Below are 57,164 nucleotides of genomic sequence, written 5' to 3'. Positions count from 1 at the left end.
GCCCGTGACCAGGGACAGCACCTCAACCGCGACCTCTTCCGGCACGTCGGGGCTGGCGCACTCACTGCGGCGGCGGCACATGGCGATGATCGCCATCGGCGGGGCCGTGGGCGCCGGGCTGTTCATCGGCTCCGGCGCCGTGATCACGACCGCGGGCCCGGCCGCCGTGCTCTCCTATGCGCTGGCGGGTGCGCTGGTGCTGCTGACGCTGCGGGCGCTGGGCGAGATGGTCGTGGCCCGGCCGTCGGCGGGGTCGTTCTCCGACTACGCGCGCCTGGCGCTGGGGCCGCGCGCCGGGTTCTGCATCGGGTGGCTGTACTGGTGGATGTACAGCGTGCTGGTGGCGGCGGAGTCGGTGGCGGGCGCGGCCACGCTGGGGGCGTGGGTGCCGCTGCCGGGGTGGCTGCTGTCGCTGGGGCTGCTGCTGGTGATGACGGGCGCCAACCTGGTCTCGGTGCGCGTGTTCGGTGAGACCGAGACGCTGTTCTCGCTGGTCAAGGTCGCCACGATCGTGGCGTTCCTGGTGCTGGGCGGACTGTTCGCGGCGGGTCTGTGGCCGGGCGGCGCGGGCCCCACGGTCGACAACCTGTGGGCCCACGGCGGTTTCGCGCCCAACGGGTGGGGCGCGGTGCTGGCGGCGACGGTGGTCGTGCTGTTCTCGTTCGGCGGCGTGGAGATCGTCACCATCGCGGCGGGCGAGAGCGACGAGCCCGAGCGCGGGGTGGCGCGCGCGACCACCAACGTGCTCTGGCGCATCGGACTGTTCTACGTCGCCTCGATCGTGGTGGTGGTGGCGGTGCTGCCGTGGGACAGCGCCGAGCTGCTGCGCAGCCCGTTCGTCGCGGTGATGGAGCGGGTCGGGGTGCCCGCCGCACCGCTGGTCATGGAGGTGGTGGTGTTCATCGCCGTGCTGAGCGTGCTCAACGCGGCGCTGTACACCTCCTCGCGGATGCTGCACGTGCTGACCCGCCAGGGCGACGCGCCGGGGGCGCTGGCGGCCGTGGGCCGACGCGGGGTACCCACCCGGGCGATCCTGCTGGGCACCGCCGTGGGCTACGCGTCGGTGGTGGGCAACTACCTGTGGCCGGAGACGGTCTTCGCGTTCCTGGTGGCCTCGATCGGCGCGATCCTGCTCGTGCTGTTCCTGACGATCGTGGCCTCCCAGCTGGTGCTGGGCCGGCGGCTGCGCCGCGAGGACCCCGGCGCCCTGCGGTTCAGGATGTGGGGGTTTCCGTACCTGAGCTGGGCGACGCTGGCGGGGCTGCTCGCGATCCTGGGGGCGATGGCGCTGCTGCCCGACCAGCGGCTGCCGCTGTGGGCGACGCTGGCCGCGGTGGCGGTGGTGCTGGTGGCCTACGAGCTGCGGCGGCGGTTCGGCCGCCGGCCGGTGAGCCGGACCCCGCTGGGCTCGGCGGCCGCGCCGGGCGCGGGAGCGGCGGAGCGGGGCGGCGACCGGCCCGATGAGGGCGGGGCCGCCGCGTCGCGGTGAGTCCCGAGGGGCGCGCCGCGCGCCCGCCCGCCGGGCACCGGGATGTGCGGCGGCGCGCCGCCCCGGCTGCCGGGATCTGCCGGGCCGGTCCGTAGTCTGGCGGCGTGGTCGCCGACTCCGAGTACGCGTTCTTCGAGGGCCTGCCCCGCAGCCGGGGGGCGGCCGCCGCGCTGCTGAGCACCGCCGACGGGCGGCTGCTGCTGGTCAAGCCCACCTACAAGCCGGGCTGGTCGCTGCCCGGCGGCGTCATCGAGGAGGGCGAGTCGCCGCTGGCGGCCTGCCGGCGCGAGTGCGGCGAGGAGCTGGGGTTCGTGCCGGTGCTGGACCGGCTCGTCTGCGTTGACTGGCTGCCGCCCGAGCTGCATCCCGACCGGCGGCCGGCGACGGTCTTCGTCTTCTCGGGTGCGCTGGAGGAGGCGGACCTCGCGCGGGTGCGTCTGCCCCCCGACGAGCTGAGCGACGCGATGCTGGCCGCGCCCGAGGAGTCGGCGGAGCTGCTGGGCGAGGTGACGCGCCGGCGCGTCACCGCCGCCGCGGAGGCCCTCATGCGCGGGTCCACGCTGTATATGGAGCACGGTCGGCGGGTTCTGGAGAGCGGCTGAGGGTTGGCTGCCTGGTAGAGCGGTGGAGTGAAATCCACGACCGCCTTTACAGCGTAGATTCATTTTGCGCGACATGTCGGCGGCGATGGACGCGCTCGGTCCGGCCGCCGCTCCCCCGCGCCGCGGCGCTCCCGGAAATCCGCCGCTGGGCCCTGGCCCCGCACTCCCCCGCGCCCGCCGACCGGGTCACGGCCGGTCGGCGAACCGCCGCAGGTAGTGCTCCTTCTCAAACATGCGGGCGGCATCGCGGGCCGAGGGGGTGCCGGCCCCCGGGTCGGCGCCGTGGTCGACGAGCACGTCGACCACCTCGTCCTCGCCCTTGAAGACCGCCCCGGCCAGCGGCGACTGGCCGCGGTCGTTGAGCCGGTCGGGGTCGGCGCCGTGGTCGCACAGCAGGGCGGTGGTGCGGGCGTGGCCGTGGTAGGCGGCGAGCATGACGAGGGTGTCGCCCTTGTCATTGGTGAGGTTCACCGGGAGTCCGGCGTCGAGGTAGGCCGCGAGAAGGTCGGTCTCACCGCGGCGGGCGAGGTCGAAGACGCGGCTGGCCAGTTCGACGACCTCGGGGTCGGGCTCGGGCTCAGAGCCGCCTGCGGGTTCTGTGTTGCTCACGGACCCAGCCTAGGCGCGCGGTGCGCGGTCGGGCGAGGTGACGCAGAGTGAGTTTGCCCGGTTTTCACAGGCCGATTCCGGGTGGTTCCGGTCGCCCCCAACTGCGTTGTGCCACCCTGCGGGATTGCGTGATGACCCTTTGGATCGCCACGGGGCGTGCGGACTATGCCCATTTGGCGGCAAATGTCGCTATGGTGCATGCCCAACTCCCCGTACTCCCCGTGGAGTCGCGTCGGGCGGTGCCGGACCGCGCGGTCAGCCGCGCACGAACGCGCCGGCCGACCGCCGGAGGCCGGCGGAGCGGCGCCGAACCGCCGCCCGCCGCCCCTATACAGCTGAGGAGAAGACTCGTGCGACATTTCGTGGGATTCATCGTCGGCCTGGCGCTCGCGCCGGTGCTCATGCTCGGTACCGGGTGGACGCTGCCGCGCTTCGTCGGCCTGGAGGAGACGGGCCACTCGCTCGCCACCGTCGACGGAGCCGTCGCGCTGGGAGCCGCGACGGTCGTGGGGCTGCTGGTGGCGCTGGTCCTGGTGCCGCCGCGGCTGACGCCGCTGCTGCCCGGTATCGCGGGGCTGGCGCTGATCGGGTTCACGGCCGTGCAGGTCCTGCGCCCCGCGCTGGTGGAGCGGGTGCCCGCCCTGCCCGGCGTGGAGGGTGCGGTGACGCTGCTGTCGATCGGGGCCTACCTGCCCCTGGGCCTGGCGCTGTTCGTCCCGATGCTGGCCCCCTCCCGCTGGGCGGGCAAGGAGCGCGAGCAGGGCGTGACAGAGGACGAGTACTTCGACGGCCTCTACGACGAGGACTACGAGGAGCAACAGACCGGCGCCGCACACCGCCGTACCGCCCGGGCCTGAGCGCGGCGCGCGCTGCCGGTTCCCCGTTCCCGGCAGAGCGGACCGCTGCGCCGACCGCCGGTCCGTCCGCACTCGTGCGCGCTCTCGCCGCCGCGGAGGCCGCCGGGCGGTGCGCCGGAGTCGCAGCGGCTCCGCTCCCCTACCGGCCGCGGATCGCAACGGCCGGGAACCGCGAACCATCGCCTTTACGATGTAGATTTACTTGAGCCGACTGTCGGCCCGCCGAAGCGCCTGCTCCCGGTAGACGCCCGCACCCCCGCTGCGGGCCTGCCCCTCGCGCGTCTCCCCCTCGGGCCCGGCCACCCGGGTCAGAGCCAGCGCGGGCCCCAGCCGGAGCTGTCGGAGACGCCCGGAGGAAGCGGGGGCAGCGGGGGCGCGGCGGCCTCGCGCCTCGGGCCCGGCTCCCCCGCCGCGGACGCGCCGTCCTCATCCGCACCGTCGGTCGCCTCCTCGTCGGAGGGGTCATCGGCGGCGGCAGGCTGATTGGTGCCGTCCTCGCCGGCGGCGGCCGCGGGCGCCGCGGGCTGCGGTTCCGTCGCGGGCTCCCCGAGCGGCGGTGCGGGGGCCTCGTCGCCGGGGTCCTCCTCGGGGCGGTCGGCGGGCCGCTCGCTTTCGGCGGGCTTGTCGGACCCGAAAGGCGGCGCTGCTGCGGCGGGCCGCGGCGCGAGGGACTCGGGGGCGGGCGGGTTCGAGCCGTTCGCGGAGCCGCCGGGGATCGGGGCGAAGCCCTTGGAGACGCCCTCCGGAAGCCGCTCGCGGGCGGCCCCGAGCGAGTCGGGGTCCGGGGGCGCCTGCACCGCAAAGGCCCGGCCGGTCTCGGCGGCGTCGCCGGAGGGCCGTGCGGCGGGGTCCGGTGCCGATTCGGGATGCTCCTCCCCCACCGCCGCTGCGATGCCGAAGGCGTCGGCGGCATCGGCGGCCCCGACGCCGGCTGCCGGGGCCGCCGGCTCGGGCGCGGCCGCGGGGCCGCCGTAGGGCGGGCCCGCGGACTCCTGGGGGCGGGCGGCGGGTGCGCGCTCCTCGGCGGCCGTACCGCCTCCGCGGGCGGGTACCGCCGTGTCGAGGGTCCCCGGCTCCCCCTCCGGCTCCGGGCCGATGTGGGGGCGCGTGGAGGCGGGTGCGGGCGCCGCGCGGCTCCACCACGCCTGGGCCTCCTCGGCGGAGACCTCCTCCTCGACCTCCAGCCAGCCGTTCACCACGGGGTGGCGGCGCCCGGCGTTCCACGAGCGGGGGTAGGGCTGCTCCTCCAGCACCAGCACGTGCTCGCCGTCCACGGTGGGGATGTCGGCGGGCACGCCCTCGTTCCAGACCCACGAGCCGTCCAGGGCCACGAGGTTCCACCACCCCTGGACCACGCGGGCCTGGGGGTCGGGCCGGCCGTCGCGGAAGGCGGCGGTCCAGCGGGGGTCGGGGCGGCGTCCGGGCAGGCCGCGCCCCTCGGGGCCGATGAGCGCGTCGGCGAGCAGGGTGTGCAGCTGGAAGTTGTCGCCGATGCCGTCGAAGAGCACGCGGAAGGCGCGCCCCGAGGAGCGGTCCAGCACCACGGCGGAGGTGGCCTCGGCCATGCGCAGCAGGGCGCGGATCTCGCCGAACTCGGGGAGCACGCCGCTGAGCTGGTTGGAGATGGCGACGAGTTCGGCGCGCAGTTCGGAGTCGGCCCGCACGGCGCTGCGGACGCCGGCCGTGGTGAGCATCGTCCGGGCGGCCAGTCCGTAGCGGCGGATGGTCCACCAGCAGACCGTAGCGGTGGGAGCGCTCTCGCCCAGACGCGCGGCGACGCGCTCCTCGGCGGCGGCGGTGATCTCGTCGGGCTCGGGGGCCAATCCGCCGCCGGTCTGCTCCCAGGCGTGCAGGAAGACGGCCGCGCCCTGGCCGATGCTGCGCAGCAGGCGCACGACCTCGGCCCCCGCCGGCCCGGGGTCGGCGCCCATCTCGACCAGGGCTCCGGCGATCAGGGACAGGTCGGCGGCGACGCCGGGGGCGGTGTGGCCTCCTCCGAGGAAGGGGCCCAGCGCCTCCAGCGCCAGCTCGCGCTCGCTTGGCGGCACTTCTGCGGCCAGCTGGTGCACCGTGTGCACGGCCGGAGGAAAGCGCCCGGGGTCGGTCGAGACCGAGGCGTCGATCAGCTCCTGGAAGGCCGCACGAAACTCATCGATCACGCACGCATCTTGACATATTTCGGGCTCGGGTTGATCACAGGCCCAAACGGGTCACCGCATTGTCCTCAAGCGGACTCGCGGTGCGGATGTAGCCGTGGACGGTGCGCGGGTTGCTCCAGCGCCCCTGGCGCATGATCTCGCGGTCGCTGGCGCCGCCCATCGCCGCCTGGGTGGCGAAGCCGGCGCGCAGCGAGTGGCCGGAGAACGCGTCGGCGTCCAGGCCGGCGCGGCGGGTGTAGCGCTTGACGAGGTCGGCCACCGCGCGCCCGGAGACGGCCCGGTCGCCGATGCGGCCGTGGCGGTCCACGGGCGGGAACAGGGGGCGGCCGGTGCCGTCGGCCAGGTCGGTGCCGGTGTAGGTGTGGCAGCGGTGGGCCCCGGGCCGGGTTGCAGGCGTGCGGGCGAGGTGTTCGGCCACGGCTTCGGCGCCGCCGTCGCGGCGGGCTTCGAGCAGGTCGGCCCAGTCGGCGAAGGCGCACACGGGGCAGGTGCGGGGGCGGCGCCCGCGGGGCAGGGCGATCTGCTGCTCGGTGCGGGCGGCCTGGTCGGTCTTGGTGGCGCCGAGGCGGACGACGATCATGGGGTCGCCGCTGCGGTGGTCGGCGTCGAGAGCGACGTCGTCGAAGGCCAGGGCTGCCAGCTCGCTGCGGCGCAGGGCCCCGGCGAATCCGGCCAGCAGCAGCAGGGCGTCGCGGCGCCGGGCGATGCCGCCGACGGGGTCGTCGGCCTCGGGAAGCTCGGCCAGCAGCGTCTCCAGCATGGGCAGCAGAAGCGGGCGCTTGCGGCGCGGCGCCGCGCGGCGGCGCCGCCGGATCCCGCGCAGGGTCATGCGTACGACCTCGGTGCGGGTGGGTGCGGCCAGGCCCTGGGCGCCGTGGACGGCGGCGATCGCGGCGGCCTTGCGCTCCAGCGTGGAGGGGGCCAGGGCCCAGCGGCCGGGGTCGTCGGGGCGGACGGTGTCGGCGGCCGCGGCGAGGTAGACGGCCACGTCGACGGGGTCGGCGGGCAGGGACCGTCGCCCCTCGGCCAGGCACCAGGCGGTGAAGGCGATCCAGTCGGAGCGGTAGGCGCGCAGGGTGTTGGCCGACTGGGCCGAGGCGAGGTAGCGGCCCAGGGCGCCGGCCTGCTCGTCGTCGAAGCGGCGGCGGACCGCGTCCAGGGCGCCTTCGTCGACCAGGACGCTGCGGGTGCCGCGCACCAGGTGCTCGCGCACCTCGGCCGGGACGATCTCGGCGACGCCGTCGGCACCGGTGTCGGGGGCGGTGCCGGGCTCGGGGTCGCCGTGTGCGCTGTCGCGGATGCGGGGGGTGTCGTCGTTGGCCACGCAGGCCATGATGGCCCATGGTGCCGGGCGTGTGCGCGCGGGGGCGCGGCGCGGCGCGTGCGGAGTGCCTGCGCGGCACCTCAGCCCGAGGCGATGCCGTTGCCGATCGCCTCGGCGATGCCCGCCGGGGTGTCCAGGGAGAACAGGGCGCCCCCGGAGAGCAGCAGGGCGACGGTGAACAGGATCGCCGCGATCCGGCGGCGCAGCAGCGCCGCCCACACGGCTCCGGCCAGGGGGGCGACCAGGGCGCACACGACCAGTCCCAGCAGGTACCAGGCGGCGGTGCGCATGCCCGCGGAGGCGGCGCCGTCGTCCGTCTCGCCGAGCATGGCGAAGCCCTCGGCCAGGAAGAGCACGAAGAACAGCAGCGACCCCAGGGTCCACACCGCGGTGAGGGCGGCCCACACCGCCACCGGCCAGCGGCGGCGGTCGTCGAGCACGACCGGGGTGCGGCTGACGCCGGAGGCGGCGGCGTCCTTCCTCTCCTGCTCCGGGGCGGTTCGGGTGGGCGCGGCGCCTGCGGTGCCGGTGGGCGGCCGTGCGCCGCCGGCGGAGCGGCCGGGCTTCTTGGATCTCTTCTTAGGCGACACGGGTGCCTCTCGTCGCGTCGGTCGCGGGCGGGCCCGGGGCGGGCGCCCCGGCCCCAACGTAGCGTCCTCGGGCCGCTGCGATGTCCGGTTCAGGTCGCGAGCAGCACGTGGACGGCGGTCACGTAGACCAGCGGCCAGCCCAGCAGGGCCAGCGACCACAGCGCCGCGCGGCGGTCGCCGGCGACCGTGGTGATCGCGGCGGCCAGCAGCGGCAGTCCCACCGACGCGCTGAAGCTCAGGGTGTACCACTCGGCCGCGGACCCCTCGCCCGCCGCGATGGCGCGCAGGTAGCCGATCGGGCCCAGTACCAGGCAGGCGGCGCCAAGCACGCCCGCGGTGATCCGGACTCCCAGAGGGTGGCGGGTGTTGCGGATCTGCCGGTCTCCGTTCTCTGCAGGCGTCAACGGGGGAACCTTCTCCCAACGATGCGGCCGCCGGGGGCGGCGCGGAGTGTGCGGGTGTCGGGGCACGCCGGCGCGGTGCCGGTCGGGCCGTGGGCCGCGGGGCGGCCGCGGCGGAGCGGAGCGGGCGCGAGGGTCGGTCGCGGCGTCCTGGAGACGATTCTCCGGTATCGCCGGGGCGCTTCGGGCCGGGTCTCTGCCATAGGGGACATCCAACTCGGCCTGCGCCTGATGATCAAGCCGGGACCGCCCGCGGGCCCGCGTCAGCCTCCGCTGGCGGCGGTGGAGGCAGCGGGGTGGCGGCGGGGTGCCGCGGCCTCGCGCAGGCCGGCGAAGCCGGCGAGTACGCGCAGTTCGGCGACCGAGCGCGGTGCCGAGGCGGCCAGCTGCGGCGAGTAGACCAGCGCGGCCACGGTCTGGGCGCGGGAGAGGGCGACGTTGAGGCGGTTGCGGGAGAGTACGAAGTCGAGTCCGCGGGCGGCGTCGGCGGCGCTGGAGACGGTCATGGAGCAGATGACCGCGGGTGCCTCCTGGCCCTGGAAGCGGTCGACGGTGCCCACGCGCACGCCCGCGAGCCCGGCGGCGTCCAAGGCCTGGCGCAGGGCGCGGACCTGGAGGTTGAACGGTGCGACGACCAGGACGTCCTCGCCGGTGATCTCGCGGTCGGCCACCGCGCCGGGTTCGTGGAAGGTGCGCCCGACCAGGTCGGCTGCGATGGCCACCACGGCCTCGACCTCCTCGGGGCTGTGGGTGGTGCGGCCGGTGTGCTCGGTCTCGCAGCGGTAGAGGCCGGCGTCGACGCCGGCCATCGCGCGTTCGGCGGCGCTGGGGTGGGCGCGCAGCAGGCCGCGGTAGGACAGCTGGGAGACGGGGGCGCACACGGCGGGGTGCATGCGGCGGGTCTGGTCCAGGAAGTAGCCGAGGTCGGGGCCGATGATCTCGGCGCCGCCGACCAGGTGCTCCAGGGCCGAGGCCGCGGCGCCCTCGCCGTGGGCGCCCTGGACGACCTGGGGCAGTTGCTGGGGGTCGCCGAGCAGGACGAGGTCGCGTGCGGCGGTGGAGACGGCGAGGGTGTCGGCGAGGGCGAACTGGCCGGCCTCGTCGATGATGAGCACGTCGAGCGGGTCGGCGCGCATCGCCTGGTTGGCGAGGTTCCAGGCGGTGCCGCCGACGAGGTGGCCGCCGGTGTGTCCGGCGCGCCAGGCGGCCAAGTCCTTGGGGCTCTTGGGCTGGTCCCAGGGCGCCTCGGGGTCGGCCTTGCCGGAGGGCGGGCGTTTGGCGATCGGCAGCGGGGGGCGCGCCGGGTCGCCGCCCGGGGCGGTGGCGGTGCGGGCGGCGTGTGCGGCGGCGGCCAGGACGTTCTCCACGGCCTTGTGGCTGGTGGAGCACACGCCGACGGTGCGGCCGGAGGCCACGAGGTGGGTGATCAGGCGGGCGGCCAGGTAGGTCTTGCCGGCGCCGGGCGGGCCCTGCACGGCGAGGTAGGAGGAGTCGAGCCGGTCGACGGCGGCGATGACCGAGGCGACCAGGTCGCCGCCGTGCTCGGCGGGGTCGGGCAGGCCCGCGCCGTCGCGGGTGCGCGGCGGGCGGCGGCGCAGGACGTCCAGGCCGGCGCGCGGAGGCAGCTCGGGTAGCGCCTCAACCGCTTCGGCGGCCAGGGACCACAGGGCGTCGTCCTTGGGTGCCGACCGCACGGGCGCGCCGGGCAGCACGGCCGCGGGGGCGCGGGCGTAGGTCTCGCCGGGTGCGGAGGTCTCGACGAGGGTGAGGCGCTCGGGTGAGGCGGTCTCGACGGCGGCGCTGACGGTGTCGGCCTCTTGGCCGGGTGCCCCGGTGTACAGCAGCCGGACGGAGTCGCCCGCGGTGAAGGGGTGGGGGCGGGCGGGGTCGGCGCGCAGCTCGACCTCGCGGCGGGCCAGCTTCTGGCGTCCGGTGGGCTCCTGCCACTCCCCCATGCGGGCGCGCAGCGGCACCAGGCACTCGTTGTCGGCCTCCAGCTCCTCGATGGGGGCCGAGACGCGGCGGAAGTAGTCCCACCACGAGGGGTTCTCCTCGCGGCGGTAGTAGCCGGCCAGGGAGGCCAGCAGTGCGCGGGCGTGCTGGTCGGGGGTGCGGGCGGCGGGGTCGTCGGCGACGCCCTCCAGCAGGGGGTCGGTCAGGGCGCGCAGCCGGGCCTCCTGCTCCTCGCGGCGGCGGCGCCGCTCGGCGGCGCGCTCGTCCGCGTCCTCGGCGGCGAGCTCGCTCTGGCCGGCGGGGCGGGCGGTGATGCCGTTGCGGGTGCGCAGGTCCTCCAGCCAGTCGCGCAGGCGCGCGGTGGAGACGCAGTCGTCGCGGTTGTAGTCGGCGATGGCGCGCACGATCTTGTCGGCGCGCTCGGTCTCGCCGGCCTCGGCGGCGGCGAGGTAGTCGGCGTAGGCGTCGATGCTGGAGGCGGCGGTGGTGACCTCGCCGCCGCGGCTCTGCGGCAGGTAGAGGGGTTCGAGGTACTTGATGGAGTAGGAGCGCTGGGAGACGCGCAGGCTCTTCTTCACGGCGGTGTAGAGGTCGACGAGGCGGCGGTGGCGCAGCAGCTCGTCGACCTCGGCCTCGCGGGTGCCGAAGGCGGCGGCCAGGAGTTTGAGCCGGTCGGCCTCGTAGGAGGCGTAGTGGTAGACGTGGGCGCCGGGGTCGGCGTCGATGCGTTCGCACACGAAGTCGACGAAGTCCGCGAAGGCGCGCTTCTCCTGGGCGCGGTCGTGGGCCCAGAAGGCGTGGAACTCCTCGGTGCCCGCGCCGTCGGCGGCGGGGGTGACGGCGCCGAAGAGGTACTCCAGGCCCCGGCCGTCGGCGCCGTCGTAGTAGGGGTAGCCCTCCATGTCGAAGAAGACGTCGCCGGGGCTGGGCGGGGGCAGGGCGGCCAGGCCTTCGGGCGAGTGGACCTCGGCGATGACGGTGCCCTGGGGGTCCTCGGCGGTGCGGGTGGCGTCCTGGCGCACCTGCAGGGCCGCCTGCTCGCGCAGCCGGGTGAAGGAGTGGCGGGGCATGGCGGGCGGGCGGTCGTCCTCGCTCGCCGCGGCGAGGGCGTCGATGGTGGAGATCCCGCAGTCGTCGAGGCGGCGGGCCTGGTCGGTGCGGAGTCCGGCGACCAGGGAGAGGTGGCGGGCGGCGGCGCGGCCTTCGGCGCACAGGGCGCTGTAGCCGCAGCCGTCGCATGCGGGACGGGGCGGCGCCCAGAGGGGGTCGGGCAGGGCGGGCGGCTCGCCCAGGGCCTGCAGGAGGCGCCGGCGGACGCCGTCGAGAACGGGCAGGAACTCGGCGACCCGGTGGGTGTGCACGCCGCGGTCGCCGGTGATCAGGTGCATGTGCTCGCCGCGGCCGGTCTCGGTGCGTTCCAGGGCGGCGGCGTAGGCGGTGAGCTGGAGGATCGCCGAGGGGCCGGGGCGGCGGGCGAGCTTGGTGTCCCAGGGTTCGTAGCGCACCGGGGCGCCGGGGCGCGCGGCGCCGGTGGCGGGGTCCACGGCGGTGGAGATGAGGAAGTCGGCGCGGCCGTGGAAGGCGACGCCGGGTGTGACGGGGTCGTAGAAGCAGGCCTGGTAGACGACGGGGGCGCCGGCGCGCATCGCCTCGGCGGTGGCTTCGGCGGCGGCGCGCAGGGCGGCGTCGGTGGGGGCGGGGTCGGCGATGGCGACCACGCCGTCGCCGAAGAGGCCGCGCAGCCTGTCGAGCTCGGCCTGCTCGTGTGCGGCCCCCTGCTGGGCGACGAGCGGGTCGAGGTCGGTGGGGGCGGGCGCGCCGGGGACGTCCTCGGCCGCGGCGATGCGCAGCGCGCTGCGGTGTTCGCACTCCATGGTGTCGACCAGGTCGGTGGGCGAGATGACCTGGCCCGATTCGGTGCGGAACACCCGCCTCTCCCTTCCCCGCCGTCACTCCTGTACCGGCGTCTCGCCGCATTCTGCCACGCGGGTGGGTGCGGGCGCGGGCGCTGCGCGCGGCGGGGCGTGCTCGGGCGGGTGCTCGTGAGCGCGCGGGCGCGGGCGGGGGGCGGCGGGCTGCGGGGAGCTCAGGCCGCGGCGGTCAGCTGACGACCTGCCATCGGACGTCGACGACGCCGGCGTCGGGCGAGGCGATCTGCTCGAAGGAGGCGGTGGACAGGTCCAGGCAGCGTCCGGCGATGTAGGGGCCGCGGTCGTTGATGCGCACGGTGACCGATTCGCCGGTGCCGGGGTTGGTGACCCGGACCATGGTGTCCATCGGCAGACTCTTGTGCGCGGCGGTCATGGCGCTGGGGTCGAACTGCTCGCCGCTGGCGGTGGGCTGGGGCTCGCTGTACATGGAGGCCTCGCACGCGCCGCCCTCGCCGGTGGGGCTCATGTCGGCCGCCTGGTCCGAGCCGCCGGTTCCGCCGGTGTCCTGGTCGGGCTCGGGCTTGTGCTCCTGAGTGGTGGTGCCGGTGAAGGACTGGGTGGCGGCCTCCAGCGCCTGCTGGCGCTGCTGCTGGGCCTCGTCGTGGTCCTGGCCGGGCGAGCCTTGGGGGGCGGGGCGGTCGTCGGCGGTCTCGGCGGGGGGCAGGGCGGCCTTGCCGGTGGCGGACTGGGGCGCGGCGGCGAGGCGGTCGACGGTGGCGGCGCCGGCGGTTCCGGCTGCGATGAGCGCGGCGCCGGTGGCGCTGATGACGACGATCGAGCGTTTCTCTTTGAGGCGGTCCCGCAAGGAGGTGCGGGAGGGCGCATGGTTGCCCACGGCGGAATGCCCTTCGGACGGGGACTGCGGACGGCCGCGCCGGCAACCGGCGGGGGTGCGGTGCGGTCGCGAGGGAGCGCGGCGGAAGCCACCCAGGTCAGGGGGTGTCGGCGGTGGCCTCGGCGCGGGTTCGGCGGCCCGCGGGCGGGTTCGAGGTGCGCCGCTTCGAGATTATTCATCACGGGACGGTAACGCGTCCAGGGGGTGACGATTTGTGGGACTACTCACCAAATCAGATACCTTGAGTGGATTGCCGTCTCTATGAGATATGCGACAGCTGTTCGCATTCATCCACTTCGTCTGGTTTGTACTGGTTCCCGGGACGACTGCTCCCAGTGTCTACCCCCTGGCGGAGGTGCGGTCAAACGTCCCCGCCGGTGGCGGCCCCGCCGGCCCGCAGACGCGGGCGGCGCGCCAGCGCGCCCAGTCAGGCCGCCGCGAGGACGGCGGCCCGCCGGTAGCGGGCGGCCACGGCCGCGGCGACACCGGCGTCGGGGCACAGCGGTTCGGCGACGGCGTCGGCGCCGGCCTCGGCCAGGCGCTGATGGAACAGGCCCGGCGCCAGCAGCCACGAGGCCAGCGCCACCCGCCGGTGGCCGCGGGCGCGCAGCCGGCGCACCGCCTCGGCGACCGCCGCCGCGGCGGTGGGCACGTAGCCCTCCTCCACCGGCGCCCCCAGCCGGCGCGCGAGCCGCCGCGCGGCGTCGGCGATCTCGGCGCGCGCGTCGGGGTCGGAGGAGCCGGCCGCGGCCAGCACCACGGCGTCGGCGCGGCGCCGCCCGGCCTCGCGCAGGCGGCGCACGGCCGCGTCCAGCAGCCGGTCGTCGGCGCCCAGCGCCGGGGTGAGCACCGCGTCGCCGCGGCCGGCGCGCTCCAGCTGGGCGGGGATGTCCACGCGCACGTGGTAGCCGGCGGCCAAGAACGCGGGCACCACCACGACGGGCCCCGCGATCGCGGCGGCGACCCGGCCCACGTCGGGCGCGAGCACGTCGGCGAAGCCGAGCCGCACCGGCGCCCCGGTCAGCTCGGCGACGCGGCGGGCCAGCCGGCGGGCCTCGTCGACACCGCGCGGGTCGCGGGTGCCGTGGACGGCCAGTAGCAGGGTGGCGGGCTCCATCAGTCTCCTCGCAGCGCGCACTCTCCCGTGTCCAGCGCGAGCCGGTAGCCGCGCTTGACCACGGTCTGGATGATCCTGGGGTCGCCCAGCGCGCTGCGCAGCCGCGCGACCGCGGTCTCGACCGCGTGGGCGTCGCCGTCGCCGCCCAGCGAGGCCAGCAGGTCGGCGCGGTCGCGGACCTGGCCGGGGCGGCGGGCGAGCTCGCGCAGCACCCGCATCAGCGCGGGCGAGACCGGGCAGACGGCGCCGTCGACCAGCGCGGCGTGCCCGCGCAGCCGCAGCCGGTGCCCGGCCACGGGCAGGGCGGGGAAGCGTTCGGGCAGCTCCTCGGCCAGGCGCTTGACCATGGCGCCGATGCGGGCGCGGGCGGGCCACACGGTGGGCACGTCCTCGCCCATGAGGGGGCGGGCGGTGACCGGGCCCACGCACACGGCCATGGTCTCGCCGCGCAGCCGCTCGACGAGCGGGCGGTGGAGGCCCTGGCGGCGGGCGCGGTCGAGCAGGGCGGCGGCCGCGGGAGCGCTGGTGAAGGTGACGGCGTCGACCCCGCCCGCGGCCACGTCCTCGATCAGCCGGTCCAGGGGCGCGGTGTCCTCGGGCTCCATCCACCGGTAGACGGGCACCTCCACGACCTCGGCGCCGGCCATGCGCAGCGCGGCGCAGAAGTCGGGCAGCGGCTCGCCGTGCAGCTGCACGGCCACGCGCAGCCCCTCCACTCCCGACTCCAGCAGGTAGTCCAGCACCTCGGCCGAGGACTCCGAGGGCGGGGACCACTCCTCGCGCAGCCCCGCGGCGCGGATGGCGCCCTTGGCCTTGGGGCCGCGCGCCAGCACCCGGGCGGAGCCCATGGCCCGCACCAGCCGCTCGGCGCCGCCCCAGGTGTCGCAGGCCTCCACCCAGCCGCGGAACCCGATCCCGGTGGTGGCCACGACCACGTCGGCGGGGCGGCGGATCAGCTCGCGCGATGCCGTGGCCAGGCGCTGGTCGTCGCTGAGCGGCACGATGCGCAGCGCCGGGGCGCTGACCACCTCGGCGCCCTTGCGGCGCAGCAGCGCGGCCAGCTCGTCGGCGCGGCGGGCGGCGGTGACGGCGACGGTGAACCCGGCCAGCGGCGCCACGGTGGCGGCGCCGGAGGAGGAGCGGTCGTCGGCGGGGTCGTCGGGCGCCTCGCGTGCGGCGGGCGCGGTCGGCGGCGTGGATGTCATGGGGATGCCTCGTCCGGTCGGGTGCAGACGTGGACCACGCCGTCGCGCGGCTCCACGGCGTAGGTGGCCAGGCCCACGCCGGGATCGTCCAGGCAGCGTCCGGTGCGCAGGGAGAACACCTGCTTGAGCATGGGCGAGGCGACGGTGGGCTCGCCCGCCCGGTCGCCGACGATCCCGCGGGACATCACCGCGGCGCCGCTGAAGGGGTCGATGTTGCCCACGGCGTAGAGCACGTCGTCGTGCGTGCGGAAGACGGCGACCTGCCCTCCGTCGGGCAGCAGGACGGCGACGCCGCGTTCGGGAATGAGCCTATCGGAGCCGCATGCGGCGACCCACAACCGATCGGGGCTCGCGGGAAGGGTGGGTGTGCTCATCGTCGCTCCTGAAGGTGGGCTCGTTCGCCCGGCGCCGCGGCGCCGGGGCGGATCGGGTCGTCGCGGCGCTCAGCGGAGCGCTCCGGCGGGCGCGGCCGCGCCCGCCGGCACGCTCGGCATCCCCAGCGGCACGGGCCCGGCCGGTACCGGCTGGTCGCGCTCGACGCCGAAGGCGATGGTGGGGTCGGGGGCCTCCGGCGCGTTGGCGAAGGAGACGAAGCGGGCCAGCTTCTCCGGGTCCTCCAGCACCCCGCGCCACTCGTCGGCGTAGCCGGCGGTGTGGCGCTCCATGGCCTGCTCAAGGTCGGCGGCGATGCCCAGGCGGTCCTCGACCACGACCGCGCGCAGGTGGTCCAGGCCGCCGTCGAGCCCTTCGATCCAGGCGGCGGTGCGCTGCAGCCGGTCGGCGGTGCGGATGTAGAACATCAGGAACCGGTCGATGTAGCGGATGAGCGTCTCGTCGTCGAGGTCGCCGGCCAGCAGTTCGGCGTGGCGGGGGGTGAACCCGCCGTTGCCGCCGACGTAGAGGTTCCAGCCGCGCTCGGTGGCGATGACGCCGAAGTCCTTGCCGCGGGCCTCGGCGCACTCGCGCGCGCAGCCCGAGACCGCGGACTTGAGCTTGTGCGGCGAGCGCAGGCCCCGGTAGCGCAGCTCCAGCCGGATCGCCATGCCCACCGAGTCCTGCACCCCGTAGCGGCACCAGGTGCTGCCCACGCACGACTTCACCGTGCGCAGCGCCTTGCCGTAGGCGTGGCCGGACTCGAAGCCGGCGTCGACCAGCCGGGCCCACACGGCGGGGAGCTGCTCGACGCGGGCGCCGAGGAGGTCGATGCGCTGGGCTCCGGTGATCTTGGTGTAGAGGCCGAACTCGCGGGCGACCTCGCCGATGGCGATGAGCCGGTCCGGGGTGATCTCGCCGCCGGGCACGCGCGGCACCACCGAGTAGGTGCCGTTGCGCTGGATGTTGGCCAGGAAGTGGTCGTTGGTGTCCTGCAGCGCGGCCTGCTCGCCTTCCAGGATGTGTCCGCCGCCCAGCGAGGCGAGGATGGAGGCCACGGCGGGCTTGCAGACGTCGCAGCCGCGGCCGGTGCCGTGGCGGGCGATGAGCTCGGAGAAGGTGGCGACGCCGGTGGCGGTGACGATCTCGACGAGCTCGGCGCGGGAGTGGTCGAAGTGCTCGCACAGGGCGCTGGACTGCTCGACGCCGGAGTCGGCCAGCAGGTTCTTCAGCATCGGCACGCAGGAGCCGCAGCTGGTGCCGGCCCGGGTGCAGGCCTTGAGGGCGGGGATGTCGGTGCTGCCCTCGGTGATGGCCGTGCGGATCGCGCCCTTGGTGACGGCGTTGCAGGAGCAGACCTGGGCGTCGTCGGGCAGCGCGGCCACGCCGACGCCGCCGCCGGAGCCGCCGCGGTCGGGTGCGATGAGGTCGAGGGGGTCGCCGGGCAGCTCGCGGCCCACCAGCGGGCGCAGCCCGGCATAGGCCGAGGCGTCGCCGACCAGGACGCCGCCCAGCAGGGTCGTGGCGTCGTCGGAGACCACGAGCTTGGCGTAGCGGCGGCCGGGCGCGTCGTTGAGCACGACCTCCAGGGCGCCGTCGGTGTCGCCCTGGGCGTCGCCGAAGCTGGCCACGTCCACGCCCAGCAGCTTGAGCTTGGTGGAGGTGTCGCCGCCGGTGAACGCGGCCGCGCCGCCGGCGATGTTCTCGGCGGCGACCTCGGCCATGGCGTTGCCCGGGGCGACCAGGCCGTAGACGGTCCCCTGGGCGCTGGCGCACTCGCCCACGGCGTAGATGCGGGGGTCTCCGGTACGGCAGGCGGCGTCGACGGCGACGCCGCCGCGGGGCCCGGTCTCCAGGCCGGCGGCGCGGGCGAGCTCGTCGCGGGGGCGCACGCCCACGGAGAAGACGACGATGCCGGCGTCGACGCTGCGCTGGTCGGGTCCCTGTTCGCCCAGCAGCACGCGCAGACCGCCGCCGTGCGGTGCGGGTTCGATGCCGGTGAGCCCGGCGGCGGTGTGGCAGGCGACGCCGGTGTCGGCGATGAGGCGGCCCAGGACCGCTCCCCCGCCCTCGTCGACCTGGCGGGGCATCAGCCACGGCGCCATCTCGACCACGTGGGGTTGCATGCCCAGCAGCTTCAGCGCGTTGGCCGCCTCCAGGCCGAGCAGGCCGCCGCCGATGACGACGCCCGCGGCGTCGCCGCGGCCGGTCGCCGCCTGCGCGGTGGCGGTGATGTGCTCCAGGTCCTCGATGGTGCGGTAGACGTGGCAGCCGGGCAGGTCGCGGCCGGGCACCGGCGGCACGAACGCCGACGAGCCGGTGGCCAGCACCAGCGCGTCATAGCCCAGCACCCGGCCGGCGGCGGTGGTCACGGTGCGGGCGGCGCGGTCGATCGCGGTGGCGGGCTCGCCCAGCAGCAGGTCCACGCCGGGGTGGCGCCGGAGGTCGGGCAGGCGCAGCTCCTCCTCGCCGGCGCCGTCGAAGTAGGAGGACAGGGCGACGCGGTCGTAGGCGGGCCGGGGCTCCTCGCCCAGGACCGTGATGTGCCAGCAGGTGCCGGCCTCGCGGCTGAGGACGGCCTCGACGAGGCGGTGTCCGACCATGCCGTTTCCGATGACCACGAGCTGTCTCATGCCGGGTTCTTCTCCTCGCTGGTGGGCGGGGCGCCGAGCGCGGTAGACCGCTGCTCTGTGCCCCTCAGGCAACCCGGAGCGTGTTTCGCGACCGTCAGCCGTCGGTGAAGGGGGTGTTTCGTTTCCCTGTCAGCGCAGGTGGCGCACTGGTGAACGCCGTGACCGGGGGTTTCGCGGCCCCGGGTGCGCGGGCGTGCAACGCGCGGGAGCGCGCGGAGGTGCGCCCGAGCGCGTCGGGGCGGGGGCGGGCCGGTGCGACCGCTCGGGCGGCGGCGCCCGGCCGCGCGGGGCGCGCGTGCGCCGCACCGGCGGCGGACTCCGGCTCAGGAGTCCAGGAAGGCGTCCAGGCGCACCGGCAGCCGGCGGACCCGCACGCCGGTGGCGTGGTAGGCGGCGTTGGCCACGGCCGCGGCGGTGCCCACGATGCCGATCTCGCCGATGCCCTTGGCGCCGAGCGGGTTGACGAGAGGGTCGTCCTCGTCGATCCAGTGGGCCCGGATGTCCTGGACGTCGGCGTTGGCGGCGATGTGGTACTCGGCGAAGTCGCCGTTGACGGGGTGGCCGAAGCGCGGGTCGACGACGCTCTCCTCGTGCAGCGCCATCGACAGCCCCATGGTCATGCCGCCCAGGAACTGCGAGCGCGCGGTGCGCTCGTTGACGATGCGCCCGGCGGCGAAGACGCCCAGCAGCCGGGGCACGCGGACCTCGCCGGTCTCGGCGTGCACCCGCACCTCGGCGAACTGCGCTCCGTAGGCGTACATGGCGTAGTCGTCGCGGGCGGGGTTGTCGGGCAGGTCGGCTTCGGCCTCGTCGCCGGGGCGGGGCGCGGTGCCGTGGCGGGCGCGGAAGGCGCCGGCGGCGGCGTGGATCGTCGAGCCCCAGGACATCAGCCCGGTGGAGCCGCCGGCCAGCGAGGCCTCGGGCAGCGCGGTGTCGCCCAGGTCCAGGCGCACGTCCTCCAGCGGCACCTCCAGGGCGTCGGCGGCGACCTGCGCGAGCGCGGTCCAGGCGCCGGTGCCGATGTCGGCGGCGCCCAGGCAGACCCGGTAGCGGCCCTCGCCCTCGTAGCGGACGCGGGCGCGCGAGCCCGAGGGCGGCGGCACGACCGGGTAGACGGAGGCGGCCACGCCCATGCCCGTGCGCCACCCGTCCTCGGTGCGGGCGGCGGGCTCGGGCGCCCGGTGGGCCCAGCCGAAGCGGCGGGCCCCGTCGCGCAGGCACGCGGCCAGGTTGCGGCTGGAGAAGGGCTTGTGCGTGTGCGGGTCGCGGTCGGGCTCGTTGCGCAGCCGCAGCTCGACGGGGTCCAGGCCCACCTGCCAGGCGAGCTCGTCCATGGCCACCTCGGGCCCGAACATGCCCGGGCACTCGCCGGGGGCGCGCATCCAGGTGGGCACGGGGGCGTCCAGCCGGACCGCGCGGTGGCCCATGCGCCGGTGGGGTGCGGCGTACATCGACTTGGCCGGCAGCGCGGCCTGCTCGATGAAGTCGGCCAGGCGGGAGGTCTGCACCGTGGCCAGCACGTCCACGCCCGAGAGCCGCCCGTCGGCTCCGGCGCTGAGCCGCACCCGCTGGATCGTGGGGCTGCGGTAGCCGACCAGGGTGAACATCTGGCGGCGGGTGAGCGCCAGCTTGACCGGGCGGCCGGGCAGGCTCAGGGCGGCCAGCACGGCCAGGACGGTGGGGGCGTGCAGCGGCCCCTTGGAGCCGAACCCGCCCCCGACATAGGGCGCGACGACGTGGACGCGCTCCGGATCCAGGCCGGTCAGCGCGGCGACGGTGCGGCGGACCTCGTGGGCGCCCTGGGTGGACTCGTAGAGGGTCAGGGCGCCGCCGCCGTAGTGGGCGATGGTGGCGTGCGGCTCCATGGGGTTGTTGTGCTGCATCGCGGTGGTGTAGGTCTGCTCGACCACGGCGTCGGCGGGCGCGGCGGCGGCCGTGTCGCCCTGGCGGTGGTCCTCCTCGGGCGCGAAGGCGTCGGCGCGCTGGTCGGAGAGGTCGAGGTCGTGCGGCAGCTGCTCGTAGGACACGGTCACCAGCGCGGCGGCCTGCCGGGCGGCCTCGAAGGTCTCGGCGGCCACGGCGGCCACGACCTGGCCGCGGTAGGCGACCTCGTCGGACTGCAGCACGGCCAGCTCGGCCGCGTGCTGCAGTCCGCTGAGCTCGGCGCCGGTGTCCAGGCGGGGCGCGTTGGCGTGTGAGAGGACCGCCAGCACGCCGTCGACGGCTTCGGCCGCCGCGGCGTCGACCTCCAGTACGCGTCCGCGCGCGACCGTGGCCTGCACGGGTGCGATGTAGGCGGGGTCGGCGACGGGGTACTCGTAGGCGTAGGCGGCGGCTCCAGCGGCCTTGCGGGGGCCGTCCGCGCGCGGCGGGCCGGTTCCGACGGCGGCGGTGCCCGTGCCGGCGGTGGTGGTCACGGCTCCTCCTTCCCGGGGACGCGGCCGGGCGGCCCGCCGGCGGCCTCGCGCAGCGTGGCGGTGATGGCGGCGCGGACCAGCGGGACCTTGAAGGCGGTGCCGGGCAGGGGCCGGGCCTCGGCGAGCTCGGCCGCGGCCGCGGCGGCGAAGGCGCCGTCGGTGGCGGCGGCGCCGCGCAGCGCCTCCTCGGCCAGCAGCGCCCGCCAGGGTTTGTGCGCGACGCCGCCCAGCGCGATGCGCACGTCGGCGACGGTGCCGTCCTCGGCCCTCTCGATCGCGGCGGCGACCGAGACCAGCGCGAAGGCGAAGGAGGCGCGGTCGCGGATCTTGCGGTAGCGGGCCCGGGCCGCCATGGGCATGGCGGGCAGCTCCACGGCGGTGATCAGGTCGCCGCGGGAGAGCACGGTGTCGTGCTCGGGCGCTTCGCCGGGCAGCCGGTGCAGCTGCGCGACGGGGATGCGCCGTTCGGCGGCCGCGTCGCGCACGACCGCCCGGGCGTCCAGTGCGGTGAGCGCGACGGCCATGTCGGAGGGGTGGGTGGCCACGCAGTCGGGTGAGGCTCCGAAGATCGCGTGGTAGCGCTGGTAGCCCTCCAGCGCCGAGCAGCCCGAGCCGGGTTCGCGCTTGTTGCAGGGCGTGGAGGTGTCCTGGAAGTACACGCAGCGGGTGCGCTGCAGCAGGTTGCCGCCGGTGGTGGCGGTGTTGCGCAGTTGGCCCGAGGCGCCCGACAGCAGCGCCTGGCTGAGCACCGGATAGCGGGCGCGGACGAGCGGGTGGGCGGCGGCGTCGCTGTTGCGCACGTTGGCGCCGATGCGCAGCCCGCCGTCGGGCAGGGGCTCGACCTCGTCCAGGCCCAGGCCGGTGATGTCGACGAGCATGTCGGGGGCGGCCACGCCCAGCTTCATGCGGTCGACGAGGTTGGTGCCGCCGCCGAGGAAGGCCGCGCCGGGGGTGTCGGCGACCAGGGCGGCGGCGTCGGCGGGGTCGGTGGCGCGGCGGTAGTCGAAGGGTTTCACCGGGCTCCTCCGCTCTGCGCCTCGGTCGCGGCCGGGTCGGCGGCCTCGGCGGCCCGTGCGGCCTCGCCGACGGCGGCGACGATGCCGGCGTAGGCGCCGCAGCGGCACAGGTTGCCGCTCATGCGCTCGCGGATCTCGGCGTCGGTGAGCGGCACCGCCTGTCCTTCGGCCGGTTCGCCGGGCGGTGTGGCGGCGCTGGGCCAGCCGGCGGCGGCCTCCTCCAGCACGCCCGCGGCCGAGCAGATCTGGCCGGGGGTGCAGTAGCCGCACTGCAGGCCGTCGTGGTCGACGAACGCGCGCTGGAGCGGGTGCTCGCGGCCCTCGGGGGCCAGCCCGGCGGCGGTGGTGACCTCGGCGCCGTCGGCCGCGGCCGCCAGGATCAGGCAGCTGACCACGCGCCTGCCGGCGAGCAGGACCGTGCAGGACCCGCACTGGCCGTGGTCGCAGCCCTTCTTGGGCGCGGTGGTGCGCAGGTGTTCGCGGAGCGCGTCCAGCAGGGTGGTGCGGGTGTCGACGCGCAGCGCGCGGCTGTGCCCGTCCACTGTCAGCGTGATGTCGGTGTGCATCGGCTCCTCGGTGTTCGCCCGGCGGCGCTGCTTCCCGCTCCGCTGACCGCGGCGCAGCGGGGTAAACACGCGGCGCGCCGGGCCGCCCCGGGGCCGCGGGTGTCAGGGGGCCGCAACGGGGCTGGCGCCGTTCCAGCCGGCGAGCAGGGCGTCGACGTCGCGGGTGCAGCCCCCGCAGCCGGTGGTGGCGCGGGTGGCGGCGGCGATGTCGGGGCGGGTGCGGGCGCCGTCGAGCCAGGCGGTCTCCAGGCCGCCGCGGGTGACGGCGTTGCACCGGCACACGAGGGGGTCGGTTGCGGGCCCGGCGCCGGTCTCCCCGGTTTCGGGCGCGGGCCGGCCGGTGAGCAGGGCGAGGCGGTCGGCGGGCACCGGGGCGCCGTCGTCGTACATCCGGGCGATGGCCGAGGCGGGGTCGGCGAAGCCGAGCAGCACGGCGCCGACGATGCGTTCTTGGCGCACCGAGAGCTTGGCGTAGCGGCCGCCGTGGGCGTCGGCGATGGTGACGGTCTCTGCGGTGTCGTCGGCCTCGGCCTCGCCCATGCTGGTGAGCTCGATGCCTTCGGCCTTGAGGCGGGTGACGGGGCGCGCGCCGGTGTAGCGGGCCTCGGGGCGGGTGCCGGTGAGCCGGTCGGCGAGCACGGCGGCCTGCTCCCAGCCGGGCTGGACGAGTCCCGCGCCGCCGCCGGGGTGCTGGGCGCAGTCGCCGACGGCGTGCACCCGGGGGTCGGCGGTGGCCAGGGTGTCGTCGACGACGATGCCGTGCTCGACGTCGATTCCGGCGCCGGCGGCGATCTCGGTGTTGGCCTTGACCCCGGCGGTGACGACGAGGGCGTCGCCGGGCAGCACGCGGCCGTCGTCGAGCTCCAGCCCGGTGCCCGGCAGCCAGCGGGCCGCCACCCGCCAGGAGTGCACGGCCACTCCCAGCCGCGAGTACTGCTCGGCCAGGATCTGGGCGGCGGGCCGGTCGATCTGGCGGCGCATGATCCAGGGCGAGGACTCCACGAGCGAGACGCGCATGCCGCGCTCGGCCAGCGCGCGGGCGGCCTCCAGGCCGAGCACGCCGCCGCCGAGCACGACGACGGGCCCGCCCGGGCGCGCCAGAGCGGACAGGCGGCGGCAGTCGGCGAGGTCGCGCAGGGCGGTGACGCCCGGTTCGGGTGCGCCGTCGGCGGCGGCCAGGCCGGGGATGGGCGGGAACGCGGCGCGGGCGCCGGTGGCCAGCACGAGCTCGTCGTAGTCCAGGCCGGTGCCGTCGTCCAGGGTGACCCGGCGCCGGGCGGGATCGATCGCGGTGGCGGCGGTTCCGGTGCGCACGGCCACCGCGGCCGACTCGGCGGGCGCGGGCAGGCGGATGTCGTCGGGCGCGTAGCGTCCGGCGAGGACGCCGGGCAGCAGGACGCGGTTGTAGGCCGCCTCGTCCTCGGCGCCCACGACGGTGACGCCGACGCGCTCGCCGGCGGGGTCGCGCCGGGCGACCTCCTCGGCGAAGCGGGCGCCGACCATGCCGTTGCCGATCACCACGATGCGGCGCGCGGTGTGTTGGACCATGGCGTGTCGGTGCCGGCCGCGGCGCGGAGTGCGCCGCGCGGGCACCGGCCTCCCTTCCTCTGGGTTTCGGCTCGGAGGGTGCCGCGCGGGCGGGCACCGGCTCCTGCCCACTACCTCTGGGGCCTCGGCTCGGAGGGTGCCGCGCGGGCGGGCACCGGCTCCTGCCCACTACCTGTGGGAGCCACGACCTGTGGAACCTGGACGTCGCGGGTGGACCCGGTTCCGGGACACCGCACCCGAGCCATCGCTCCCGCTCTCGCCGGTTCGCGGGCCGGCGGGGTCGGGTGCGGGCCGCGGCGGGTCTCAGCCGGCGGGCCGGGCCGGGCCGCGCTGCCCGGCTCCGGCACGTGGGGCGGCGGCCTCCTGCGGAGGGTCGGCCCGCTCCAGCCTGATGGCGCTGACCTTGAACTCGGGCATCCGGCTCACCGGATCCAGCGCCGGGTTGGTCACGTTGTTGGCCGCCTCCTCCCCACCGAAGTGAAACGGCAGGAACACCGTGTCGGGCCGCGCGTCCGCCCGCAGGCGCACCCGCGCCAGCGCCGCCCCCCGCCGCGAGACCACCCGCGCCCAGTCCCCTTCGGCCACCCCGCTGCGCACTCCCGTATCGGGGTGCACCTCCACGTAGGCCTCGGGCTCGGCACCGGCCAACTCGCCGATGCGCCGCGTCTGGGCCCCCGACTGGTAATGGCCCATCAACCGGCCCGTGGTCGCGATCAGCGGGAACTCCGCGTCGGGCTCCTCGGCCGCGGGCCGGTGGCCCACCGGCGCGAACCGCGCCAGCCCGTCAGGGTGGGCGAAACCGTCCAAGAACATCCGCGGCGTGCTCGCCCCCGCGTCGGCCACCGGCCAGAACAGCTCCTCGCCCGCCTCCAGCCGCTCGGGGCTCACCCCCGCGTAGTCGGCGCCGCCCCCCGCCGAAGCGCGGCCCAGCTCGGCCAGGACCGCGTCGGCATCGGTGGGAAAGCGCTCGGCCGGCTGGCCCAGCCGCACGGCCAACCCGGCGATGACCTCCAGGTCGGTGCGCACCCCGGGCGGCGGAGCGAGTACGGCCCGGCGCCGCAGCACGCGGCCCTCCAGGTTGGTCATCGTGCCCCGCTCCTCGGCCCACTGGGCCACCGGCAGAACCACATCGGCCATCGCCGCGGTTTCGGACATTACGAAGTCGCAGACCACCAGCAGATCCAACGCCGACAGCCGGTTTCGGACACGCCCGGCGTCGGGCGCCGAAACCGCGGGATTGGACCCCAGCACCAGCATCGCCCGCGCCCCCGAGGCGGTGCCCAGCGCGTCCAGCAGCTCGAAGGCGCTCGGGCCCGGCCCGGGCAGCTCGTCGGGATCGACCCCCCACACTTCGGCCACGTGCGCGCGGGCGGCGGGGTCGTCGATCCTGCGGTAGCCGGGCAGCTGGTCGGCCTTCTGCCCGTGCTCGCGCCCGCCCTGGCCGTTGCCCTGGCCGGTGATGCAGCCGTAGCCGGAGCCCTCGCGGCCGGGCAGGCCCAGCGCCAGCGCCAGGTTGATCCAGGCCGAGACGGTGTCGGTGCCCTTGGCGTGCTGCTCGCTGCCGCGCCCGGTCAGCACGTAGGCGCCCCGCGCGGTGGCCAAGAGCCGCGCCGCCTCGCGCACACGCTGCGCGGGCACGCCCGTGACCTGCTCGGTCTGCTCGGGCCAGAACGCCGCCGCGTGCTTCCACGCCTGGTCGAAGCCGGTGGTGCGCGCGGCGATGTAGTCCTCGTCCAGCAGGTGCTGGGCGCGGGCGGCGTGCAGCAGCCCCAGCGCCAGCGCCGGGTCGGTGCCCGGGCGCGGCGCCAGGTGCAGCCCCCCGCCGGCCAGGGCCTGCTCGGCGGTGGCCGAGTGCCGCGGGTCGACCACGATCAGCCGCGGCCCCGAGAGGTGGCCCATCATCGGCGGCATGGTCTCGGCCGGGTTGGCCCCGGCCAGCAGCACGACCTCGGCCGAGGCCACATCGGGCAGCGGGAACGGCAGCCCGCGGTCCAGGCCGAAGGCGCGGCCGCCCGCCGCGGCCGCCGAGGACATGCAGAACCGGCCGTTGTAGTCGATCCGGGAGGTGCCCAGCGCCAGGCGGGCGAACTTGCCCAGCAGGTAGGACTTCTCGTTGGTCAGCCCGCCGCTGCCGAAGACCGCCACCGCGTCCGCACCGTGCTCGGCGCTCAGCCCCTTCAGCCGGCCGGCCACGTGCTCCAGCGCGGTGTCCCAGTCGGTCGCGGCGAAGCCGCCGCTTCGGTCGGTGCGCAGCAGCGGCCGCACGATGCGCTCGGGCGAGTTCAGCAGCTCGGCCGAGGTCCAGCCCTTGCGGCACAGCCCGCCCCGGTTGGTGGGAAACGGTGCCGGGCGCGCGGCCGGGGCCCCGCCGGGGCCGGCCTCCACGTGCATCGCGCACTGCAGCGCGCAGTAGGGGCAGTGCGTGGCCGTGCTCATCGCTGCGCCCCGCCGGTCTCGGCCCGCTCGTGTTCGGCCGGGGCCGCAGCCGCCGGGACGCCGGCGGTGCCCCGCGGGCGGCGCAGGTAGACCCGGTGGACCACCCCCAGGCACACCAGGTAGAAGACCAGGAAGGCCGCGTAGGCGGGGATCGCGTCGCCGAAGCTGGCAAACGACTGGCGGAAGGCCAGGTTGATGCCCACACCGCCCAGCGCGCCGGCCGCACCGACCAGGCCCAGCACCGCGCCGGAGATGCGCTTGTTCTCCGCATGGGCCTGCTGCGCGGGCACGCCCGCGGCGATCTGGTTCTGGGCCCGGGCGGCGTAGACGGCCGGGATCATCTTGTAGGTCGAGCCGTTGCCGATGCCGGTGAGCAGGAACAGCGTGATGAACCCGGCGGTGAACAGCGCCAGCGACTCCTGCAGCGAGGCGACCACGATCACGGCGGTGCCCGCCGCCATCCCGGCGAAGTCGACCAGGGTCACCCGCGCGCCGCCGAACCGGTCGGCCAGCCGCCCGCCGAGCGGGCGGATCAGCGAACCCAGCAGCGGGCCGAGGAAGGTCACCGCGGCCGCCTCCAGCGGAGTGCGGTCGAACTGGTTCTGCAGCAGCAGCCCGAAGGCGAAGGAGAACCCGATGAAGGAGCCGAAGGTGCCGACGTAGAGGAAGGACATGATCCAGAAGTGGCGGTCCTTGGTGGCGGCGATCTGGGCGCCGACGTCGGCGCGGGCGCCGGTGAGGTTGTCCATGCGCGTCCAGGCCACCGCCGCGGCCACGAGCAGCAGGGGGATGTAGAGCGCGGCCAGCAGGTGGCCCTGGGCGGCGCCGAAGGCGGCGATGACGCCCAGGCCAGCGAGCTGGACGGTGGCCACGCCGATGTTGCCGCCGCCGGCGTTGAGCCCCAGCGCCCAGCCCTTGCTGCGCTCGGGGAAGAAGGAGTTGATGTTGGCCATCGACGAGGAGAAGTTCCCGCCGCCCAGCCCGGCGGTGGCCGCCAGCACCAGGAACAGCCAGAAGGGGGTGTCGGGCCGCTGGATGAGCACCACCGCCAGCGCGGTGGGCACCAGCAGCGCGCCCGCCGAGATCAGCGTCCAGTTGCGGCCGCCGAACCGGAGCACGGCCAGGGTGTAGGGCACCCGCAGGACCGCGCCGACCAGGGAGACGATCGAGACCAGCAGGAACTTCTGCGCCGGTGTGTAGTCGAACCCGGTCTCGGGGGTCATGAACAGGGTCAGCACCGACCACAGGCTCCACACCGAGAACCCGATGTGCTCGGCGAAGATGGAGGCCCACAGGTTGCGGTTGGCCACCCGCCGCCCGGTCGTGTTCCAGAATGCGGTGTCCTCGGGGTCCCAGTGGGCGATCCAGCGCCCGCCGGCGCTGGTCGGGGTCCTCGTGCTCTGTGCGGTCACGGCCTGGCCTTCCTCGGTCGACGCACGGCTTCGCCTGACGCGACCGAAGGTATGCAGCCGGGGTTGCCGGGGCGTGTCCTGCCGTAACACTCGCGAAACGGAGCGCTCACCGCCGCCGGCGGGCCGCGGTGAGATCGCCCGCAGGACGCGGCGGCGCGCGGCGCCGGGGCGCGCCCGGTCAGCCCGTGCGGACGGCGCTGCGGCGCACCCGCCGGGCGATGACGCCGTGTCTGGGCGCGAGCAGGTAGGCCAGCGCGAAGCCGCACGCCTGGGCCACCACGATGGCGCCGCCGGTGGCGATGTCGGCGTGGAAGCTGACGTAGGTGCCCAGGACCGAGGCGGTCGCCGAGACCGCCGCCGCGATGGCGAGCATGCGCTCGAACCGGTCGGTGAGCAGGTAGGCGGTCGCGCCGGGGATCACGACCATCGCCACAACCAGGATGATGCCCACCGCCTGCAGCGCGACGACCACGGTCACCGACAGCAGCGCCAGCAGCAGCGCCTCCAGGCGGCGGGGGCTCAGGCCGATGGCGTGGGCGTGGACGGGGTCGAACGCGTAGAGGGTGAGGTCGCGGTGCTTGACCAGCACCACGGCGAGCGTCAGCGCCGCCATGGCCAGGATCTGCGCGATCTCGGAGTCGGAGACGCCCAGGACGTTGCCGAAGAGGATGTGCATCAGGTCGGTCTGGGAGGGGATGCGGGAGATCAGCACCACGCCGATTCCGAACATGGCGGTGAACACGATGCCGATCGCCGCGTCCTCCTTGATGCGGGAGGTGCGGTTGACCGCGCCGATCAGGGCGACCGAGCCCGCGCCGAAGACGAGCGCGCCCACGGCGAAGGGCAGCCCCAGCAGGTAGGAGAGCACGACTCCGGGCAGCACCGCGTGGGAGACCGCGTCGCCCAGCAGCGACCAGCCCGTCAGCGTCATCCAGCAGGACAGCAGGGCGCAGACGACACCGGCCACGACGCTGACCAGCAGCGCCCGCTGCATGAAGTCGAACTGCAGCGGCACGGCGAAGAACTCGACGAGCGTGCTCACGCGGCAGTGCCTTCCGGATGGGCCGCGATGCCGAAGGCCTCCAGCAGCCGCTGGGGCGTGAGCACCTCGGCGGGCGGTCCGTGTGCGACGAGGCGGCGCTGCAGCAGTACGGCCTCGTCGCACAGGCCGGGCACCCCGGCCAGGTCGTGGGTGGACACGAGCAGGGTGTGGCCCTCGTCGCGCATGCCGGACAGCACCTCGGTGATGGTCGCCTCGGAGCGCTTGTCGACGCCGGCGAAGGGCTCGTCGAGCAGGAACACGCGCGCGCCCTGGGCGAGGCCGCGGGCCACGAACGCGCGCTTGCGCTGCCCGCCGGAGAGGGCGCCGATCTGGCGGTGGGCGAGGTCGGACAGCCCGGTGCGCTCCAGGGCCTGTTCGACGGCGGCGCGGTCGGCGCGGCGCGGCCGGCGGGCCGGACCCATGCGGCCGTAGCGGCCCATCATCACCACGTCGGCGACGCGCACCGGGAAGGCCCAGTCGACCTGCTCGGACTGGGGCACGTAGCCGACCAGCCCGCGCTTGCGGGCGGCGGCGGGATCGGCCCCCAGGATGCATACGCTGCCGGACTCGGCCGCGGTCAGGCCCATGATCGCGGTGAACAGGGTGGACTTGCCCGAGCCGTTGGCGCCGAGCAGGCCGCAGATGCGGCCCTGGCCCACGCTCAGGCTGACGTCCTCCAGGGCGAGGACGTCGCCGTAGCGCACGGTCACGCCTTCGGCGCGGACGGCGGGCGGCGCGGTCGCCTCGGGCGCCGGTCGGGCCGCCCCGGCCGTCTCGGTCTCGACTGCGTTCACGCGTCCTCCTCGCGGGTGAGTCCGGAGGCGATGGCCTCGGTGTCGTAGCGCAGCAGGTCCAGGTAGGTGGGCACGGGCCCGTCGGGCTTCGACAGGGAGTCGACGTAGAGGGCGGGCCCGAGCTCGGCGCCGGTCTCCTCGGCCACCTGGCGCTGGGCGCCGGCGTTGACGGTGGTCTCGCAGAAGACGGTGGGGACGTCGTTGTCGCGGACGAACTCCACGACGGAGGCGACCTGGCGCGGGGTGGCCTGGGTGTCGGCGTTGACGGCCCACAGGTAGCGCTCGCTCAGGCCGGCGTCGCGTGCCAGGTAGGAGAAGGCGCCCTCGCAGGTGACCAGGGCGCGCTGGGACTCGGGGACGCGGGACAGGTCGCCGGCGAGGTCCTCGCCGATCCGCTCGATGCTGCGCTTGTAGTCCTCGGCGTCGGCGGCGTAGGCGTCGGCGTGGGCGGGGTCGAGGCCGCTGAGGGCGTCGGCGATGTTGTCGACGTAGACCCGGGCGTTGTCCGGGGACATCCAGGCGTGGGGGTTGGGTTCGCCCCGGTAGCCGCCGGCGGTGATGGGGATCGTCTCGACGCCCTCGGAGGCGGTGGTGGTGGGGGCGTCGATGCGCTCGGTGAACTGGGCGAACCAGCCTTCCAGCCCCAGGCCGTTGTGCAGGACGAGGTCGGCGTCGGCGCCGCGGACGAGGTCGTCGGGGGTGGGCTCGTAGGCGTGGATCTCGGAGCCGGGGCGGGTGATGGAGACGACCTCGACCCGGTCGCCGGCGACGTTGCGGACCATGTCGGCCAGCACGGTGAAGGTGGTCACCACGGTGAGCCCGCCGTCGTCGGCGGCCGGCTCGGAGAGGGTGCAGGCGGTGGTGCCCGCCAGCACCGCCGTCGCGGCGGCCGCGGCCGCCGAGCGGATTGAAGTGGGGCGACCTTGGATGTTCGGCACGCCTAACTAATACCATAGGCGCACCCATTCAAACCCGTGCGAACGGCACCGGCGAGAAGCGGGCGCCCCCGCCGCGGACCCGCATCGGCGGATGCGGTCGCGGCGGGGGCGCCTGTGGCGGTGCCCGGCTCCGGCCCGGACGGCGGCCGCCGGGCGTGCGGGGCGAAGCCTCAGGCCGAGGCGCCGGCCTCGCCCTTGGCGGCCTTGCCGAGGTCCTCGACGAAGCCGTCCATCACCCAGGGGATGGTCAGCGGGTTGGGGGTGGAGATCGCCATCGACTTGGCCGGGTCCACGTAGCCGACGTAGGCGTCGTCCTCGACCGCGTCGATCTTCTGGAAGACGGGGTTGTCCTCCATCTTCTTGCGCTCCTGAGCGCTGTTGAACCACATGACGAGCACGTCGGCGTCGACCTTGTCGGAGTTCTCCTGGCTGAGCGTCCCGTAGAACGCGCCGTCGGCCACGGACAGGTCGTCGGTGAAGGCGGCCGGCGTGAGGCCGAGCTGGTTCATGATGACGACGCGGGCGTCCTTGTCGACGTAGAAGCCGAACTCGCCGGTGGAGGGGATGAGCGTGCCCACGGCGTAGCTCGTGCCCTCGAACTCCGGGTGCTTCGCTGACAGGTCGTCGATGTAGGAGACGGTCTCGTCCGCGATCGTGCGGGCCTCCTCCTCCTTGCCGACGGCCTTGCCGATGGTGACCGTCTGCTCCTGCCACCCGGTCATCCAGGGATCGTCGAGGTAGGGGATGGTGGGGGCGACCTCGGAGAGCCGCTTGTACTCCTTCTCCGTCATCCCCGATTGCACACCCAGCACCAGGTCGGGGGCGAGGTTGGCGACCTGCTCGGCGGAGATGCCGTCGTCGGTGTTGATCAGCTCGGGCTTCTCGGCGCCCATCTCCTCGAGCTTCTCGAGGTCCCAGGGCAGGTAGCCCTCCTCGTCGCCGGCGTAGGTGGAGGCGTTCATGCCCACCGGGACGATGCCCAGCTCCAGCAGCGTGGCCTCGTCCGACCAGCCCACGGTGACGATGCGCTCGGGCTTCTGCTCGATCGTGGTGGAGCCGTGGGCGTGCTCGATGGTCACCGGCGACCAGTCGCCCCCGGAGCCGCCGGAGTCGTTCTGGGAGCCGGAGGGGGCTCCGCAGCCGGCGGCGGTCAGGGCCGCGGCCGCGACCAGGGCGATTCGGGCAATGGGGGCCGGAGCCCTCGTAAGCGAAGGCATGGGTGGGCCTTTCTCAGGTCAGGGGCACAACTGCCGACAAGCGGCAAGGTGAGGCTACCCTAAACCACGTTTGCCCGGGTTTGTCACCCGGGGGCGCGGCAGCGCACCCCGAATGCGCCGGCACGGACGACCGGCGGCGGCGCGGAGGGTCTGCCGGACCCGTGGCCGCATACGGACACCGCGCGCCCCCGTTACCGCCGCACCGCGCCACTAGGGTTGCTTTACTCCGCCCTTATTCACCCCTAAATCGGGATGAATCTCCCCCTCAGGACACCCCTCATGATCGAACACTTCGCCTACGGGTGGACGACGCCGGCCATCGCCTTCGCCGTCTCCTTCCTCGGCTCCTTCATCGGCCTGCAGACGGCGGCGCGGGCGCGGACCAGCACCGGCGGCGTCCGCGCGGGATGGCTCGTCCTCGCCTCGTTCTCCCTCGGCGCCGCCGGGGTGTGGGCCACGCACTTCATCGCGATGATGGGCTTCTCCGTGCAGTCGACCACGCTGCGCTACGACGTGCTGCTGACCGTCCTCAGCGGGCTGCTGGCCGTCGCCGCCGTGTCCGCGGCGCTGCTGTGGACCACCGCCCGCCCCGGCCGGTCGGCGACAGCGGGCGGCGGCGCCGTCCTGGGCCTGGGCGTGGTGGCGATGCACTACACGGGCATGGCCTCCATCCGGATGCAGGCCGATATGGACCACGACCCGCTCTACACGGCCGCCGCCGCGGTCGTCGCCCCCGCCGCCTTCGCCCTGGTGCTGCTGCTCGCGCTGCGGCTGCGCGGCCCGGCGGCCGCGCTGCTGGGCGCGCTGGCCATGGCGGCCGCGGTCTCGGCCGTGCACTACACCGCGATGTTCGGCATGGCGGTCACCACGCTGCCCGAGACCCCGTTCGACGCCGAACCCGCCGGCGCCACCATGATGGACTTCTTCCTGCCGGTGTTCGTGGGACTGGGCTTGCTGCTGATGGTCATCTCCCTGATACTGCTGCTGTCGCCCGCCGAGGACGACGACGCTCGGCGGCCGCGTCGCAGCCCGGTACCGCCGGTCCGCGACTCGGTGTTCACCCGGAGGCACTGACCATCGACCCCGCCCTGCGCGCGGCGCTGGCCGACGCCGGCGCCGTCAACGCGTTCTTCGCCGTCGAGACCGGCCCGGCGGCCGCGGGGGCGCGGCACCCGCTGCCCGAGCTGTGGGAGCGCGGGCGGCTGCTGGAGGGCGAGGTCGCGGCCGTGCGCGCCGGGCTGGCCGCGGCCAACGGGCGCCCGATCGCAGCGGTCGAGCAGCGCACCGCGGCCTCCCTCGCCTACCAGGGCCTGGCCTCGCGGCTGCTCTCGCCCCAGGTGGCCGCGGTGCTGTGCCACGGGGTCATCGCCCCGGCCGCGGCGCTGCGCTGGTACGTGGCCGAGGGGCGGCTGCGCCTCGCGCTCGGCGAGGGAGCCGGCGCCGCCGCGGCCGAAGACCGCCCGCCCGCCGAGGCGGCCGCCGACCTGGTGGCCGAACACGTCGTCGGCGCCGTGCTGACTCCCCTCGCCTGCGCGGTGCGCGCACACACGGGGCTGGCGCCGCGCCTGCTCTACGGCAACGCGGCCTCGGCGCTGGCGGGAGCCGCGGCGACGGTGGCGGCGGCGCGGCCCGAGCACGCCGCCGGCGCCTACGCGCTGGCGCGCCGTGTGCTGGAGCGGCCGCCGCTGCGCGGGCTGGGCGGCTTCGCGCCCGCGGCGCCGGGGCCCGGACCCGCGGTGTTCGCCCGCACCACGTGCTGCCTGTACTACCGGGCCGCCGGCGGCGCGGTCTGCGGCGACTGCCCGATCGCCGCGCGCGCCCGCAGGAGCTGACCGGCCGCGCGCCGGCGGCCGCTCCCCCGGCCCGCGGGGCGCGCGATGTGCCGGGTTCGAGGTGCGGCGTCAGGAGCCGCGGTTCTCCCCCAGCTCCTCCTCGATGGGGTTGACCGGCCCGGTCTCCTGCGCGCGCTCGGAGACGCCGGGCTTGGTGTGGTGCCGGCGCTGCTGGGCGCGGTCGGACTCGTCGCGCTTCTGCCCGCCGAGCTCGTCCTGGGGCACGGCGCGCATCACCTCGTTCGGCTCGTTGAAGTCCGCCGGCGGCATGGCCTGCAGGGCGCTGAGGAGGTACCGGTCGGCGCCCTGCTCCTGGGCGTACTCCACGATCCGGTCCTTGCTCACGGGAAAGTCCAGACCGGAGAGGATGCGCTTCAGCCCTTCGGTGTCGTGCAGAACCGCCATCGGGCGCTCCTTTCGCTCGGCCGCTGCCCCGGTGCACCACCCGCCGGCGCGGTGCGCGCCGGGCTGACCAGGGCACCGGGCGTTCACCCGCCGACTACCCTGCCGCCCCCGCCGCCATTCGCGGCGCACCTTCAGCGACCGGCGGGAACGCTGTCCGCGGCCTGCCCGACGCCGCGGCGCGATCGCCGCGGCCGTCCCGTGATACCAATGATAACTTAACATCGCTAACGGATATTGGATATCAACGTTAGGACCCTCATGGCGACCATGCAGACACGCCGACTCGGCAGCACCGGACCGCAGGTCTCGGCCCTGGGCCTGGGGATGATGGGCATGTCCGACCTCTACGGCCCGGCCGACCGCGACGAGGCGGTGGCCACCGTGCACAGCGCCCTGGACGCCGGTGTCACGCTGCTGGACACCGGCGACTTCTACGGCATGGGTGACAACGAGATGCTGCTGCGCGACGCGCTGCGGGAGCGCGACCGCGGCAACGCCGTCATCAGCGTGAAGTTCGGCGCCCTGCGCGGCCCCGACGGCGCCTGGTCGGGCAACGACGGCCGGCCGGAGGCGGTGCGCAGCTTCCTCGCCTACTCGCTGCGCCGCCTGGGCACCGACCACATCGACGTCTACCGCCCCGCCCGCCTGGACCCCGCGGTGCCGGTGGAGGAGACGGTGGGTGCCATCGCCGAGATGGTCGAGGCCGGCTACGTGCGCCACATCGGGCTCTCGGAGGTCGGCGCGCAGACGCTGCGGCGCGCCGCGGCCGTCCACCCCATCACCGACCTGCAGATCGAGTACTCGCTGCTGTCCCGCGGCGTCGAGGACGAGATCCTGCCCGCCGCCCGCGAGCTGGGCATCGGGGTGACCGCCTACGGCGTCCTCTCGCGCGGCCTGCTCTCGGGCCACTGGAGCAGCGGGCGCGGCCTGGCGCCCGGCGACTTCCGCGCCGGCAGTCCGCGGTTCCGCGACGGGAACCTTGAGCACAACCTGGACCTGGTCGAGGCGCTGCGCACCGTCGCCGCAGCCAAGGGCATGACCCCCGCCCAGGCCGCCATCGCCTGGGTCGCCGCGCGCGGCGACGACGTCGTGCCGCTGGTGGGCGCGCGCCGGCGCGAGCGCCTCGCCGAGGCCTTGGGCGCGCTGGAGTCCGGGCTGACCGCCGAAGAGGCCGCGGAGATCGAGAAGGCGGTGCCGCGCGGCGCCGCGGCGGGCGAGCGCTACCCCGAGGCGCTGATGCCGCACCTGCCCGCCTGAGGCCGGCGTGCGGCGGTCGCGGCGCGGGGCCCGTCAGGGCCGCCGGCGGGGCCCGCCCTGCTCCGACTCCCCCGCGCCGGAGCCGGAGCCTGCGCCGGAGCGGTCGTGGTCGTGTGCGGGCGCGACCCACACCGCTTCGGCGGCGACCAGCCCCAGCGCCTGCTCGCGCTGCTCGCCGGGGGCGCCGGTGCGCACGATCAGCGGCCCGCCGAAGGGGCGGCGCTCCACCAGCTCGACGCGCATGCCGATGCCGATGTCCTGCTCGGCGAGGTGGCGCAGCAGGTCGGGGTCGGAGTCGTTGACCCGCACGATGACGCCGGTGGTGCCCTCGTCCGCGGCCGACAGCAGCTGGGTCTCGCGCTCGGGCACGCTGCCCTCGCGGGTGGGGATGGGGTCGCCGTGCGGGTCGACGGCGGGATCGCCCAGGTAGGCGGCGATGCGGTCGACGAACCGGTCGGAGACGACGTGCTCGAGGATCTCGGCCTCGTCGTGGACCTCGTCCCAGGAGTAGCCCAGCGCCTCGACCAGGTAGGTCTCCAGCAGCCGGTGGCGGCGCAGGACGGCCAGGGCCGCCTTGTCGCCGGTCTCGGTGAGGCGCACGTTGCCGTAGCGGCGGTGCGACACCAGCCCCAGCTCGCCGAGTTTGCGCAGCATGCCCGAAACCGAGGAGTTGGACACCGAGAGCCGCTCGGCCATCGCCGAGATCGTCACCGGGCCGGAACCGCGTTCCTGCAGGTCGTAGATGACCTTGACGTAGTCCTCGACCGAGGTGGACGGCCGCTCGGATGCGTTCTCCATGGTCGCCACGGTATCGCGCCCGGCCCCGGGGGCGCGTCCGCGGCCGGAGGGCCGGCGCACCCGCTCACGGCTGCGGGCGCCCGTGCTCCAGGAGCTCCTCGATCCGCCGCAGCCGCTCGTGCAGAGCGGCGGCGTCGGCGCTCGTGGCCGGGCGCCGGTCGGGACGCATCTCCACCAGCACGGCGCCGCCGGGTTCGAGGACGACGCTCGTGGTGTCGGCGACGCTGTGCGCCCCCTGCTTCTTGATCAGCACGTCCACGTCGGAGCGGCGCACGGCCAGGCGCCGCAGGGCCGGGCCGAGGTAGCGGCCGTCGCGCGCCAGCACCGTGGGGGTGCCGTTGAGCGCCCGCCAGGTCCAGGCGCGGGCCGTTGCGGCACGCACCACCACGGCGTCCACGGCGAGCAGGACGACCGCGCCGAGCACGCCGCCGACCAGGGAGTCGTCCTGGCCGATGATGGCGTTTTGCACCACATTGGCCAGCAGCAGCATCACGGCCAGGTCCATGGTGTTGAGCTGGGCGGTGTCGCGCTTGCCCAGGACGCGCAGCAGCACCGCCAGCGCCGCGTAGACCGCGACCGTGCGGATCACCTTCTCCGCCGGCGGCACGCCGATGACCATCAGGTCGCTCCAGATTCCGCTCCACATGGCCGGGCGTCTCCGTCTCGGGTAAGGGGTGGGATCGGCGCCCCGTGTTCGGGGCGCGGCGCCGGTTCGCCGCCCGGGTGACGGGTGTGCCGCGCGCCACCATCGTGGCGCCGCGGAGGATGGGAACCCCCGCCGCCACGCCGCATCCGGGAGGGCCTCGGCACGGGCCGCGACCGTGATTTGCCTGCTCATGGTTTTATCCATGATCATCCGTGCGCTAGTGTTCGTACACGAGTTCGATTTCGGCCCTCTTCCCCGGGCGCGGCGCCGACTGCCCCGCTTTGGCCGAGCCAACGGGGGGAGCCATGGCCGCAGTACTCGTCACCACCGCGGCGCGCCCGAAGGGCCGACGCTGATGACCGACGCCTTCGCGCACCTGCACACCGCCTCCTCGGCGTCGATGCGCCACGGCACCGCGCCGCCGCACGCGCTGGTCGAGCGCGCGGCCGAACTGGGCATGGACATGCTCGCGCTGACCGACCGCGACGGCCTCTACGGCGCGGTCAAGCACGTGCGCGCCTGCGAGCGGGTCGGGATCGCCCCGGTTCTGGGTGCCGACCTGGCCGTGGCCGCGCCCGAGGGCGGGCGGGTGGTCGTGCTGGCCCGCGGCCGGCGCGGCTGGGCCTCCCTGTGCCGGCTGGTCAGCGCCGCACACGCCGCCGGGGCGCGCGGTGTTCCCGCCGTCTCCCACGCGATGGTGGGCGAGCACGCCGAAGGGCTGGTCGTGCTCGCCGGACCCGAGTCCGACGTCGGCCTGGCGGCGGCCGAGCACCGCATGGAGCGCGCCCGCCGGTGCCTGGAGGCCTGGCGCGAGGCCGCCGAGACCGCCGTCGAGCTGGTCGACCACTACGGGCCCGCCCAGCACCGCCGGGCGACCGCGATGCTGCGCCTGGCCGAGGAGACCCGCACCCTGGCGGTACTGGGCAACGCCGTGCGCTATCCCCGCCGCTCCGGCGCCGAGGTCGCCCGCGTCCTGGACGAGGCGCGGCGCTGGCTGCCGGGCGGCGGGGCGCCGTCCGAGTCCGGCGGGTCCCAGGCCTACCTGAAGACCACCGCCGAGATGACCGAGGTCGCCGAGCGGATCTGCGGCCCCGACCGCACCGCCGTGCGGCGGCTGCTGGCCCACACCCGCGCCCTGGCCGCCTCCTGCCGCCTGGACCCCGGCGCCGACCTGGGCATGGACCGCCACCACCTGCCCGACATCCCCGCCGCCCGCGAGCGGTTGTGGCTGACCTGCCGGGAAGGGATGGCCCGGCTGGGCCTGGAGGGCGACCGGCGCGCCCGCTCCCGGCTCGCCCACGAACTGGCGGTCATCGAACGCAAGGGGTTCTGCGCCTACTTCCTGACCGTGGCCGACATCGCCCACCGCATCCGCGAGCAGGGCATCCGCTGCTCCATCCGCGGCTCGGGCGCCGGAAGCCTGGTCAACCGCCTCATCGGCATCTCGGCCGTGGACCCCCTGGCCCACGGGCTGCTGATGGAGCGCTTCCTCACCGACAGCCGCACCGGCCTGCCCGACATCGACCTGGACGTGGAGTCGGCCCGCCGGCTGGACGCCTACCAGGTGATCCTGGACGCCTACCCCGACGCCGCCTGCGTGTCGATGATGGAGACCTACCGCGCACGCAGCGCCATCCGCGACGTGGGCTCGGTGATGGGCATCCCGCCGCACGAGATCGACGTGCTGGCCAAGGCGTTCCCGCACATCCGCGCCCGCCAGATCCGGGCGGCCTGCGCCGACCTGCCCGAACTGCGCTCCGGCGGCCTGGCCGACTACCCGGTGGAGACGCTGTTCAGGCTGGCCGAGCGCCTGGACGGGCTGCCCCGCCACATCGCCCTGCACCCCTGCGGAATCGTCGTCTCCGACGCCTCCCTGGGCGACCGGGCGCCGCTGGAGCCCAGCCGGATCGGCTACGACATGGTCCAGTACGACAAGGAGGACGTCGAGGAGATGGGACTGATCAAGCTCGACGTCCTCGGGGTGCGCATGCAGTCGGCCATGACGCACGCGCTGTCGGAGGTCGAGCGCACCGGGGGCGAGCGCATCGACCTCGACTCGCTGCCCGACGACGACCCCGCGACCTATGCGATGATCCGCTCCTCGGCCACCCTGGGCTGCTTCCAGATCGAGTCGCCCGGCCAGCGCGAGCTGGTCAGCCGGCTGCGCCCGGACAGCATGGACGACCTCATCGCCGACATCTCGCTGTTCCGCCCCGGCCCGGTCAACAGCGACATGATCACCCCCTTCATCGCCGCGCGCGACGGCGAGCGCGACCCCGAGGCCCCCAGCCCGGTGCTGTCGCGGGTACTGGCCTCGACCGGCGGGGTGGTCGTCTTCCACGAGCAGGTCGCGGCCGTGCTGCACGCCATGACCGGCTGCGGGCTGGACCAGGCCGAGGCGATGCGCCGGCAGCTGGGCACCGACGAGGGCAAGGAGGAGGTGCGCCTGCGCTTCACGGCCATGGCCCGCGACTGCGGCCACAGCGGGCCGGTGGTCGAGGAGGTCTGGCGGATTCTCTCCTCCTTCGGCGCCTTCGGGTTCTGCAAGGCCCACGCCGCGGCGTTCGCGCTGCCCACCTACCAGTCGGCGTGGCTGAAGCGGCACCACCCGGCGGCCTTCTACGCCGGGGTCCTCACCCACGACCCGGGCATGTACCCGCGCCGCGCCATCCTCGACGACGCCCGCCGCTTCGGCGTCGCGGTGCTGGGCGTGGACGTCAACCGCTCCGGGCGCGAGTGGCGCGTGGAGACCGCGCCGCAGGGCGGGCCGGGCATCCGCGCCGCGCTGGCCGACGTCAAGGGCATCACCGACGCCGAGATCGACGCGCTCGCGGCCGGGCGCCCCTACGCCTCGTTGAACGACGCCGCCAACCGGGCCCGCCTCTCCCGCGGCGTGCTGGAGGGGCTGGTGCGGGTGGGCGCCTTCGACTCCCTCTACGGCATCGACGAGGGCTCCCCGCACCCGGGCGGCCCGAGCCGGCGCGACCTGCTGCTGCGGGTGAGCGCGCTGGACCGCGCCGCCCGCCGGTCGCTGGGCGGCGGTCAGCTGCCCATCGCCCTGGAGGCCGCCGCCGAGGAGCCCTGCGACCGGGGGCTGCCGCCGATGACGCCGGTGGACGCGGTCCAGGCCGAGCTCGAGGTGCTGGGCTACGACGCCTCCCGGCACCTGCTGGACTGCTACGCGGAGCTGACCGCCGCCCTGGGCGCGCTGTGCGGCGCGGTGCGCGCCCGCGACCTGGCCGCGGTCCCGGCCGGCTCGCAGGTGCTGGTGCTGGGGGTGAAGGTGGCCACCCAGACCCCGGCGGTGCGCTCGGGCCAGCGCATCATCTTCACCACACTGGACGACGCCACCGGCCTGGTGGACCTGACGTTCTTCGAGTCGGTGCAGGAGCGCTGCGCCGCCACCGTCTTCGGGTCCTGGCTGCTGGCGGTGCGCGGCAGGGTGCGCCGGGTCGGCTCGGGCATGGCGACGGTCAACGCCACCCACGCCTACGACCTGGAGGAGCTGGCGCGGATCTGGCACGAGGGCGGCGAGGGCGCCGCTGCGGCGCTGCGCGAGCGCTTGGAAAAAGATCCCGAGAGCGTGCCGGTCAGCGGCGTCGGCGGGCGGCGGATCCGCTACGCCAACGGCTACGAGCTGTCGACCTACGCCGACATCGCGCCGGCGGGCGCCGCTGCGGCGCCGCGCAAGCTCTGGCACGCCAGCCCGGGAAGCGCCGGCCGGTGAGCGCGAGGAGCGGCGCCGGTGCCGACGACACCGCCTCCGGCGCAGGAAGCGGCCGCGTTCCGCGGCTAGAGTTCGGTCCCGGGCCGCAGCGCCGGCCCGCCCCCACGGCCGAATACGCGCGAAGGACGGACCTTGATCACCCTGGCCCATATCAGCGACCTGCACATCGACGGCGGCGCCCGCTCCCGCGAGCGGGTCGAGCAGGTGATGGCCTACCTCAACGGGATCGCCGGCTCGCTGGACGCCCTGGTCGTCACCGGCGACCTGACCGAGCACGGCGCGGTCGGCGAACTGGAGGAGGCCCGCGCGCTGCTGTCGGGGCGGCTCTCGGTGGTGAGCTGTCCCGGCAACCACGACGTCGGCGAGGGGCGGGCGGCCTTCCGCCGGGTGGTGCTGGGCGAGAAGGCCGCCGGCGAGGCCCCGGTCAACGCGGTGCACCGCACCGGCGGCGGCGCCGTCGTGCTGTGCGACTCCACGGTGCCCGGCGAGGCCGGCGGCCTGCTCTCCGAGGAGACGCTGGAGTGGCTGGAGGAGACCCTCACCGGGCTGCGCGGCACCCCGGTGGTGCTGGGGTTCCACCATCCTCCGGTCCCCCTGCACGTGCCCTACGTCGACGGGATCGCCATGCAGGGGCCCGACCGGCTGGCGGTGCTGCTGTCGCGCCACCCGCAGGTGGCCGGCCTGCTGTGCGGCCACGCCCACACGCCGGCGGCCACCGCGTTCGCCCAGCGCCCGCTGCTGGTCGCGCCCGGCACGGTCGGGACGTCGCCGCTGCCGTGGGAGGACGCCCGCAGCGCCTACGAGACCCACCCCCCGGCGGTGGCCTTCCACGTCCTCGACAACGCGGGCCGGATGACCACCCACTACCGCACGGCACCCCGCCAGGCCCGCTAAACCCCCCGCAAGCACCACGACGCCGGCACCCCACGCGCACTGCTCGGCAACCGGCGCAGGCGGGCGGCCCGGATGCTGCCGCCAGGCCGGGCCGCCTGCCGGGTCAGGAGTCTTCGAGCAGGTGCTTGAGGGCTTGGAGGCGCTCGCGCCAGTGGGTGCGCATCGCCGCGGCCGCCTCCGCGTCGGGCAGCTTCTCGTGCTCGAGGGAGACGGCCGCCTTGTCCGGCCCCTTGGCGGTGAAGGCCGCCACCAGCCGTCCGGCGCCGGCGCCCGACCAGTCGGCGCACCACGACCTGGCCGGGGTGGCGGTGCGCACCCGCAGTGGGGCGCCGGGCAGCCACCGCTCGCGCACCCCGGAGTCGGCGAAGGCGGCGAAGAGGCGATCGGCGGAGACCGCGACGGTCTTGCTCGCGGTGGCCGAGAAGGAGCCGTCGGAGCGCTGGCCGGGGGCCCGCATACCGCGGCTCTGCTCGTAGGCCACGGTGACCGACTGCGCCCACCAGCCGTCCACGCCCTGGTCGGCGGTGAGGTGGCGGGCGATCTCGGTGTGGGTGCGCTGCCGGGCGCCCCATTCGTCGAGCAGGGCGAACCACTCCTCGATCCCGCGTCCGGTGCGCTCGCGCACTGAGGCGTCGGGCGGCAGCAGGGCGCTGACGCCCTCGGGGCGGGGGCCGGCGGGGGCGGTCGCATCGGGGGCGGCGGAGTCCTCGGCCGCGCCGACGAGGTGGCGGCGTGCGGCGGTGTAGCTCTCGCCGGTCTTCTCCATGCGGGCGCGCACCCGGCTCTTGAACGACTTGTTGCCGGTCATCGCATACTCCTTGGCCACGCAACGGCCGAGCGGACTCACGCTCCGGCTCCGCCGCGGACCGATCGGGTATGCGACGCGCTGTTTCGAGAACGCGAGGTCCCCTTTGCCTCCGCCGACGCCGGTGGCGTGAGCACCGGTAGGGAGGTTGGGCACGAAACACCGCCGCTCCCAGCCTAGCCAGCGGATCCGAACCCGCGCAACGGAGGTTCGGATCCGCTCGCCGAGCGCTCACCGCTGCGCGGCGATGCGGGCGTTGACGGCCTCGGGCGCCAGGACGCTCTCCAGCACCGCGGCCGCGGCGCCGCGCAGCCCCGCCTGCTCGCCGCTGCGGTTGCCGACCACGCGCAGCTGGCGGGTGGCCAGCGGGATGGAGCGCTTGAAGACGACCTCGCGCACTCCGGCGACCAGGTGGTCGTGGGCCCGGCCCAACAGCCCGCCCAGCACGATCACCTCGGGGTTGAGCAGGTTGACCGCCCCCGCCAGCACCTCGCCCAGCCTGCGGCCGGCCTGGCGCACCAGTCGCACGGCGTCGGGGTCGCCCTCCTGGGCGAGGCCGGCGAGCTCGGCCACGCCCGCGACCGGGCGCCCCTGCTCGGCCATGCGCTCCAGCAGCGCCGGTCCGGCCGCCACCGCCTCCAGGCAGTCGGTGTTGCCGCAGCGGCAGGGCGTGCCGCCGCCGTCGCGCACGGGGATGTGCCCGATCTCCCCGGCCGCGCCCAGCGAGCCGCGCAGCAGGGCGCCGCCGGCGACGACGCCCGCGCCGATGCCGGTGGAGACCTTGACGAACAGGAGGTCTCCGACGCCGGGGTGCACGGCGCGGTGCTCGCCCAGCGCCATGGCGTTGACGTCGTTGTCGACCACGACGGGGGCGGCGAACCGCTCGGCCACCAGGGGCGCGATGTCCACGCCGCCCCACCCGGCCAGCACCGGCGGGGTCTCGGTGCGCCCGGTGGCGAACTCGACGGTGCCGGGCACGCCGATGCCGCTGCCGCGCACGTCCGCGGCGCTGCGCCCGCACTCCTCCAGCAGCCGCTGCCAGGTCTCCAGCAGCCAGGGCAGGGCGATGTGCGGGCCGTGCTCGACCTCGGGCGAGCCGCCGGCGACGGCCAGCAGGCCGCCACCCAGGTCGTAGACCGCGGCCTGGCTGCGGGAGATGCCCAGTACGGCGGAGAGGACCACGCCGCCGGCCGCGTTGAACTCCAGTCGGGCGGGCGGGCGGCCGCCGCTGGAGGGTGCGGTCGCGCCCTCGGTGACCAGGCCGTGGCGCAGCAGCTCGGTGACGCGCAGCGCCACAGCGGGCCGCGACAGCCCGGTCAGTCGGCCGATCTCGGTGCGGGTGGCGGCTTCGCCGGTGCGGATGAGCTCCAGCACGCGTCCGCTGGAGGCGGGGGCGGCGGATGCGGCCTTGCTGCGGGGCATGCCCAATTGAACCATGCTTCCGCACGCAACCGACGTGAACATGTGCACTTTTGTAAAGCAATGTTCAGAAGTGAGCTTGTCCAGTAACTGAAGCGGCCGCTATGTTTCCGGGGAGCCCGCACCCGGCCCGTCGGCGCGCCCCGCCCGCCGATCACGCCCTTCCCACCGCCCCCTGGAGCGCCGACACGCCCCCTGCACCGGCACGGGGCCCGCGCCGGCCTCCCGACGGCCCCGCTCCCCCGGCCCCCGCGCCCGGGGGCACGGCGCGGCCGCGTCGGACCGAGCACACCCTCCCCCGCCACGGAACGGAGCCCGCACGATGACGCCCCACCCCCGGATAGCCGAGGTCACCCAGCGCATCGCCGAACGCAGCGCCGACACCCGCAGCGCCTACCTGGAGCGGATGCGCGCGGCAGCCGCCGAGGGCCCGGCCCGCTCCGGGCTGGGCTGCACCAACCTCGCCCACGGGTTCGCCGCCTGCTCTCCGGGCGACAAGCTCGCGCTGGGCCACTCCGCCAAGCCCAACATCGCGATCGTCTCGGCCTACAACGACATGCTCTCGGCCCACCAGCCGCTCGCCGACTACCCGGCGCTGCTGAAGGAGGCCGTCGGCGAGGCCGGCGGCGTCGCCCAGTTCGCCGGCGGAGTGCCCGCCATGTGCGACGGCATCACCCAGGGCCGCGCGGGCATGGAGCTGTCCCTGTTCAGCCGCGACGTGATCGCGATGGCCACCGCCGTCGCGCTGTCCCACGACATGTTCGACGGTGCGCTGATGCTGGGCGTGTGCGACAAGATCGTGCCCGGACTGCTGATCGGCTCCCTGTCCTTCGGCCACCTGCCGGTCGCGTTCGTGCCCGCCGGACCCATGCCCTCGGGCCTGCCCAACAAGGAGAAGGCCGGAATCCGCCAGCGCTTCGCCGAGGGCAAGGCCGACCGCGCCGAGCTGCTGCAGGCCGAGTCGGCCGCCTACCACGCGCCGGGTACCTGCACCTTCTACGGCACCGCCAACTCCAACCAGATGCTGATGGAGGTCATGGGCCTGCACCTGCCCGGCGCCAGCTTCGAACAGCCCGGCAGCGGGCTGCGCACCGCGCTGACCGCCGCGGCCGGGCGGGCGGTGACGGGCCTGACGGCGCTGGGCGAGCGCTACACCCCCATCAGCGAGGTCGTCGACGAGCGCGCCGTCGTCAACGCGGTGGTCGCGCTGCTGGCCACGGGCGGCTCGACCAACCACACCCTGCACCTGGTGGCGGTGGCCCAGGCCGCCGGAATCGAGCTGACCTGGGACGACTTCGCCGCACTGTCGGAGGTCGTGCCGCTGCTGGCCCGCATGTACCCCAACGGCGCCGCCGACGTGAACCGCTTCCACGAGGCCGGCGGCATGGCGTACCTGATCGGCCGGCTGCTGGACAGCGGGCTGCTGCACGAGGACGTCGCCACCGTCGCCGGCGCCGGCCTGGACCGCTACCGCCGGCGCCCCGCCCTCGGCGCCGACGGCCTGATTTGGGATGAGGAGCCCGAGGAGAGCACCGACACCACGGTGCTGCGCGGCACCGACGACCCCTTCAGCGCCGACGGCGGCCTGCGCATGGTCCGCGGCAACCTCGGCCGGGCGGTGGTCAAGGTCTCGGCGGTGGAGCCGGAGCACCACGTCGTCGAGGCGCCCGCGCGCGTCTTCGACAGCCAGGCCCGGCTGCAGGAGGCGTTCTCCGCCGGCGAGCTGGACGGCGACGTGGTGGCGGTCGTGCGCTTCCAGGGCCCGCGCGCCAACGGCATGCCCGAGCTGCACAAGCTCACGCCGCCGCTGGGGGTGCTGCAGGACCGCGGCCACAAGGTCGCGCTCGTCACCGACGGCCGCATGTCGGGGGCCTCGGGCAAGGTGCCCGCCGCCATCCACGTCTCCCCCGAGGCCGCGGCGGGCGGGCCGCTGGCGCGGGTGCGCGACGGCGACCTCGTCCGCCTGGACGCCTCCGCGGGCGTGCTGGAGGTGCGGGGCGCCGACGACCTGGACGAGCGTCCGGCCGCCGAGCCGGCCGCGGACTCGGCCGCCGGCACCGGCCGCGAGCTGTTCGCCGCCTTCCGCCAGGCCGTGGGCCCGGCCGAGCGCGGCGCCGGCGTATTCGGGGCGCTGCGGTGAGCCGGCCTCAGCCGCCGTCCGAGCGGCGCCCGTGGCTGGTCGCCGACATCGGCGGCACCAACGCCCGGTTCGGCCTGGTGGAGGCGCCGGGGACCCGCCCGGCCCGGGTGCGCCGGCTGGAGGGCGCCGAACACGCCGACCTGGGCGCGGCGGCCGCGGCCTATCTGGAGCAGGTGGACGCTCCCGCGCGTCCCGGAGCGGCGTGCGTGGCGGTGGCCGGGCCCGTGGGCGGCGACCGCATCCGGCTGACCAACTCCCACTGGGACTTCTCCGCCTCCGCCACCCGCGACCGCCTCGGCCTGGACCGCCTGGAGGTCGTCAACGACTTCGCCGCCCTGGCGCTGTCGCTGCCGCGGCTGGGTGAGGACGACGTGCTCCCGCTGGGCGGTCCCCCGGCGGCGCCCGATCGCCCCATGGCGGTGCTGGGCCCGGGCACCGGGCTGGGCGTCGCCGGCCTGGTGCCCGCGGCCGGCGGCTGGGCCCCGGTCCCGGGCGAGGGCGGCCACGTGGACGTGCCCGCGGTCGAGGAGCGCGAACTGGAGGTGGTGCGCCTCCTGCGCGCCCGCCAGGGCGCGGTCACCGCCGAGTGCCTGCTGTGCGGTCCCGGGCTCACCCGGCTGCACGACGCGCTCGCCGAGGTGCGCGGGCTCGGCGCGCCGCGGCGCACGGCCGCCGAGATCTGCGCCGCGGCGCCGCGGGACCCGCACTGCGCCGAGACGCTGGACGTGTTCTGCTGCCTGCTGGGCGGCTTCGCGGGCAACGTGGCGCTGACGCTGGGCGCGACCGGGGGCGTGTTCCTGGGCGGCGGGATCCTGCCGCGTATCATCCCGGTCGTGCAGTCCAGCGGCTTCCGGCGCCGCTTCGAGGACAAGCACCGCATGGCCGGCTATCTGCAGAGCGTCGCCACGATGCTCATCGTGGCGCAGGAACCGGCGCTGCTGGGCGCGGCCGCCCGGCTCGACCAGTGCCTCGACCCCGTGCAAGGAGGTGCGGATGAACCCGCGCAGCAGTGAGGACCTCTTCCAGCTGGCGCCGGTGATCCCGGTGGTGGTGCTCTCCGACGCCGCCGACGCGGTGCCGCTGGCCCGCGCGCTGGTGGCGGGCGGCCTGCCGGCCGTGGAGGTGACCCTGCGCACCGGTGCGGCGCTGGAGGCCGTCGAGCGGATCGCCGCCGAGGTGCCCGAGGCCGCGGTGGGCGCCGGCACGGTCACCACGCCCGAGCAGGCCGAGCAGGCGGCCGCGGCGGGGGCCGCCTTCCTGGTCTCGCCCGGATGCACCCCCGCCCTGTACGAGGCGATGGCCGCCACCGGCCTGCCGGCGCTGCCGGGTGTGGCCACGGCCTCGGAGGCCCTGGCGCTGCTGGAGCGCGGTGCCGCGGCGATGAAGTTCTTCCCGGCCGAGGCGGCGGGCGGGCGCCCGTACCTGAAGTCGCTGTCGGGCCCGCTGCCGCAGGTGCGGTTCTGCCCCACCGGCGGCATCACGGCCGCCTCGGCGCCCGACTACCTGGCGCTGCCCAACGTGGGCTGTGTCGGCGGCACCTGGCTCACCCCGGAGCACGCCGTCGCGGCCGGCGACTGGGAGCATGTGCAGGCGCTGGCCCGCGCGGCCGCCGACCTGCGCCCGGCGTAGCCGCTCAGGCGGCCACGACCCGGGTCCGCGCGGCGCGGTCGGGCAGCGACCGGCCGGCCGCGCCGCCGCTGGCGACCAGGATGCCGCTGACGAGGTGGCCGAGCAGGCAGGGCAGCACGAGCAGGGCGGTCACGGCGGCGCGCCCGGCGGCTTGACCGCGAGCCGGCGGCAGTCCGGTGGCGGAGGCGACCACGCGGATGCCGGCGATCCGCTTGCCCAGGGTCTGGCCGCGCCGGGCGACGGGCAGCCAGTGGTAGCACACCACCGCCGCCAGGGCGACGGCGCAGGCGAGCACCGTGCCCGCGGTCACCGAGGCCCGGTTGTCGGGCAGCCCCAGCAGGGTGACCGCCGCCAGGTTGGCCAGCATCATCAGGATGAACCCGGCGTAGAGGATCAGCACGGAAAGCACCAGGTCGACGCAGGCCGCGACCAGGCGCGGGGGCACGTCGGCCGCCGGGGGCCGCGGCCCCCGGGCGTCCGGCGGCGGGCCGGGCGACACCCCCGCCGGGCCGGGCGCCGGGTCGGCGGGGGCGAAGCCGGGGCGGGGCGGTTCCTGCGGGGGACGGCCGCCGGAGCCGTCGAAGGGGCCCGGGTCGAAGGGCTGGGTCATAGGCCGTCCTCGCGTGTGCTCGTGTGCCGACGACGCGTATTGTCGCACCGACCGCGCGCGGCCGGGAGCGGCGCGGGCCGACCGCCGCTCAGCGGGACGGCGGCCTTGAGCAGCATCTCCGCGTACTCCTCCGCGGGCACCGAGTCCAGCACGATCGCGCCGCCGGCGCCGATGGCCAGATCCGGCCCCCGGCGCACCGCCGTGCGGATGACGATGCTGAGGTCCGCGGTGCCCTGGTGGGACAGATAGCCCAGCGCGCCGGAGTACACGCCCCGCGCCGAGCCTTCCAGCCGGTCGATGATCTCCATCGTGCGCACCTTGGGCGCGCCGGTCATCGACCCGCCGGGGAAGCACGCGCGCACCGCGTCGACCGGGTGCACGTCCGCGCGCAGCCGCCCGCGCACGGTGGAGACCAGCTGATGGACGGTGCTGTAGGACTCGGTGTACATGAACCGCGGCACCTGCACACTGCCGACCTCGCAGACCCGTCCCAGGTCGTTGCGCAGCAGGTCCACGATCATCAGGTTCTCGGCGCGGGTCTTGGCACCGGTGCGCAGCTCCTCGGCGATGCGCGCGTCGGCCGCGGCGTCGGCGCCGCGGGGTGCGGTGCCCTTGATCGGGCGGCTCTCGGCGGTTCCCGAGGCGTCGACGCGCAGAAACCGCTCGGGCGAGGCGCTGTGCACCGTGGTGGAGCCCAGCCGCAGCAGGGCGGCGTAGGGGGCGGGGGCGGCGCGGCGCAGCCGGCGGTAGAAGTCCAGGTCGTCGGCTGGAGCGGCGGTGTGCAGCCGGTTGGTCAGACAGATCTCGTAGCTCTCGCCCTCCTCCAGCCGGCGCAGGCACTCCTTGACGTCGGTGAGGTAGCCCTCGCGGCTGCGCTCCAGCAGCGGCTCCAGGTCGCCGCCGGGCGGCGCCGGCGCCGGTGCGGGCGGCGGGGCGGGGCCGAGCCCGGCCAGGGCGGCGGCGGTCTCCTCGGCCCAGCCCGCGGCCCCGGGGCCGCGGGCGACGAGGTAAGTGCGATCGCCCTCGTGGTCGACGGCGACCAGGCGGTCGCAGCGCAGCCAGACGGCGTCGGGCGCCTGCGAGCGGTGGGCGGCCGCGCCTGCGCAGTCGGCCTTGAGCTCGTAGCCGAAGTAGCCCACGTAGCCGCCGGTGAAGTCGAAGGGCAGCCCGTCGGGGGGAGCGGGCCGGGCGGGGAGGCGCCGGCGCAGGGCGTCGAAGATCGTCCCGCCCTCGCGGAGCGGCGGCCCGTCCGCGGGGGCGACGGAGACCGCGCCCTCGCCGGCGCGGTAGGTCAGCACCTCGCCGCCGGGCGCCCCGGCGTCGCCGAGGAAGGAGAAGCGGGCGGTGCCGCCGGTGCGGCTGCTGTCCAGCCAGAAGGCGTGGCTGCGGGCGGCGTAGAGGCGGGCGAAGGCCGCCTCGGCGTCCACGGCGTGCTCCAGGGTGCGCACGTGCGGGGGCGGGGGCGCGGGGGCGGTGCCGCGGACGGCCGGCCCTTCGGGCGCCCGTGCGCGGCCGGCGGAGGCGGGGCGGGCCGCGCGGGCGGCGGGCCGGGGGTGCCCGGCGGCCATGCGCAGGAAGTTGGCGACGAGTTCGGCCCCGTGCTCGGACGAGACGGACTCGGGGTGGAACTGCACGCCCCACCGCGGCAGGGAGCGGTGCCGCACGGCCATGACGACGCCGTCCTCGGCGAAGGCCGTCGCCTCCAGCTCCGCCGGCAGCGGTGTTCGCGCGGCCAGCGAGTGGTAGCGCACGGCGGTGAAGTCCTGCGGAATCCCGGCGAAGAGGCCCCGTCCGACGTGGCCGATGCGGCTGAGGTGGCCGTGGCGCGGTACGGGGGCGGCCGCGATCTCTCCGCCGGCCAGGTGCACGAGCGCCTGGTGCCCCAGGCACACGCCGAGCACGGGGACCTCGGGTGCGCGGTTCAGCGCGGCGCCGAGCAGGCCCACGTCGCGGGGGCGCGCAGGGCGGCCGGGGCCGGGCGAGACCACCGCGGCGTCGTAGCCCGCCAGTCCGCCGGGGCCCGCGTCACGCAGGCGCGCGTCGTCGTTGGCCCACACGTCGGGTTCGCCACCCGCGGCCCGTGCGATCAGCTGGAACAGGTTGAAGGTGTAGGAGTCGTGGTTGTCCACGAGCAGTAGGCGCATGCGGCTCCCGTGGCTCGGCGGCGGTGCGTTCCAGGCTACGGTTCGCGGCCCCGCGGCCCGCGGGCGGGCCGGTGGGGCCGCGGGGCCGGGGCCGCCGCACGCCCGTACCCGCGGCCCCCGTCGGGCGGCGCGCGTCGGGGCTGTTTGCCTCGGGCGCCGGAGTCGGCCCCGTGTCCTGCGGTTCTCCAATTCGGTCGATGAAGAATACGACTTGCGTACTCTCCGATACCCGCGATTCGCCCGTGGGCTGAGACACTGGCCGCGACGCCCTGCGACCCCGGAAGGACCAATGCACGCTCCCTCCACGCTCTTCGGCCACCTGGTGGCCCTGATGCACGCCACGACCGATGCGGTCATCGCCGTGTCGGCCGAGGGCACCGCGCGCGTCTGCCCGCGCTCCGAGGTCGGCGCCGCCGAGCGCGAGGCCTACTCCCGCGACCTGCTGCTCGCCGAAGGGGTCGTGCCCACGCCGGCCGCCCTGCAGGGAGTGATGGCGCGCATCGCCGCCGAGCTGCGCGGCGAGGGCTGGGACCTGGTCGCCTGAGCCTTGCTCCGCCCGGGCCGCCGCCGGGCGGACGCCCGATTGCCCTCCCGGTGCGCCGGGTAGGGACACGCATCGCCCATGCCACAGTCCGAGGGGGAAAGCACGATGACCGACCTGCTGGAGTTGCACGGCCGGGCCATGGCGGAGTTCGACCGCAGGGTCCGCGCCATCCGGGTGACGCAGTGGGCCGACCCCACTCCGTGCGCCGACTGGGACGTGCACGACCTGCTCAACCACCTCACCGGCGAGCAGCTGTGGGTGCCGTTCCTGCTCGCCGGCGGCCGCATCGAGGAGGCCGGCGACCGCTACGAGGGCGACGTGCTCGGCGAGGAGCCCGTGGCCACCTGGGAGGTCGCCTCCCGCGAGTCGCGGTCGGCCTGGCTGCAGCCGGGCGCCCTGGAGCGGACCGTGCACCTGTCCTTCGGCGACGCCGAGGGCGAGCGCTACCTCTGGCAGATGACCTTCGACCTGGGCGTGCACGCCTGGGACCTGGCCCGCGCCATCGGCGACGACGAGAAGCTCGACCCCGGCCTGGTCGAGGCGCTGCTGGACTGGTTGGGCGGGCGGAGCCCGGGCGCGGGCGCCCTGTTCGCACCGGAGGTGCCGGTCGGCGACGACGCCGGCCCCCAGAGCCGCCTGTTGGCCCTGACCGGGCGCCGCGCCTGAGTGACTGTTGGGTATGCGGGTAGCGGCGTTGGGTGACCAGTCATGCCGGATGCCCGAACATGACGCAGCCCCGGAATGATCGCGTGGTGTGTGCCAATGCAACGATTCCGGGGCCGCTGGTGCCCGATGCTACCCCTCCGACCTCTCCGACGCCGCCTGGGCGGTGATCGAACCCCTCATGCCCGTCCGCGACCAGGCCAAAGGCGGGGCGCCCCGCACCTACGGCGACCGGCTGGTGCTCGACGCCATCCTGTTCGTGCTGCGCTCGGGCTGCCAGTGGCGGATGATCCCCCGCGACCTGCTGCCCTGGGACGCCGCCTACCGCTGGTACCGCACCTGGAAGGCCGACGGCACCTGGGACCGCCTCCACGACCGGCTGCGTGAGCTGGTGCGCATCGCCGAGGGCCGCGCCTGCGACCCTTCGGCCGCCATCCTGGACGCCCAGTCGATCAAGTCCAGCGAAGGCGGTGCCGAACGCGGGTTCGACGCGGGCAAGAGGACCACCGGCCGCAAGCGCCACCTGATCACCGACACCCTCGGGCTGGTCCTCGTGGTCGCGGTGACCTCGGCCTCGGTCCAGGACCGGCCCGGCGGGCGCCGCGTGCTGGAGCGCCTGGCCGCGGCCTTCCCCTCCATCGGCCTGATCTGGGCCGATGCCGGCTATGCCAACCAGGTCGACAACCGGCTGCTGGCCTGGGCCTATGAGACGTTGCGGCTCACGGTCGAGATCGTGCGGCGCCCCGAGGGCGCCAAGGGCTTCCAGGTGCTGCCGCGCAGGTGGGTGGTCGAGCGGACTTTCGGCTGGCTGGTGCGCAACCGGCGTTTGGCCCGTGATTACGAGCGTCTGACCGGCAACTCCGAGACCATGGTCAAGATCGCGATGATCCGCCTGATGGCGACACGGCTGGCTGGTCAGAGCGCACGCTGGAGCAATCGCCCTGCCACCCGATCCGCGTAATCACCCGCATACCCAACAGTCACTGAGACCGGGCCTTACCTCCGACCGGAACGGTGGCCGCCGCCGGGACGGTCGGAACCCGGCGGTGCGGCGCGGGCTCGACGATCCGCGGAGCGGGCGCGTGCCGCCCCGCCCGCACGCGGGTGCCCGGGGGCGAGGCTGGAGGGGTGCGAGGGCGACCCGCACAAACTCCGGCGCCCGAACTTTGGCCGGTTCGCCCGATGGCCCGCGGGACCCCGGCGGCCCAGGATCGTGTCCATGGCCCGACCCGAACACCGGCCCGCCGCGGCCGGACTCGCCCAGGCGGCCCTGCGCCGCGAACGCCCCTCCCGCGCGGACCTGCTCAGCGTCCTGTCCTGGCCCGACGAGGGACTGCTGGAGCTGGTCGCAGCCGTCGGCCGGGTGCGCCGCCGGTTCTTCGGCGACCGCGTCAAGCTCAACTACCTGGTCAACCTCAAAAGCGGGCTGTGCCCCGAGGACTGCGCCTACTGCTCCCAGCGGCTGGGCTCCACCGCCGACATCGTCACCTACACCTGGCTGAGCGCCGAGCAGACCCGCGACGCCGCCGCCTGCGGCGTCGCGGGCGGCGCGGCGCGGGTCTGCCTGGTGGCCAGCGGCCGCGGCCCCACCGACCGCGACGTCGCCCGCCTGGCCCCCGCCGTCGCCCGCATCAAAGAGGACAACCCCGGGGTCGAGGTGTGCGCCTGCCTCGGGCTGCTCTCGCCCGGCCAGGCCGAGCGGCTGCGCGAGGCCGGCGTCGACGCCTACAACCACAACCTCAACACCTCCGGTGAGCGCTACGCCGACATCTGCTCCACGCACGGCTTCGCCGACCGCGTCGACACCGTGCGGCAGGCCCGGCACGCGGGCCTCTCCCCCTGCTCCGGGCTGATCGCGGGCATGGGCGAAAGCGACGAGGACCTCGTCGACGTCCTCGGGGACCTGCGCGGACTCGACCCCGACTCCGTGCCCGTCAACTTCCTCATCCCCTTCGACGGCACGCCCCTGGCCGGGCGCTGGGAGCTGACCCCGCAGCGCTGCCTGCGCATCCTCGCCGCCGCCAGGCTGGTCTTCCCCGACTCCGAGGTGCGCCTGGCCGGCGGGCGCGAGATCCATTTGCGCGGCCTCCAGCCGCTCGCGCTGCACCTGGCCAACTCGGTCTTCCTGGGCGACTACCTGACCAGCGAGGGCGGGCCCGGCGCCGAGGACCTGCAGATGGTGCGCGACGCGGGCTTTCGGGTGCAGGGCGCCGAGGCGGCGGGGGCGCCCCCGCTCCGGCCGGACCCGGTGCGCCCCCGCCGCCGGGGCGCGGGCACCGGCCTGCCGCCCAACGCCTGAGCTTGCGGCCCGCCCGGACCCCGCGTGCGCAGGCGCCGCGGCCCGGGCGGGCGCCGATACCCTGGCGCCATGGACGACGACGTGCGGCTGCGCACTCCCCGTCTGCTGCTGCGCGGCTGGCGGGCCGCCGACCGGGAGCCCTTCGCCCGGCTCAACGCCGACCCCGCGGTCATGGAGCACTTTCCGCGGCTGCGGACGCGCCGCGAGTCCGACACCGGGGTCGACCGCATCGAGGCGCACCTGGCCGAGCACGGCTTCGGCCTGTGGGCGGTCGAGGTCGCCGCCACCGGCGAGTTCGTCGGCTTCACCGGACTGCAGCAGACCGTCTTTCCCGCGCACTTCACCCCGGCCGTGGAGGTGGGCTGGCGGCTGGCACGCCACGCCTGGGGCCGCGGCTATGCCACCGAGGCTGCCAGGGCCGCCGTGGCGTTCGGGTTCGACGAGTGCGGACTGGGCGAGATCGTCTCCTTCACCGTCCCCGCCAACGTCCGCTCGCGCGCGGTGATGCGGCGGCTGGGCATGCGCCACTCCTCCGCCGACGACTTCGACCATCCGGCTCTGCCGGAAGGCCATCCGCTGAAACGGCACGTCCTCTACCGGCTGGGCGCCGACGACCGGTGAGGCCGGCCCGCGCCGGCGCGGCTATCCTGGTCCATCGTGCACATCGAGATCGGCGAGATGGCCTGGAACGACCCCGTCGGCGTCCGGCTGCGCCGCGACCAGGAGGCCGAGACGGTCCGACGCTACGGCGGCGACCTCGAGCAGGGTGAGAAGCCCTCGGCCGCGAACACCGCGGTGTTCCTGGCGGCCACCGAGTCCTCCGGCGGCGAGGTGGTGGGCTGCGGCGGGCTGCGGCGCCTCAACGAGGACACCTTCGAGCTGAAGCGGATGTACGTGGTGCCCGCCTGGCGGGGCCGCCGGATCGGCGCGGCGCTGCTGCACGCGCTCGAGGACGCCGGCCGCGAGCGCGGTGCGGTTTGGATGCGGCTGGAGACCGGGGTGGAGCAGCCGGAGGCGATGCGGCTCTACGAGCGCTGCGGATACCGCAGGATCCCGCGCTACGGACCGTATGCGGCCTGCGCGCAGAGCGTATGCTACGAGCGCGACCTCCGGGCCGCGCCCGAACCCGCGCCGGCACCCGCCCAGACCTGATCCGGCGCCGGCGGAGGGGCGGCCGGCGACGCCGGTCGCTTGGACGTGCGGGCAGGAGGCCGGCGGTGCCGCGATCCCCGGAGCTGGTCTGGTATGCCAGCTATGGCGCGAACATGTCCCTGGAGCGGTTCTCCTGCTACCTCGCCGGCGGGGTCCCGCCCGGCGGCAGCCGCGCCAACCCCGGCTGCCGCGACACCGCGCCGCCGCGCGCACGGTGCGCCGTGTGGCTGCCCGGCGGCGTGTACTTCGCGCTGGCCTCGCGGATGTGGGGCGGCGGCCTGGCGCTGTACGACCCCGACCTGCCCGGCGCGGCCCCGGCCCGCACCTACCTGGTCACGTCCGGGCAGTTCGGCGACATCGCCGCGCAGGAGATGTACCGCTCCCCCGACGGCGACCCGGACCTGGCGCGCGTGCCCGAGCGCGGCAGGCTGCGGCTGGGCGCGGGGCGCTACGAGACGCTAGTGCACTGCGGCGACGTCGACGGCCACCCGGTGCTGACCTTCACCGCCCACTGGCCGAGTGCGGCGGTGGAGCCGGCGGCGCCCGCCGCGTCCTATCTCGGGGTGATCGGTTCGGGGCTGCGGGGCGGCCACGGCTGGAGCGCCCGCCGCAGCGCCGCCTACCTGGCCTCCCGTCCCGGTGCCCGCGGCACGTGGCGATCGGCGCAGGTGGCGGCGCTGCTGTTCGAGGAGTGAGAGCGCGGGCCCGCGGCTTCAGTGGACGTCGGTCTTGAACGGGTCGTGCTCGGCGAGCAGCTTGTCCAGGCGGGCCTGGTCCACCCGCCCGGAGACGGTTGTCTCCTCCTGGCGGTCGCGTACGCACTTGGCCAGGGTGAAGGCCGAGGTGATGACGTAGAGCACGCCGAGCGCGAGGAACGCGCGCATCCACGCGTCGACGGGCAGGAAGACGATGCCCGTGCCCACGGCGACGGCCGAGACGCCGAAGGACAGTGCGGACTGCAGGTAGAACGCCGAGGTCGTGCTGGGGCGTACCGGTGTAGTGCTCATGTGCCCCATGCTGGCCGCGGCCGGGCGGCGGCGCCCGAGTACCGGTACTCAGATCCGGCGGCGCGACCGGCGGGCACCGGGCTGCGGCGCACGTACCGCCGTGGAGGGGCGCCTCAGCGGTCGCCGATGGCCTGCTGCGCCGCGGACTCCAGATCGGGTGCCAGCAGCCGGGAGTAGGTGGCGGTGATGTGGTGGCTGTCGCGGTAGACCAGCACGTTGCCGATCACCGGAGGGCAGATGCCGCCGGTGCAGAACGCGTCGCTGAGGTCGGCGACGGTGACGCGGGCTTCGGTCTCGCGGGCGGCGATGAGCTGGGGGTCCTCGGCCGCGAAGGCCTCGTCACGGGCGCGCCCGCACCGCTCCGGCTCCGTCGGGTACCGGGAGACGCACTCGGACGGGCGGGGCCGGGTCGCGGGGGTGTCGCGGATAACCACGATGTCGATGCCGGCCTCGTCCAGCGGCTCCCAGAGCCGGATCATGCCCGCGGCGATCCCGGCGCGGTCCCGGGCCTCGGAGGAGGCGCCGTCCTTGGTGGCCAGCGCGCTGGAGCTGGTGAAGACGAGGTCGGGGCGCAGGTCGCCGGTCAGCTCGTCGAGGACGGCCCGGTTGTAGCGCTCGCACTCGCTGTAGGCGCGGTCGGCGCCGGGCAGCTCCAGACGCGCCGAGGTGAACCCGCAGGAGGCCTTGGTGTAGACGTGCACCCGCCAGTCGCGCTCCCGGGCGATGCTGCGCAGCGCCGGCACCCAGTGGGTGGCGTGGGAGTCGCCGACGACGGCGACCGCGGTGTCGGCGTCGCCGGGGCCGTAGACGCAGGGTGCCAGCGTGGTCTCGTCCTTGGCGGCCTGGCAGTCGTCGCGGTAGACCTCGGGCAGGTCGTCCCCGGCAGCCACGGGCGAGGGGTAGACGGGTGCGCCCGAGGACGCCGCGGGCTCGGAGGTACCCAGGGCCCGCGGGCCGACGTGGACGGCGGGGTCGAACGGGACGGTGCGCAGCCACTCATGCCGCCAGAACAACCCCCCGCCCACCGACACCACCACCAGCGCCGCCACCACGGCGAACACCCCCGCCCCGCGGCCCGACCGCAGCCGCCCCCACCGCTGGACCGGATCCTCCACCGCCGCCTTCGTCACCCACGCCAGCGCCACCGAGACCGCCGCCGCCACCGCCGCCCCCACCGGCGACTGCACCCCGTCCGCTGCCACCGCCGGCGCGAACACCACCACCGGCCAATGCCACAGATACAGCGCATAGGACACACCGCCGCCCCACACCGCCGGCGCGCTGGAGAGCACCCCGAACGACGACCACCGGCCCCCGTTCTCGCCCGCCGCGATCACCGCCAGCGCACCGGCCACCGGCACCACCGCCGCCACCCCCGGAAACGGCGTCTGATCGCTGTAGGACAGGGCAGCCCACCCGATCGCGCCCAGACCCGCCCAGCCCAGACACCACCGCAGCCCCGCCGGCCACTCCCCCGGGCCCGACCCCGCCCGAAGCGCCAGCACACCCCCGGCCGCCAGCTCCCACACGCGCGCCTGCGGCAGGAAGTAGGCCGACGCCGGGTCCGCGAACGTCACCACCACCGACCACACCAGCGACACCGCCAGAACCGCCCCCATGGCCGCGCCCACCACCCGCAGCCGGAACCACCGCGCCCCCAGCGCCGCCCACACCGCGAACAGCAGCGGCCACAGCAGGTAGAACTGCTCCTCCACCGCCAGCGACCAGAA

The 57,164-nt window shown here is 75.5% G+C and carries 48 protein-coding genes; 18 read left to right on the top strand and 30 right to left on the bottom strand.

Annotated elements, in window-relative coordinates; genetic code table 11:
• Nucleotides 1-79: 79 nt before the first annotated feature.
• The gene (locus ABEA15_RS08130; RefSeq protein ID WP_345556237.1) at nt 80-1,489 is read left to right on the top strand and encodes an amino acid permease; all 1,410 of its coding nucleotides are present in this window, start codon (nt 80-82) and stop codon (nt 1,487-1,489) included.
• 104 nt (nt 1,490-1,593) lie between these two features.
• Nucleotides 1,594-2,091: an NUDIX domain-containing protein gene (locus ABEA15_RS08125; RefSeq protein WP_345556130.1), complete on the top strand. Its 498-nt coding sequence runs from the start codon at nt 1,594-1,596 to the stop codon at nt 2,089-2,091.
• A gap of 186 nt (nt 2,092-2,277) precedes the next feature.
• Here the strand turns inward: ABEA15_RS08125 and ABEA15_RS08120 are convergent, their stop codons facing one another.
• On the bottom strand, nt 2,278-2,700 hold the full coding sequence (locus ABEA15_RS08120) for an ankyrin repeat domain-containing protein (protein WP_345556129.1): 423 nt from the start codon (nt 2,698-2,700) through the stop codon (nt 2,278-2,280).
• Nucleotides 2,701-3,050: 350 nt separating this feature from the next.
• On the opposite strand from ABEA15_RS08120, the gene ABEA15_RS08115 reads away from it, so the two are divergent.
• Complete coding sequence (locus ABEA15_RS08115) at nt 3,051-3,557, top strand: hypothetical protein (RefSeq protein WP_344143080.1); 507 nt, start codon at nt 3,051-3,053, stop codon at nt 3,555-3,557.
• A gap of 308 nt (nt 3,558-3,865) precedes the next feature.
• On the opposite strand, the gene ABEA15_RS08110 is transcribed toward ABEA15_RS08115, so the two are convergent.
• The 20 genes from ABEA15_RS08110 to ABEA15_RS08015 all read right to left on the bottom strand — a co-directional run bounded on the left by ABEA15_RS08110 (nt 3,866) and on the right by ABEA15_RS08015 (nt 31,463).
• Nucleotides 3,866-5,716: a hypothetical protein gene (locus tag ABEA15_RS08110; protein ID WP_345556128.1), complete on the bottom strand. Its 1,851-nt coding sequence runs from the start codon at nt 5,714-5,716 to the stop codon at nt 3,866-3,868.
• Nucleotides 5,717-5,750: 34 nt separating this feature from the next.
• Nucleotides 5,751-7,049 (bottom strand): site-specific integrase, encoded by a 1,299-nt coding sequence (locus ABEA15_RS08105; RefSeq protein WP_425579372.1) that lies wholly within the window; start codon nt 7,047-7,049, stop codon nt 5,751-5,753.
• Between the two features lie 71 nt (nt 7,050-7,120).
• Complete coding sequence (locus tag ABEA15_RS08100) at nt 7,121-7,630, bottom strand: hypothetical protein (RefSeq protein ID WP_345556127.1); 510 nt, start codon at nt 7,628-7,630, stop codon at nt 7,121-7,123.
• A gap of 89 nt (nt 7,631-7,719) precedes the next feature.
• Nucleotides 7,720-8,034, bottom strand: coding sequence for a hypothetical protein (locus tag ABEA15_RS08095; protein ID WP_344143076.1), 315 nt, complete (start codon nt 8,032-8,034; stop codon nt 7,720-7,722).
• Nucleotides 8,035-8,294: 260 nt separating this feature from the next.
• The gene (locus ABEA15_RS08090; RefSeq protein ID WP_345556126.1) at nt 8,295-11,912 is read right to left on the bottom strand and encodes a TM0106 family RecB-like putative nuclease; all 3,618 of its coding nucleotides are present in this window, start codon (nt 11,910-11,912) and stop codon (nt 8,295-8,297) included.
• 172 nt (nt 11,913-12,084) lie between these two features.
• Nucleotides 12,085-12,750: a septal ring lytic transglycosylase RlpA family protein gene (locus ABEA15_RS08085; RefSeq protein ID WP_345556125.1), complete on the bottom strand. Its 666-nt coding sequence runs from the start codon at nt 12,748-12,750 to the stop codon at nt 12,085-12,087.
• Nucleotides 12,751-13,177: 427 nt separating this feature from the next.
• Nucleotides 13,178-13,867 (bottom strand): sirohydrochlorin chelatase, encoded by a 690-nt coding sequence (locus ABEA15_RS08080; protein WP_345556124.1) that lies wholly within the window; start codon nt 13,865-13,867, stop codon nt 13,178-13,180.
• The gene (locus ABEA15_RS08075; RefSeq protein WP_344143070.1) at nt 13,867-15,072 is read right to left on the bottom strand and encodes a uroporphyrinogen-III synthase; all 1,206 of its coding nucleotides are present in this window, start codon (nt 15,070-15,072) and stop codon (nt 13,867-13,869) included. The genes ABEA15_RS08080 and ABEA15_RS08075 overlap by 1 nt, the downstream gene beginning before the upstream one ends.
• On the bottom strand, nt 15,069-15,446 hold the full coding sequence (gene nirD / locus ABEA15_RS08070; protein WP_344143069.1) for a nitrite reductase small subunit NirD: 378 nt from the start codon (nt 15,444-15,446) through the stop codon (nt 15,069-15,071). Before nirD ends, ABEA15_RS08075 begins: the two co-directional genes overlap by 4 nt.
• A 69-nt stretch (nt 15,447-15,515) precedes the next feature.
• Complete coding sequence (gene nirB, locus ABEA15_RS08065; RefSeq protein ID WP_345556123.1) at nt 15,516-18,077, bottom strand: nitrite reductase large subunit NirB; 2,562 nt, start codon at nt 18,075-18,077, stop codon at nt 15,516-15,518.
• Between the two features lie 323 nt (nt 18,078-18,400).
• Nucleotides 18,401-20,494, bottom strand: coding sequence for a xanthine dehydrogenase family protein molybdopterin-binding subunit (locus ABEA15_RS08060; protein WP_345556122.1), 2,094 nt, complete (start codon nt 20,492-20,494; stop codon nt 18,401-18,403).
• Entirely contained in the window at nt 20,491-21,510 is a 1,020-nt protein-coding gene (locus tag ABEA15_RS08055) for an FAD binding domain-containing protein (protein WP_345556121.1), read from the bottom strand. The genes ABEA15_RS08060 and ABEA15_RS08055 overlap by 4 nt, the downstream gene beginning before the upstream one ends.
• Nucleotides 21,507-22,076: a (2Fe-2S)-binding protein gene (locus tag ABEA15_RS08050; protein WP_344143065.1), complete on the bottom strand. Its 570-nt coding sequence runs from the start codon at nt 22,074-22,076 to the stop codon at nt 21,507-21,509. The genes ABEA15_RS08055 and ABEA15_RS08050 overlap by 4 nt, the downstream gene beginning before the upstream one ends.
• A gap of 102 nt (nt 22,077-22,178) precedes the next feature.
• Nucleotides 22,179-23,624 carry an FAD-dependent oxidoreductase gene (locus ABEA15_RS08045; protein WP_345556120.1) on the bottom strand — a complete coding sequence of 482 codons (1,446 nt, stop codon included), beginning with the start codon at nt 23,622-23,624 and terminating at the stop codon, nt 22,179-22,181.
• Between the two features lie 303 nt (nt 23,625-23,927).
• Nucleotides 23,928-26,060: a molybdopterin oxidoreductase family protein gene (locus ABEA15_RS08040; RefSeq protein ID WP_345556119.1), complete on the bottom strand. Its 2,133-nt coding sequence runs from the start codon at nt 26,058-26,060 to the stop codon at nt 23,928-23,930.
• Entirely contained in the window at nt 26,057-27,472 is a 1,416-nt protein-coding gene (locus tag ABEA15_RS08035) for an MFS transporter (protein WP_345556118.1), read from the bottom strand. The genes ABEA15_RS08040 and ABEA15_RS08035 overlap by 4 nt, the downstream gene beginning before the upstream one ends.
• A 178-nt stretch (nt 27,473-27,650) precedes the next feature.
• Entirely contained in the window at nt 27,651-28,466 is an 816-nt protein-coding gene (locus tag ABEA15_RS08030) for a metal ABC transporter permease (RefSeq protein WP_344143263.1), read from the bottom strand.
• 44 nt (nt 28,467-28,510) lie between these two features.
• A complete protein-coding gene (locus ABEA15_RS08025) occupies nt 28,511-29,224 on the bottom strand; it encodes a metal ABC transporter ATP-binding protein (RefSeq protein WP_345556235.1) in 714 nt (237 codons plus the stop codon).
• 80 nt (nt 29,225-29,304) lie between these two features.
• The gene (locus tag ABEA15_RS08020; protein WP_425579371.1) at nt 29,305-30,246 is read right to left on the bottom strand and encodes a metal ABC transporter substrate-binding protein; all 942 of its coding nucleotides are present in this window, start codon (nt 30,244-30,246) and stop codon (nt 29,305-29,307) included.
• Nucleotides 30,247-30,416: 170 nt separating this feature from the next.
• Nucleotides 30,417-31,463 carry an iron-siderophore ABC transporter substrate-binding protein gene (locus tag ABEA15_RS08015; RefSeq protein WP_345556117.1) on the bottom strand — a complete coding sequence of 349 codons (1,047 nt, stop codon included), beginning with the start codon at nt 31,461-31,463 and terminating at the stop codon, nt 30,417-30,419.
• Between the two features lie 279 nt (nt 31,464-31,742).
• Here ABEA15_RS08015 and ABEA15_RS08010 point away from each other — a divergent pair, with 279 nt between their 5' ends.
• Nucleotides 31,743-32,537 carry an MHYT domain-containing protein gene (locus tag ABEA15_RS08010; protein ID WP_345556116.1) on the top strand — a complete coding sequence of 265 codons (795 nt, stop codon included), beginning with the start codon at nt 31,743-31,745 and terminating at the stop codon, nt 32,535-32,537.
• Nucleotides 32,538-32,689: 152 nt separating this feature from the next.
• Complete coding sequence (locus ABEA15_RS08005) at nt 32,690-33,295, top strand: (2Fe-2S)-binding protein (RefSeq protein ID WP_345556115.1); 606 nt, start codon at nt 32,690-32,692, stop codon at nt 33,293-33,295.
• Between the two features lie 69 nt (nt 33,296-33,364).
• On the opposite strand, the gene ABEA15_RS08000 is transcribed toward ABEA15_RS08005, so the two are convergent.
• Nucleotides 33,365-33,700, bottom strand: coding sequence for a DUF2795 domain-containing protein (locus ABEA15_RS08000; RefSeq protein ID WP_344143055.1), 336 nt, complete (start codon nt 33,698-33,700; stop codon nt 33,365-33,367).
• Nucleotides 33,701-33,958: 258 nt separating this feature from the next.
• Between ABEA15_RS08000 and ABEA15_RS07995 the strand changes: the two genes are divergently transcribed.
• Nucleotides 33,959-34,957 carry an aldo/keto reductase gene (locus ABEA15_RS07995; protein WP_345556114.1) on the top strand — a complete coding sequence of 333 codons (999 nt, stop codon included), beginning with the start codon at nt 33,959-33,961 and terminating at the stop codon, nt 34,955-34,957.
• A 33-nt stretch (nt 34,958-34,990) separates the two neighbouring features.
• Here the strand turns inward: ABEA15_RS07995 and ABEA15_RS07990 are convergent, their stop codons facing one another.
• Together ABEA15_RS07990 and ABEA15_RS07985 are read right to left on the bottom strand one after the other, a co-directional pair.
• Nucleotides 34,991-35,755 carry a metal-dependent transcriptional regulator gene (locus tag ABEA15_RS07990; RefSeq protein WP_344143052.1) on the bottom strand — a complete coding sequence of 255 codons (765 nt, stop codon included), beginning with the start codon at nt 35,753-35,755 and terminating at the stop codon, nt 34,991-34,993.
• Nucleotides 35,756-35,819: 64 nt separating this feature from the next.
• Nucleotides 35,820-36,401 (bottom strand): DUF421 domain-containing protein, encoded by a 582-nt coding sequence (locus tag ABEA15_RS07985; RefSeq protein ID WP_345556113.1) that lies wholly within the window; start codon nt 36,399-36,401, stop codon nt 35,820-35,822.
• 355 nt (nt 36,402-36,756) lie between these two features.
• Here ABEA15_RS07985 and ABEA15_RS07980 point away from each other — a divergent pair, with 355 nt between their 5' ends.
• Entirely contained in the window at nt 36,757-40,128 is a 3,372-nt protein-coding gene (locus tag ABEA15_RS07980) for a DNA polymerase III subunit alpha (protein ID WP_345556112.1), read from the top strand.
• A gap of 132 nt (nt 40,129-40,260) precedes the next feature.
• Nucleotides 40,261-41,022: a metallophosphoesterase gene (locus ABEA15_RS07975; RefSeq protein ID WP_345556111.1), complete on the top strand. Its 762-nt coding sequence runs from the start codon at nt 40,261-40,263 to the stop codon at nt 41,020-41,022.
• Nucleotides 41,023-41,125: 103 nt separating this feature from the next.
• Here the strand turns inward: ABEA15_RS07975 and ABEA15_RS07970 are convergent, their stop codons facing one another.
• Nucleotides 41,126-41,830: a hypothetical protein gene (locus ABEA15_RS07970; protein ID WP_345556110.1), complete on the bottom strand. Its 705-nt coding sequence runs from the start codon at nt 41,828-41,830 to the stop codon at nt 41,126-41,128.
• Nucleotides 41,831-42,058: 228 nt separating this feature from the next.
• Nucleotides 42,059-43,249, bottom strand: coding sequence for an ROK family transcriptional regulator (locus ABEA15_RS07965; protein WP_345556109.1), 1,191 nt, complete (start codon nt 43,247-43,249; stop codon nt 42,059-42,061).
• A 319-nt stretch (nt 43,250-43,568) separates the two neighbouring features.
• Here ABEA15_RS07965 and edd point away from each other — a divergent pair, with 319 nt between their 5' ends.
• Genes edd through eda form a run of 3 tightly spaced genes read left to right on the top strand, consistent with a single transcriptional unit; the run spans nt 43,569 to nt 47,015 of the window.
• Nucleotides 43,569-45,386: a phosphogluconate dehydratase gene (edd, locus tag ABEA15_RS07960; RefSeq protein ID WP_345556108.1), complete on the top strand. Its 1,818-nt coding sequence runs from the start codon at nt 43,569-43,571 to the stop codon at nt 45,384-45,386.
• The gene (gene glk / locus ABEA15_RS07955) at nt 45,383-46,399 is read left to right on the top strand and encodes a glucokinase (protein ID WP_345556107.1); all 1,017 of its coding nucleotides are present in this window, start codon (nt 45,383-45,385) and stop codon (nt 46,397-46,399) included. The genes edd and glk overlap by 4 nt, the downstream gene beginning before the upstream one ends.
• A complete protein-coding gene (gene eda / locus ABEA15_RS07950; protein ID WP_345556106.1) occupies nt 46,380-47,015 on the top strand; it encodes a bifunctional 4-hydroxy-2-oxoglutarate aldolase/2-dehydro-3-deoxy-phosphogluconate aldolase in 636 nt (211 codons plus the stop codon). Before glk ends, eda begins: the two co-directional genes overlap by 20 nt.
• A 4-nt stretch (nt 47,016-47,019) precedes the next feature.
• On the opposite strand, the gene ABEA15_RS07945 is transcribed toward eda, so the two are convergent.
• Both ABEA15_RS07945 and pabB read right to left on the bottom strand, forming a co-directional pair.
• A complete protein-coding gene (locus ABEA15_RS07945) occupies nt 47,020-47,625 on the bottom strand; it encodes an RDD family protein (protein ID WP_345556105.1) in 606 nt (201 codons plus the stop codon).
• Complete coding sequence (pabB, locus tag ABEA15_RS07940; RefSeq protein WP_345556104.1) at nt 47,622-49,769, bottom strand: aminodeoxychorismate synthase component I; 2,148 nt, start codon at nt 49,767-49,769, stop codon at nt 47,622-47,624. The genes ABEA15_RS07945 and pabB overlap by 4 nt, the downstream gene beginning before the upstream one ends.
• A gap of 289 nt (nt 49,770-50,058) precedes the next feature.
• On the opposite strand from pabB, the gene ABEA15_RS07935 reads away from it, so the two are divergent.
• The 7 genes from ABEA15_RS07935 to ABEA15_RS07905 all read left to right on the top strand — a co-directional run bounded on the left by ABEA15_RS07935 (nt 50,059) and on the right by ABEA15_RS07905 (nt 55,122).
• A complete protein-coding gene (locus tag ABEA15_RS07935) occupies nt 50,059-50,313 on the top strand; it encodes a hypothetical protein (RefSeq protein WP_344142912.1) in 255 nt (84 codons plus the stop codon).
• Between the two features lie 105 nt (nt 50,314-50,418).
• Nucleotides 50,419-50,979 carry a TIGR03086 family metal-binding protein gene (locus ABEA15_RS07930; protein WP_344143259.1) on the top strand — a complete coding sequence of 187 codons (561 nt, stop codon included), beginning with the start codon at nt 50,419-50,421 and terminating at the stop codon, nt 50,977-50,979.
• A gap of 88 nt (nt 50,980-51,067) precedes the next feature.
• Nucleotides 51,068-51,937, top strand: a complete 870-nt coding sequence (locus ABEA15_RS07925) for an IS5 family transposase (RefSeq protein WP_345556103.1) — start codon at nt 51,068-51,070, stop codon at nt 51,935-51,937.
• Nucleotides 51,938-52,195: 258 nt separating this feature from the next.
• Nucleotides 52,196-53,275, top strand: a complete 1,080-nt coding sequence (gene bioB, locus ABEA15_RS07920) for a biotin synthase BioB (protein ID WP_345556101.1) — start codon at nt 52,196-52,198, stop codon at nt 53,273-53,275.
• Between the two features lie 69 nt (nt 53,276-53,344).
• Nucleotides 53,345-53,896 (top strand): GNAT family N-acetyltransferase, encoded by a 552-nt coding sequence (locus tag ABEA15_RS07915; RefSeq protein ID WP_345556100.1) that lies wholly within the window; start codon nt 53,345-53,347, stop codon nt 53,894-53,896.
• 36 nt (nt 53,897-53,932) lie between these two features.
• Nucleotides 53,933-54,427: a GNAT family N-acetyltransferase gene (locus ABEA15_RS07910; RefSeq protein WP_345556099.1), complete on the top strand. Its 495-nt coding sequence runs from the start codon at nt 53,933-53,935 to the stop codon at nt 54,425-54,427.
• Nucleotides 54,428-54,492: 65 nt separating this feature from the next.
• On the top strand, nt 54,493-55,122 hold the full coding sequence (locus ABEA15_RS07905) for a histone deacetylase (RefSeq protein ID WP_345556098.1): 630 nt from the start codon (nt 54,493-54,495) through the stop codon (nt 55,120-55,122).
• Nucleotides 55,123-55,140: 18 nt separating this feature from the next.
• On the opposite strand, the gene ABEA15_RS07900 is transcribed toward ABEA15_RS07905, so the two are convergent.
• Nucleotides 55,141-55,434 (bottom strand): YiaA/YiaB family inner membrane protein, encoded by a 294-nt coding sequence (locus ABEA15_RS07900; RefSeq protein WP_344142906.1) that lies wholly within the window; start codon nt 55,432-55,434, stop codon nt 55,141-55,143.
• Between the two features lie 113 nt (nt 55,435-55,547).
• On the bottom strand, nt 55,548-57,164 hold a 1,617-nt coding region (locus ABEA15_RS07895; protein ID WP_345556097.1), incomplete at its 5' end, for an acyltransferase family protein.

The organism is Streptomonospora halophila (genome assembly GCF_039542725.1).
GTDB classification, from domain to species: domain Bacteria; phylum Actinomycetota; class Actinomycetes; order Streptosporangiales; family Streptosporangiaceae; genus Streptomonospora; species Streptomonospora halophila.
Note: the sequence above shows the minus strand (reverse complement) of the source record. Positions and strands in the feature narration are given on the sequence as shown.

What these genes read in the sequence shown, in the direction of transcription:
- ABEA15_RS08130 (WP_345556237.1), top strand. Translation starts at nt 80, where the DNA reads ATGGCGATGATCGCCATCGGCGGGGCCGTGGGCGCCGGGCTGTTCATC.
- ABEA15_RS08105 (WP_425579372.1), bottom strand. Translation starts at nt 7,049, where the DNA reads ATGGCCTGCGTGGCCAACGACGACACCCCCCGCATCCGCGACAGCGCA.
- ABEA15_RS08080 (WP_345556124.1), bottom strand. Translation starts at nt 13,867, where the DNA reads ATGGAGCCCGCCACCCTGCTACTGGCCGTCCACGGCACCCGCGACCCG.
- ABEA15_RS08075 (WP_344143070.1), bottom strand. Translation starts at nt 15,072, where the DNA reads ATGACATCCACGCCGCCGACCGCGCCCGCCGCACGCGAGGCGCCCGAC.
- nirD (WP_344143069.1), bottom strand. Translation starts at nt 15,446, where the DNA reads ATGAGCACACCCACCCTTCCCGCGAGCCCCGATCGGTTGTGGGTCGCC.
- nirB (WP_345556123.1), bottom strand. Translation starts at nt 18,077, where the DNA reads ATGAGACAGCTCGTGGTCATCGGAAACGGCATGGTCGGACACCGCCTC.
- ABEA15_RS08050 (WP_344143065.1), bottom strand. Translation starts at nt 22,076, where the DNA reads ATGCACACCGACATCACGCTGACAGTGGACGGGCACAGCCGCGCGCTG.
- ABEA15_RS08045 (WP_345556120.1), bottom strand. Translation starts at nt 23,624, where the DNA reads ATGGTCCAACACACCGCGCGCCGCATCGTGGTGATCGGCAACGGCATG.
- ABEA15_RS08040 (WP_345556119.1), bottom strand. Translation starts at nt 26,060, where the DNA reads ATGAGCACGGCCACGCACTGCCCCTACTGCGCGCTGCAGTGCGCGATG.
- ABEA15_RS08030 (WP_344143263.1), bottom strand. Translation starts at nt 28,466, where the DNA reads ATGCAGCGGGCGCTGCTGGTCAGCGTCGTGGCCGGTGTCGTCTGCGCC.
- ABEA15_RS08015 (WP_345556117.1), bottom strand. Translation starts at nt 31,463, where the DNA reads ATGCCTTCGCTTACGAGGGCTCCGGCCCCCATTGCCCGAATCGCCCTG.
- ABEA15_RS08010 (WP_345556116.1), top strand. Translation starts at nt 31,743, where the DNA reads ATGATCGAACACTTCGCCTACGGGTGGACGACGCCGGCCATCGCCTTC.
- ABEA15_RS08000 (WP_344143055.1), bottom strand. Translation starts at nt 33,700, where the DNA reads ATGGCGGTTCTGCACGACACCGAAGGGCTGAAGCGCATCCTCTCCGGT.
- ABEA15_RS07995 (WP_345556114.1), top strand. Translation starts at nt 33,959, where the DNA reads ATGGCGACCATGCAGACACGCCGACTCGGCAGCACCGGACCGCAGGTC.
- ABEA15_RS07990 (WP_344143052.1), bottom strand. Translation starts at nt 35,755, where the DNA reads ATGGAGAACGCATCCGAGCGGCCGTCCACCTCGGTCGAGGACTACGTC.
- ABEA15_RS07985 (WP_345556113.1), bottom strand. Translation starts at nt 36,401, where the DNA reads ATGTGGAGCGGAATCTGGAGCGACCTGATGGTCATCGGCGTGCCGCCG.
- ABEA15_RS07980 (WP_345556112.1), top strand. Translation starts at nt 36,757, where the DNA reads ATGACCGACGCCTTCGCGCACCTGCACACCGCCTCCTCGGCGTCGATG.
- ABEA15_RS07970 (WP_345556110.1), bottom strand. Translation starts at nt 41,830, where the DNA reads ATGACCGGCAACAAGTCGTTCAAGAGCCGGGTGCGCGCCCGCATGGAG.
- ABEA15_RS07965 (WP_345556109.1), bottom strand. Translation starts at nt 43,249, where the DNA reads ATGCCCCGCAGCAAGGCCGCATCCGCCGCCCCCGCCTCCAGCGGACGC.
- edd (WP_345556108.1), top strand. Translation starts at nt 43,569, where the DNA reads ATGACGCCCCACCCCCGGATAGCCGAGGTCACCCAGCGCATCGCCGAA.
- eda (WP_345556106.1), top strand. Translation starts at nt 46,380, where the DNA reads ATGAACCCGCGCAGCAGTGAGGACCTCTTCCAGCTGGCGCCGGTGATC.
- ABEA15_RS07945 (WP_345556105.1), bottom strand. Translation starts at nt 47,625, where the DNA reads ATGACCCAGCCCTTCGACCCGGGCCCCTTCGACGGCTCCGGCGGCCGT.
- pabB (WP_345556104.1), bottom strand. Translation starts at nt 49,769, where the DNA reads ATGCGCCTACTGCTCGTGGACAACCACGACTCCTACACCTTCAACCTG.
- ABEA15_RS07935 (WP_344142912.1), top strand. Translation starts at nt 50,059, where the DNA reads ATGCACGCTCCCTCCACGCTCTTCGGCCACCTGGTGGCCCTGATGCAC.
- ABEA15_RS07930 (WP_344143259.1), top strand. Translation starts at nt 50,419, where the DNA reads ATGACCGACCTGCTGGAGTTGCACGGCCGGGCCATGGCGGAGTTCGAC.
- bioB (WP_345556101.1), top strand. Translation starts at nt 52,196, where the DNA reads ATGGCCCGACCCGAACACCGGCCCGCCGCGGCCGGACTCGCCCAGGCG.
- ABEA15_RS07915 (WP_345556100.1), top strand. Translation starts at nt 53,345, where the DNA reads ATGGACGACGACGTGCGGCTGCGCACTCCCCGTCTGCTGCTGCGCGGC.
- ABEA15_RS07900 (WP_344142906.1), bottom strand. Translation starts at nt 55,434, where the DNA reads ATGAGCACTACACCGGTACGCCCCAGCACGACCTCGGCGTTCTACCTG.